The sequence below is a fragment of the Marinobacter suaedae genome (assembly GCF_030519635.1).
GTDB lineage: Bacteria > Pseudomonadota > Gammaproteobacteria > Pseudomonadales > Oleiphilaceae > Marinobacter > Marinobacter suaedae.
Window position 1 is genome coordinate 1843234 of sequence record NZ_JAUMIS010000001.1, and the last position, 57420, is coordinate 1900653.

Here is a 57420-nt window from a genome sequence, read left to right on the forward strand (position 1 = left end):
AGAAGTCGAGGGATGGCGGTGTTCATGTCTCGTTCTCCCGAGTAATTCGATAAATGGCGATTTCTCCCAACAGATTAGGCCATAAACGGGCCAGCCAGTTATTTTGGTGTTGGCCGTCCACCACGCGCCGGCTCTTGATGCGAATGCCTTTCTGGCGGCACAGGGCTTCAAAATCCTTGAACGTACACAGGCGTATGTTCGGGGTGTTATACCACTTATACGGCAGCGCCTCGGATTCGGGCATGCGGCCACTCAGGGCCAGCCCCCAGCGAAGGCGCCAGTGAGCAAAATTCGGGAACGTGACAATGCCTTCGCGGCCCATTCTGAGCATTTCATCCAGCACCTTGTCCGGGCGGCGGACGGCCTGCAGGGCCTGAGTCATCAGCACCACATCGAAGCTGTCGTCGCCGAAATTGTCCAGTCCCTGGGTGTCCAGGTTCTGCTCGATCACCGCGACACCCTTGCTCATACAGGCGGTGATGTGTTCCGGATTGATTTCCAGGCCAAAGCCACTGGCACCACGCTCCCGCTGAAGGAAATCCAGCAGGGTGCCGTCACCGCAACCCAGGTCCAGTACATGGTGGCCGGGCTCAATCCACTTCTGGATGATTTCGAGGTCTGGTCTCATGCGCCTACCTCCCGTGCGACCCGATCCATATAAGCGGTGAAGGCGGCGGTGTACCTCGGGGTCGGGATCAGGAACGCGTCGTGGCCCCAGGGTGCGTCGATTTCCGCGTAGCTGACCTGCTTGCGGGCGGCGATCATGGCGTTGACCATCTCTTCCGAACGGGACGGGTTGAAACGCCAGTCGGTGCTGAACGACAGCACCAGGAATTCACACTGGGCGGTCGTCATGGCGCGGGCCAGGTCACCCCCGTATTCATGGGCCGGGTCGAAATAGTCGAGGGCGCGAGTCATCAGCAGGTAGGTGTTGGCGTCGAACGTCTCGGAGAAGCGTTCGCCCTGGTACCGAAGGTAGCTTTCCACCTGAAATTCGGCGTCGAATCCGAATTTGTAGGCCTGATCCCGGAGTTCTCGACCGAATTTCTCGCCCATGGAGGCGTCCGACAGATAGGTGATGTGGCCCACCATGCGAGCGAGCATCAGGCCGCGCCGGGGAACCACGCCGTAATCGTAGTAGCGGCCGCCATGGAACTCCTGGTCGGAGGTGATCGCCTGCCGGGCCACTTCGTTGAAGGCAATGTTCTGTGCGGTCAGCCGTGGTGTGGAGGCAATCACCACCGAATGTTTCAGGCGGTCCGGATAATCCAGGCTCCACTGCAGGGCCTGCATGCCGCCGAGCGAGCCACCAACGACGGCGGCCCAACACTCAATACCCAGCCGATCAGCCAGGCAAGCCTGGCTGTTTACCCAGTCCCTGACGGTCACCACCGGGAATTCCGGGCCAAAGGGCTTGCCGGTCTTTGGATTGACGCTGTTCGGCCCGGTGCTGCCGTGGCATCCGCCCAGATTGTTCAGGCTGACGACAAAGAAACGACTGGTGTCGATCGGTTTGCCGGGGCCGATGCAACTGTCCCACCAGCCGGGCTTTTTGTCTTCTTCCGAATGATAGCCAGCGGCGTGGTGATGCCCGCTGAGAGCGTGGCATATGAGCACAGCGTTGCTGGCGTCTTCGTTCAGGGTGCCGTAGGTCTCGACCACCAGCTCGTAGTTGTCCAGGGTCTGGCCACAGGCGAGATCCAGAGGCGAGTCAAAACGGTAGGTCTGTGGGGTGACAACCCCAACAGAGTCAGCGGGCAACGAATCGGTCATTGGCGCGACAGGTTCCTGGTTCAGTCCGTGATAAGCGGGAACAGCAATGATAGATCCATTGCCAGCCCAGCAGTTTAAAGCTGGGCTGGCATCGCTGCAACTGAGCGAGTCTCGTAGCGAGAAGCGTCAGACGGCGCCGGAGATGGTGACCACTTTCTGTTGGATCAGGGTCGGGGCGGGTTTGCGGATCTGGCGCTGCATTGCATCCGCCAGTTCCAGCTGCCGCTGAAGGTCAGAAATAGTGTGGTTCAGGCGAGTGCGTTCGGCACGGCTGTCCCGGTCGCTGCGCACCATGTCGCGCAGGCGCCGGATCTGGTGTTCCAGCAACTGTTTCTGTTCCATGGAGTATTGCATGATGGGCAGCAGGGCCTCGTTCGGCCAGCGTTCCACATCCGCCCGGACGCGGGCGTGCAGCGTGCGGGCCTCGCCGACCATGACGTTGAAGAAACGCCGCACCAGCAGGGACTGTTCGGTCAGCAGGTTCTTGGGGCTGATGCGGAATCGGCTCGCTTTCTTGCGCAGCTCCCGGATGGCGATCACATGCCGCCCGGCGCGCAGCGGAATGGGTTCCAGATGCCGGGCACGGGTGTCTTCGTTGTAGCGTCGGTAAATGGCGCCCACCATCTTCTCCGCCAGGTGGCCTTCGCTCAGCAGATTGGTCAGGTCGCTTTCAAGCAACTCGAAGAAACGGTCCATGGCCCGGTTCATGCCGACGGTCGTCCAGCTCTTGCTCATGGACTGGCGGATTTGTCTGGCGTGTTCCTCAAAACGTTCTTCACTGACCAGCTTTTTGAGCAGATCACCCTGGGAATCCATCAGTCGGCGGCTGGACCTGAGGGTGATCAGCTTCTTGTAGTAAAAGTCATAGTCTTTCTGGGCGCGCTCGGCGAGACGGCTCAGTGCCTGCTTGTCCATTGTGGCGCCAGAGCAGGCTTGAAGCTCCTCTTGCAAGCCGGCGAGGCGGCTCTTCATGGCCGCCTGGCTGTTTTGCAGCATGCCCAGAAGATCGTTGATCAGGTTCTGGGTGATCAACTGCTCCTTGTGGGCCAGAATGCGCTGGATAATAAGGGTTTCCAGGTGGCCGATGTTGGCACGCTCAAACAGTTCTTCGTCCTTGCGAACCCGGGCCAGAAGCCCCTGCTTGGCGGACAGCGGAATGACGTCCTTGCGGTTGATGTCCAGATGGTCGGCAGTGTACGACTGGACGTGCTCGATAGCATCAAGGGTGTGCTGCTCGCCCTGCAGATCATCCCACAGCACGTCGATCTTGTTGAGCACGGCAAATCGGCCGGCCCGGTGGTCGGCGTGCTCGGTATCAATGTGATCCTTCCAGATCGTCATGTCGCTGGCGGTAACACCGGTGTCGGCGCTCAGCACGAAGATCACCGCGTGGGCCCGTGGCAACATGCTGATGGTCAGTTCCGGCTCCGAACCCAGGGCATTTAACCCCGGCGTGTCCAGAATCCGCAGGCCCCGTTCGAACAGCGGGTGGCGGATGCTGATTTGGGCATTGCGCCAGGCTGGCACCAACACGTTGCCCGGGGTCTCCCGGTCGTGCTCCAGCATGTCTTCTTCAAAGCCGAGCTGGCGGGCTTCCTCGGGGGACACGCTCTTGACGCGGGCTACCTCGGCCAGCACTTCGCGCATCACCTGCGGGTCGCTTTCATCCAGCTCGTGGCGAATCCACAGGTCAGGCTGTTTGCGCAATTGTTGCAGGGATTGCTCTTCGGTGCGGGTTTCGATTGGCAGCAACAGCAGGTAGTTCCGATTGGCGTTGCGGTCGAAGAAGAGCTCGGTCGGGCACATGGTGGTACGGCCGGCCTGGGAAGGCAGCATGCGCTGGCCGTACTCGGAAAAAAACAGGGCGTTGATCAGTTCGGTCTTGCCCCGGGAGTACTCCCCCACAAAGGCGATGGTCAGTTCGTCCTCAATCAACAGTTCCAGACCATGACGGATTCGGGTGCTGATATCGTCGGAGAAGAGGTTGTTATCCTGGAGCCAGAGCCTGTACCGGCCAATTTGCCGGATCAGATCTTTCTTCCAGTTATGGTACGCCTCTACCTGCTGCGAGAGAGTTCCCTGTTGGTTCATTGGACTATCCTTCTGCGCGACTTCCAAGTGCGTGCTGGCGACAACTCACGGGTGACGGATTAATTAATGGCAATAATATCCGGTTCTGCAGCGCATGGAAGGTCGTCAATTGTCGGATATGATTGACTTTTTTGTCGGTGGGAGCGTAAAAAAGCTGCAAAATCATAGGCATGATGATGCAGCTTGCGAGAGTTTAACTCGGCGGGAATAGTTGTAACAAATTGTTTTCTTGAGGATTTGTTTACATTCCCAACCCTATTGAGCCGAGGCCGGCGGCCAGCTTCATGTGCTTGATCACCACCGAGACCACGTTGAGGATCAGGAACACCAGGATCGGCGACAGGTCCAGTCCGCCCATGGACGGCATGATGTTCCGGATCGGTCGAATCACCGGCTCGGTTATCTGGGCAACAAGCTGGATGGCCGGGTGTGAACTGCCCGGGGCGATCCAGCTCACCACCACCACGGCAATGACTGACCAGAAATAGATCTTCACAATCAGGTCCAGCACGTTCAGGAAGGCCCAGACCAGCAAGGTGAGGGGGTTGATCGCCGGGATACCGCCGTTCATGGCGATGAGGATCAGGAAGAATGTGAGGGCCTGAATGAGTATCGCCAACACCAGCGCAGCGCCGTCAACACCACCCCAGCCGGGTATGATCCGTCGCAAGGGCCGCAGTAACGGATTGGTAGCCTTCACCACAAACTGGGATATGGGGTTGTAGAAGTCCGCTCGCGCGAGCTGCAGCAGAAAGCGCAGCAGCACGATGGTCATGTAGAACGTGGATGCAATCAGCAGGATGGTAATCAGGATTTCTGCCAGCATGTAGCCGTATCTCCGTTAACGGTTATTGTTTGCCTGCCAGTTGTTCCGCCATTTCCTCTGATCGCTTGAAGGCCGTGGTATAGGCTGTCTGGAACAGGTCACGAAGACCGCCCTCTTCAAACGCGTGGATGGCGCGCTCGGTCACGCCGCCCGGGGACATGACGTTCTGTTTCAGTTGTGCCGGGTCGTGCTCGCTGCGGGCGGCCATCTCGGCGGCGCCCGCCATGGTCTGAATGGCGAGTGAGCGAGCGGTGTCATCCGCCATGCCCGCATTCTTCGCCGCCTCTTCCAGTGCTTCCAGTATCAGGAAAAAGTAGGCCGGGCCACAGCCAGACAGCGCGGTTACGCCATGGAGCATGTTTTCCTCTTCAACCCACAGTGCAATGCCAATACTCTCAAAGGCCTTCTGTACCATGGTCTTTTGTTCATCGCTAACGCGGTCGTTGGCGTAAAGGCCTGCCGCGCCTTTGCCGACCAGGGACGGGGTGTTGGGCATCACCCTGGCGACAGGGAGTCCGCCGCCCAGCCATTGATCCAGTGTGTCGGCGGTCAGGCCGGCGGCGATGGAAACCATCAGCGGTCGAGTGTTCTGGACCACCGGTGCGATGTCATGGCACACGTCGGCCATCACCTGTGGCTTGACGGCGAGGATGACCATATCCGCCTGCTGGGCGCAGTGACGGTTATCGGTGGTGACGCTCACTCCGAACTGTTTGCGAACGGACTGCAGGTGGCCGTCGTCCGGAGCGCTGACCCAGATGTTTTCGGCTTTGTAGCCGTGATCGAGCATGCCGCCAATGATGGCGCTGGCCATGTTGCCGGCACCAATGAACGAGATGGTTGGTGATTTGCTCAAGGTTTACTCCACAGGTTGGTCGTGTAAATCGATAGCGTCGTTGGTGCTGATCATAGCAGGAACAATTGGCCTCAGTCCTTGGCTGGCCTTTTTCCGAAAATAGCGGTCCCCACCCTGACCCAGGTTGAACCCTCAGCCACCGCCAGTTCCATGTCGCCGGACATGCCCATGGACAGTGTGTCCAGCGGACCGGCCTCCGGGAATGAGTGCTTAAGTTCCCGTAGTGCATTGGCGAGTTGACGGAAGCTCAGCCGCAGATCGGCTTCTGGCTGATCCGGGTCCGGAATGGCCATCAGGCCCCGTAAGGCGATGTTGGGGAGTTCCCCGATGTCCCTCGCCAGCTCAGGCAGTGCGTCCAGAGTACACCCGGCCTTGGTGTCTTCGTTATTGATATTGATCTGAATGCAAATATTCAATGGCGGTTGATCAGATTCCCGCTGCTCGCTGAGCCGGCGGGCAATTTTCAGGCGATCGACGCTGTGCACCCAGTCGAACGCCGAGGCGATTTGCCGGGTCTTGTTGGACTGGATCGGACCGATGAAATGCCACTCGATATCCGGCAGATCTGACAGCGTTTCAATCTTGTCGAGTGCTTCCTGCAGGTAGTTTTCACCGAAGGCTGTCTGCCCGGCGGCAACGGCCTCGCGAATGTCCTCCGCAGGACGGGTCTTACTCACCGCCAGCAGGTGCACGGCGCCTGGCTCGCGGCCTGCCTGTAATGTTGCTTTTTGTATGCGTCGGGTTACGCTCCCGATGTTGTCTGCTATGCTGCTCATCGTGCGAGTTCGCCTGGTCCGATCGGTCACTTTTGGGGGTGACACGTTACCCGCAGGTTGCTGAATTGCCAAGTGATCTGAGGCGGACACTCCATCGGGCGATAGCTCCCAGATAAGAAAGATAATGCCTTCCGAGGAACCCTATGGATATTACTGAACTGCTTGCCTTTTCGGCCAAACAGGGTGCGTCTGACTTGCACCTGTCTGCCGGCCTGCCGCCAATGATTCGTGTTGACGGTGATGTACGTCGTATCAACCTGCCGCCCATGGAGCACAAAGAGGTGCACGGGCTGATCTACGACATTATGAACGACAAGCAGCGTAAGGACTACGAGGAGTTCCTGGAGACCGATTTCTCCTTCGAGGTGCCGGGTGTTGCCCGTTTCCGTGTTAACGCCTTCAACCAGAACCGGGGCGCCGGTGCAGTCTTCCGGACCATCCCGTCCAAGGTTCTGACCATGGAAGACCTGGGCATGGGACAGGTGTTCAAGGACATCGCTTCAACACCGCGCGGTCTGGTGCTGGTGACTGGGCCGACCGGTTCCGGTAAGTCCACCACGCTGGCGGCGATGATGGACTATATCAACGATACCCGGTACGAACACATCCTCACCATCGAGGATCCGATCGAATTCGTACACGATTCCAAGAAGTGTCTGGTGAACCAGCGGGAAGTGCACCGGGACACCCTGGGCTTCAACGAAGCACTGCGTTCAGCGCTGCGGGAAGACCCCGATATCATCCTGGTGGGTGAGCTTCGGGACCTGGAAACCATTCGCCTGGCACTGACCGCGGCGGAAACCGGTCACCTGGTTTTCGGCACCCTGCACACCACCTCCGCCGCCAAGACCATCGACCGTGTGGTGGACGTATTCCCGGCCGAAGAGAAGTCCATGGTTCGTTCCATGCTCTCGGAATCCCTGCAGGCGGTTATTTCCCAGACCCTGATGAAAAAGATGGGGGGCGGCCGGGTGGCAGCCCACGAGATCATGATCGGCACCGCAGCCATCCGGAACCTGATCCGGGAAGACAAGATCGCCCAGATGTATTCGTCTATCCAGACCGGCGGGTCAATCGGCATGCAGACCCTGGACCAGTGCCTGGAGCGGTTGCTGCAGAAGGGACTGATTTCCAGGGAAGCGGCGCGCGCCAAGGCCAAGATGCCGGATAATTTCTGATTTGAGATTGAACTAAAACAAGTACTACAGGTGTTCTCATGGAATTCGAAAAGCTGCTTCGCTTGATGGTGGAAAAAGGGGGCTCGGACCTGTTCATTACGGCCGGTGTTCCGCCCAGCATGAAGGTCAACGGCAAGGTGCTTCCCGTGACCAAGAACGCGCTGACGCCGGAGCAAACCCGGGAGCTGGTCTACGGCTCTATGAACGATAGGCAGCGGGCTGAGTTCGAAGAAACCCATGAGTGCAACTTCGCGATCAGTGCCAGGGGAATCGGGCGCTTCCGTGTGAGTGCGTTTTTCCAGCGCAACCTGTGTGGCATGGTGCTGCGTCGCATTGAGGTGAAGATCCCGCAGATTGATGATCTGGCGTTGCCGGACGTCATCAAGGATCTGGCAATGACCAAGCGTGGCCTGATCATCTTCGTCGGCGCCACCGGTACCGGTAAATCCACCTCGCTGGCGGCCATGCTGGGGCATCGTAACCGGAATAGTCGCGGGCACATCATTTCCATCGAAGATCCGATCGAATTCGTGCACCAGCACCAGGGCTGCATCGTCACCCAGCGGGAAGTGGGGATCGACACCGAGAGCTTCGAGGTGGCCCTGAAGAACACTCTGCGCCAGGCGCCGGACGTCATCCTGATCGGTGAGGTACGAACCAAGCAGACCATGGAATACGCCGTCCAGTTTGCCGAGACCGGGCACCTGTGTCTGGCCACTCTGCACGCGAACAACGCGAACCAGGCGCTGGACCGGATTATCCAGTTCTTCCCGGCCGAGCAGCACAACCAGATCTGGATGGATTTGTCCCTCAACCTGAAGGCCATCGTGGCCCAGCAGTTGGTGCCGACACCCGACGGCCAGGGACGTAAGGCGGTGGTGGAAGTCCTGATTAATTCCCCGTTGGCGGCGGATCTGATCCGAAAGGGCGAGGTGCATAAACTCAAAGAGTTGATGTCCAAATCCAACGAAGGGGGCATGCAGACCTTCGACCAGGCGCTTTACAGGTTGTATGCTGAAGGATCGATCACCTACGAGGACGCTCTGGCACACGCCGATTCGGCGAACGACCTGCGTCTGATGATCAAACTGGGTGCTGATGCCCAGGGTGCGGATAAGTTGTCATCCACGGTCGACCGGTTGTCGATTCAGGACGATTAATTTCAACTCACTAATCGGTAGTTTCTGAATCAGTAGGTTTCATATTTGAGGCCGAAGGCATGTGCTGCGTATACTCCGCGCCCTTTACTGTCCGGAGGATACTGCGCATATGAAAACTTCCTGCCCGCATAAGACCTTACGCCTTACCGCACTGGCAGCCCTGGTTGCCCCGACGGCGTCCCTGGCCGGCGGCTTTGCTCTGAACGAGCAGAGTGCCAGTGCCATCGGGGTAGCCAATGCCGGTGTCGCTGCCAATCCAGAAAATGCCACCACCGTCCTGTTTAACCCCGCCGGCATGAGCCAGCTCTCGGGCACCAATCTCTCGTTTGGTGCGGCGCTGCTGGATATTGATGCGGAAGCGAAGGCTGGCACGATTTCCGCCCAGCGTCAGGTTCCTCAGGTGCCTATTGAGCCGGCAGGTAACGGCGGGGACATTGCTGATCTGGCCGTTCTGCCGAATTTCTATCTCACCCATGAAGTGAATGAGTCCATCGATGTGGGATTTGGTATTCATGCTCCCTACGGTTTGGCCGCGGACTATGAGAACGATTTCGCCGGGCGCTTTTTTGCTGATAAGACTGAGTTGACTGCCATCGCATTTACGCCGTCGATCGCTCTCAGCAACGGTGAAGGCCTGTCGATGGGGGTTGGGCTGAATATCATCTACGCAGAGGGTAGGCTGTCCCGATACTCAGATCCGAGCGGGATAGTATTTCGCCAGGCTCTCGCAGGTGGTGCTGATCCGGCAACCGCCGCCGCAACCGCAGCTGCCGTTGTGGGGAGCCTTCCGGCGGAGCCCTACTCTGATGTTGAAGGGGACGACGTGGGGGTCACTTTCCGAGTGGGCTTCCTCTATGAACTGTCGGACCGCACCCAATTTGGTCTGACTGCACAGACCGGGACGGAGCTTAAGCTAGAAGGCGATATCAGCGTGTCGAACTTTCCCGTCGTAAGTCCGACCGGAATCTCGACCACCACCCTGACGGAAGAGGTTGAAGTTCCGGCGGCCATCCCGGAGAGCATCACCTTTGGCGCTCGTCATGACTTAACCTCTGACGTGACGCTGTTAGCGGGTGCGACCTACGCCAGGTGGAGCCGGTTCGAAGAATTGGACATTCGCAGTCGCGAGGGTAATGCCGGGCAGGTTTCTTCCGCTCTGGGACTCACGCCGGGAGAGACCGAGAGCGATCCGATTTCCCATGTTACTGAAGATTGGAAAAACACCTGGCAGTTCAATCTGGGTGGTATCTGGCAAGCTACACCGGCATGGGCTTTCAAGGCGGGTTATGCATGGGATGAGTCACCGGTTCAGGACTTTGTGACTGCGCGCATCCCCTCAGAAGACCGACACTGGCTAACCCTGGGAGCCCAGTGGAAGGACGCGCAAAGCGGCTGGACGGTGGATGGGGCGCTGGGCACCCTGATTTTTGTTGACGATGGCAAGGTCGATGACCGTGAATACTCCCATGAGAATCCGACGGTGCAGAGCACCCCTGCCAACTACCAGGCTGAATATGACCTGAGCGCATGGAGCGCGTCCATACAGGTCAGCAAGTCGTTCTAGGAACGACCTGCCGAAGTGGGTTGACCGGTTTGCCGATCAGCCCACGACCTGCCCGCGATACATTCTTTTGGATTTTTGTGGGGGAGGTGACTCTGATACCTCCTGTTTTGATCTCGAGGAAGCTGGCTCCTCACCACCAAGAACTTGCCCGCGATACATCCTCTTGGGAGGCTGTTCGGACGTTTCCTCGTCCTCCGGCAGGCTGAGTTGCGGCACCTTCTCCTGAAGGGTCTCAAAGGCGCGTGTCAGGTGAGAGGAGCGCGATTTGCTCGCGTACTTTGCCAGTTGCTGTTCGAGGTGCTCTTCCGTGAGGTGCAGTTTCACGCCGAACTCTGATTGGATCAGGCGTCGGCATTGGTGAAACAGTTTGAGCAGGCTCGGGTCCAGCAACCAGTGGCGTTCTGATGCCAGTGATGTCATGGATACTGCCTCGGTCTCTAGTGTCACAACAAGGGTGGCGAATGCACTCATCCAATTGAGCGTTTGTCACCCGACACAGTAAGTAAGGCAGGAAGTGTGCCGCTTTTCACAAAAAGGCCGGGAGGGCCGTTGTGGGGCGGTTTTGCGTGACAGTTGGGCAGAGAGGTTGCGGGCAGGGTGCACCGATGCCTGTCAAATTTCGGTGCACGCCCATATCACTTTGCCCGGTTTTGGTGAATTCCAGTCCTAGTGGGCCTCGTCCCAGTTGTCGCCGACGCCAGCCTCCACCAGCAGCGGGACATCGAGTTCTGCGGCGGCAGACATTCTCTCGACCAACCCTTCACGGATTGCATCGAGACAGTCTTCCCGAACTTCAAGAATCAGTTCGTCGTGCACCTGCATGGTCATTCGGGCCTTCTCGGCATGCTCCTGGGTCAGCCAGTGATCGATCTCGATCATCGCCCGCTTGATGATGTCAGCCGCTGTGCCCTGCATTGGTGCGTTAATGGCCGTGCGCTCGGCAGCCTGTTGCATCTGTTTGTTCCGGGCATTGATTTCCGGCAGGTAGAGGCGCCGGCCAAACAAGGTTTCAACGAAGCCATCCTCATGGGCCTGCTTCCGTATGTTGTCCATATAGCTCAGAACGCCCGGGTACCGTTCGAAATAGCGGTCGATGTATTGCTGGGCGACTTTACGCTCCACACCCAGTTGGCGGGACAGGCCAAAAGCCGACATGCCATAGATCAGACCAAAGTTAATGGCCTTGGCGCTCCGGCGCTGATCGGCTGAAACCTCTTCCAGCGATACCCCGAAAACTTCGGCGGCCGTCGCCTTGTGAATGTCTTCCCCGTGCGCAAAGGCGGTCAACAAGCCTTTGTCACCGGACAGGTGAGCCATGATGCGAAGTTCGATCTGGGAATAATCCGCTGCTACCAGTTTGTAGCCATCCTGCGCGATGAAGGCCTGCCGGATGCGGCGCCCCTGTTCCGTTCGAATAGGGATGTTCTGCAGATTCGGTTCCGACGATGACAGGCGACCGGTGGCCGTAACGGCCTGATGATAGGAGGTATGAACCCGACCGGTACGGTGGTGAATCAGCTCGGGCAGGGTGTCGGTGTAGGTCGACTTCAGTTTGCTCAGACTGCGGTGTTCCAGAATCAGTCGGGGCAGTTCGTGCTCGTGGGCCAGTTCCTGCAATACGGGTTCGGCCGTGGACGGCGCGCCCTTCGGCGTTTTCTTGATCACCGGCAGGCCCAGCTTGTCATAGAAGATGGCCTGCAGTTGCTTGGTGGACCCGAGATTGAAGGTTTCACCCGCCACCTCGTGGGCTTCCTTTTCCAGTTCCGCCATCCGTTCTGCCAGTTCCTGGCTGTGTTGCCGCAGGGTGCTGGCGCTGATCAGGGTGCCCCGCTGCTCCATACGGGAGAGTACGGGAACAAGCGGAAGATCAATGTCCTGGTAGACCGCTGCCAGCTTGCCGGTCGCCTTGAGTTGCGGTGCCAAAGTCTGGTGCAGGCGCAGGGTAATGTCGGCGTCTTCCGCGGCATACGGCCCGGCTTTTTCCAGATCAATCTGGTTGAACGTGAGTTGTTTCGCGCCTTTGCCGGCGATTGACTCAAAGCTGATGGTTTTCTCGCCCAGGTATTGCATGGCGAGGCTGTCCATATCGTGTCGGGTCGCAACCGAGTTCAGTACGTAGGACTCAAGCATGGTGTCGGCGGCAATGCCTTCGAGGGTGATGCCGTGGTTGGCCAGCACATTCTTGTCGTATTTCAGGTTCTGGCCAACTTTCTGGTGTTCGGCCGACTCAAGCAGTGGCTTGAGCTGCTCCAGGACCGAATCCCGGTCGAGCTGTTCGGGCGCGCCCATGTAATCGTGACCCAGAGGCACGTAAGCCGCCTCCCCGGGTTCGATGGCGAAGGATACGCCGACCACTTCTGCATCCATGTAGCGCAGGCTGGTGGTTTCGGTGTCGAACGCAAAGCGTTCTGCTTCTTCCAGGCGTTTCAGCCAGGCTTCGAACTCGCTCTGCTCGGTGACGATGCTGTAGCGCTTTTCAGCGGGAGGGGTATCGGTCTTGTCGGTCGAGCTATCCGACGCTTGCGCCTTGTCGTTGCTTTCCAGCTCGGCAACCCATGAGCGGAATTCGTATTCCTTGAACAGGCTCAGCAGTTGCTCGTCATCCTGATCCTCCGGGCTGAGTTCTTCCAGGCCAAGGTCCAGTTCGACATCGGTTTTGATCGTAGCCAGTTCACGGCTCAGGGGCAGGGAGCCCAGTGCGTCCCGAAGGTACTCGCCAATCTTGCCCTTGACCTCGTCGGCATGGGACATGACGTTGTCGAGATCGTCGTACTGCTGTAACCATTTTACGGCGGTTTTAGGGCCGCACTTGTTAACGCCCGGAATGTTGTCCACCTTGTCGCCCACCAGGGCCAGGTAGTCGATGATCTGGTCCGGCCGGACGCCAAATTTCTCCACCACGCCGTCCCGATCCATGCGGGTTTCGGTCATGGTGTTGATCAGGGTGACGTGATCACTCACCAGCTGGGCCATGTCTTTGTCGCCGGTTGAGACCACGACATCAATGCCTTTGTCCGTCGCCTCGTTGGCCAGGGTGCCAATCACATCGTCGGCTTCGACGCCGGAAATGATGAGCAACGGCAGGCCCATGGCCCGGATGATGTTGTGGATCGGTTCGATCTGGCTGGCCAGGTCTTCCGGCATGGGCGGGCGATTGGCCTTGTACTCCTCGTACATCTCATGGCGGAAGGTTTTTCCTTTGGCGTCAAAGACCACCACGATTTTCGACTCGGGGAAATCCTGCTCCAGACGTCGAAGCATGCTGATAACGCCCTTGATTGCGCCGGTGGGCTGATCCTTGCTCGTGGTAAGCGGTGGCAATGCGTGGTAGGCGCGGAAAAGATAGGACGAACCGTCCACGAGAACGACCGGTGGAGTCTTTTGCTGAGTCATGTCAAAACGGGTCCGGATTTCAATTGAAGCGTGGGTTGGCTTGTGCAACTCTGTACGGAATTCGAATGGCAGAAGGGTACCACGAAAATGAAGCCAATCGCTTTCTCCCTCGGCGGCCTGATGATTGTGCTTTCGGTGGCGGTTTCGGCCCAGGGCAGCGGGGTGCTGGATGAGAATCTGGTTCAGACTCCGGACGAACCGGTGGTGATTACCGACTACGCGCCCGACGGTGATGCGCCCCAGATTGTCATCCGGCCGGGCGATGATGCGGTGTTCTATGAATACCGGGTCAACGGCCAGATTGTCGAAATCAAGGTGGTGCCGGAAGTCGGACCTGAATACTACCTCGTGCCGAGCGACGGCGGTGGTTGGATTCGGGAAACCGAATCCGACATGCTGGTGCCCAGCTGGGTGCTGTTCCGCTGGTAAGGGCCCTGATCCCCCCTTTTTTCCTGTCCGGCTCAGAGGGGGGGTGCTGTTACCGTTTCGCACGAAGCACTCTCCAGGGCGCGGATATCAGGAGCATGGCAGCCGGGTAAAACTACGTATCGCCCATGGCTTTGCTTTTAGTATGAACATTCTAATTTTTCTCCGTAACGTGAAGGTCGGATATCAGAGAAGGCCGGCAGTTTTAGCTTGGTCGCCTGACTCTAAGCACTTTCAGAAAACCAAGGAGAAATGACATGGGTAAACTCAAGACTTACCAGGAACAGATTCAGGAAATCGTCGAGAAAGGCATCAACACTGCTGAAGAAAAGCAGAAAGAGCTGTCTGCCATGCCGTTCGATTACGCCGAAAAGCTGGAAGCTGAAGTTCGCGAATACACCATCAAGAGCCTGCGTGAGCGCTACGATGGCTACAGCGAAACTCTGTTCGAGCAGCTGCGCAACCTGAACACCCGCTTCGGTGGCTTTGCTGCTGAGCTGGTTGCCAAACTGGAAAAAGAAGCCGCAGAAGGCGCTGACGCTGTAGCGGAAGCTGCTGAAGACGTCGCTGAGGCCGCTGAAGACGTCAAGAAGACGGTTTCAGCCAAGAAGCCGGCGGCTCGCAAGACCAAGGCTTCTGCTGCCAAGAAGTCTACTGCTTCTGCCTAAGCCTGGTTGCGGTCGTCCGAGCTAAAAAGTTTGGATGACATTGAAGTGAAAAGGGCAGCGTGTGATGCGCTGCCCTTTTTTAATCCCGGATTTCCGGAGTTTCGTTGTTACTGCGTCGATGAGATTTCGAGCGGCAGGGTGCGAGGTTCGCCGGTTACTTCTTCCAACCGACTGATATCGGCCTCGAAATCTTCGCGGACCCGATCAATGTCTGCGTTCTGGTTGCTGATTTCGCCCTCAAGTTCATCAATCTGGCTTTCGAGGCGGCGAATTTTTTCGAGCATGGCATCCGGGATATCCCGGCCGGCTCTTTCCAGATCTGCAGCGCGACCCTGCTCGCTTTCCAGTTGGCTGGCAAGGACGGAAATATTGCCGCGTTTAATCTGGATCAGGCCTGCGAGCTGTCGAACCTTCCGGTGCATGGCTTCGACCGCCTGATCCGGATGGCTGTACCGGCGCAGGAGTTGGCGGTCTTGTTCCTGTTGGATCTTCAGCGCTTCCTGTCGTTGCTTTTCCGCCTCCCGGGCGGCAATTTCTTCAGCCGTCGGTGCGGGTGCGACCGTCTCAATGACGCGCCCACTGTTGCCAAGAATGTCGTATCCGCGTTTGGTGGCGGCCTGGGGAATGGTATTGCTGATGACCACCTGGCCGTTATCGTCCGTATAACGGTACATTCTGGCTTCAGCGGTGGTGGCCAGGCCCATGCTGAACGCCAGCGCAACGATGGCTGATTTGCCGGCTGGACGAGAGATGTGGGGCATGCTCAGACTCCGTAACGATCCCGATACTTGGCGACGTTGTCGGCGTGTCCGGCGAATTCCGGGTTGGCTTTCAGGTAATCCAGAATCTGTTCCAGCCGGATGATGCTGACAACAGGGATGCCGAACTGCTGCTCTACTTCCTGGATGGCAGACAATTCGCCGTTGCCCTTTTCCTGCCGATCCAGGGCAATCAGCACGCCTGCCGGTTCGGCACCGGCTTGCTGAATAAGATCAATGGACTCTCTGATGGCAGTACCTGCGGTGATGACATCATCCACAATGAGAACCTTGCCGTTTAATGGGGCGCCGACGATGTTTCCGCCCTCACCATGATCTTTCTTTTCCTTGCGGTTAAAGGCAAAAGGTTTGTTGTTACCGTCTGTTGCGAGGGCCATGGCGGTGACGGTCGCCAACGGGATGCCCTTATAGGCCGGTCCGAAAATGATGTCATAATTCAACTGGCTGCGTTCGATTGCAGCGGCATAGGCCTTGCTTAGTTGAAGAAGATCGTCGCCCGTATTGAACAGTCCTGCATTGAAAAAATAGGGGCTGGTGCGTCCGGACTTGAGTGTGAACTCTCCAAAACGGAGAACATTTCGACGGATGGCGAATTCAATGAAAGTCTTCTGATAGTCGTGCATGGCAAGGCTTCTGGCGGGGTTGTATCTTTAATTCAGACGTAAAAACGGTATCATACACACAAACCTAATCAGGGAACACGTATGCGGGTAGTATCAATCAGTGTGAACGGGCTCGCCCGGGCCGTTGATCAGGGTTTTTTTGAGTGGTTGGCCGGTCAGGATGCGGATGTTGTCTGTGTCCAGGATCACCGCATGCGGGCCTATGAAATCGAGGACATGGGGCTGATCCCGGAAGGGTACGAGGCCTACTTCATCGATGGCGAGAAAAACGAGCACGGTGGTGTGGGTATCTACACCCGTCATTTCCCCAAGGCCATCATGTACGGCTACGGCAACGAACTGGCAGACCGTGAAGGGCGCTTTATCCAGGCGGACTTCGACAAGGTGTCGGTGGCCTGTGTCCTGGCGCCCTGTGCCCTCGGCCGCGAAGAAGAGCTGGTCGGTGAGGACGATCTCACCGAGCTGGATCACAAAGATGAGTTCCTGGACGGTTTCGGGCTGCATCTGCAGAAAACCTTGCGCAAGCGGCGCCAGTTTATTTTCTGTGCCAACCTCCAGACCGCTCACCACGTAACCGACGCCAGTCCGCTGTACCACAAGCGTGATTTCTCCGGATTCCTGCCCCACGAGCGTGCATGGCTGGATCGTTTGATTGACGAGCTGGGCTGTGTGGATGCGTTTCGCGAAATCAACAAGCAGAGCGGGCAATATTCCTGGTGGCCAGAGCAAACCGAAGGCTCTCGACGCAGTGCCGGTATCCGGGTGGACTACCAGCTCCTGACGCCGGGTATTCGCAAGACCATTCTCGACGGCTGGATTGACGACTCGACCCGTTTCTCCGATCACGCCCCGGTGATCATGGACTACGATATCGACATCGGATTCTGAGAAGCCGGGCTGCCGCTGCGACAGCCCGAGTCCTGTCTTTTATTAGCCGGCTAACGCGGCTTTCTGAATTTCGAAGATCTTTTCGATACCCTGTTTGGCCAGAATCAGCATCTGGTCCAGCTCCTCCTGAGCAAACGGTGCACCCTCAGCGGTCCCCTGGATTTCGATAAAGCCGCCCTGGTCCGTCATGATCACGTTCATGTCGGTTTCGGCTTCGGAGTCTTCCGGGTAGTCGAGGTCCACCACTGGCTCTCCCTTGTAAACGCCGACTGACAGTGCCGCGATCATCTGCTTGAGAGGGGATTTGGCGAGGCGCTTTGCCGCGACCAGATGGTTCAGGGCGTCCACCAGCGCGACGCATCCGCCGGTGATGGCTGCCGTGCGCGTGCCGCCATCGGCCTGAATGACATCGCAGTCAACCGTGATGGTGTGCTCGCCCAAGGCACTCAGGTCGACGGCCGCGCGGAGGGAGCGGCCAATCAGACGCTGGATCTCAACGGTGCGTCCGCCCTGCTTGCCTCGTGCCGCTTCCCGGCCCATGCGGCTGCCAGTGGAGCGGGGAAGCATGCCGTATTCGGCGGTGATCCAGCCTTTGCCTTCGCCGCGCAGGAAGGGCGGGACTTTGTTTTCAACAGAGGCAGTGCAGATCACTTTGGTGTCGCCGAACTCAACCAGAACGGAACCCTCGGCATGGCGGGTGTAATTCCGGGTGATACGAACGTCTCTGGGCTGTTCGGGTGTTCTGCCACTTGGTCGCATAGTCATTCCTGAAGGTTTGGTCGGGGGCCGGCGTTGATGGGCCGGCGAGGTGAATGGAACAGGAGCGGGAGTATAACACGCTGCAAATCTCTCGCAGGCCGGGCGGTCGCCCGCACCAGTACGGGCCTGCTACACTCTTTGCATTTCCTCGATCAGAATTGGAGTGTCCATGATCAGAAGCATGACCGCCTTCGCCCGAAGTGATACCCAGGGTGAGTGGGGAACCCTCACCTGCGAGATCCGGACGGTGAACCACCGGTACCTGGAGCCTTCCTTTCGGTTGCCGGACGTATTACGGGAGCTTGAGAACAGCTTTCGGGAAGCGCTTCGAAAGCACCTGAAGCGGGGCAAGGTGGATGTGACCATGCGGCTGCAGTCGGCGGAGCAGGTCTCTGACAGTCTGGACGTAAATGAGGATCTGGTTCGGGCTGTCGGTCAGGCGGCCGCCAGGGTGAGTAGTCTTCTGGATAACCCGGCCCCGATCGACACGCTCGATGTCCTCCGGTGGCCCGGTGTGCTGTCAGTAGCGGAGCAGGATTTCAGTGAGGCCCGGGCAGCTGCGTCTGGTCTGTTTGATCAGGTGCTGGCGGAGCTGGTCAAGGTGCGCGAGCGGGAGGGGGAGCGCCTGCGGCCGCTGTTCAGTGAGCGACTCGAGACCATTACCCGGCAGGTGGCTGAAGTCCGGTCCCTGATGCCGGAATTGCTCAAGGCCCAGGAGCGGGTGCTCCGGGATCGGTTTGAAAAGGCCAGGGTGGAGCTGGAGCCAGAACGGGTTGCCCAAGAAATGGTAATGCTGGCCCAGAAGTGCGATGTGGCCGAAGAGCTGGACCGGCTGGATGCTCACGTCAGTGAAGTGACCGACACCCTGGCCAGTGACGCCGCTATTGGGCGCCGCCTCGACTTCCTGATGCAGGAACTCAATCGCGAAGCCAACACCCTCAGCAGTAAAAGCATTGACGCCCGGGTAACGCGCACGGCGGTCGACCTCAAGGTGCTGATCGAGCAGATGCGTGAGCAGGTGCAGAACCTGGAGTAGCTGCGAGGCAGCGTCGTTATCCGTATAATCTCGCGCTTTTATTCGCGGCGGGCCGGCCACCTTGGGTGAGGCCCGGTCGACATTATTCAAGTGGGAGTGCAGACAAACATGAGTGAGGCAGGTGAACAGGGCACGCTGTACGTGATCTCGGCGCCCTCGGGTGCGGGCAAGACCAGCCTGGTGGCCGCCATGCTGGAGGCGGACAGCAAACTGGGCGTTTCTGTATCTCACACCACCCGGCCCATGCGTCCCGGTGAACAGGATGGCGTGAACTACCATTTCGTGGCGCGAGATGAGTTCGAGGCCATGATTGCCCAGGGTGATTTTCTGGAACACGCGGATGTGTTCGGCAATTACTACGGCACCTCCCAGGCCTGGGTGCGTGAAACTCTGGCCAGTGGCCGCGATGTCATTCTGGAAATCGACTGGCAGGGGGCCGAGCAGGTTCGCCGCCTGATGCCGGAATGCGTGAGCATTTTCATTGTGCCGCCGTCACCCGAAGCACTTCGGGAGCGCCTGACCGGGCGTGGAACGGATGCGCCCGATGTAGTGGAGCGCCGTCTGGCGGAAGCGTCGGAAGAGTGCCGTCATGCCCTGGAATTTGATTATCTGGTGGTGAACGACCAGTTTGAGGAGGCGCTGGCCGATCTGCTGGCTATCGCAAGGTCCCAGCGGACCCGAATGGGTGTCCAGCAATATCGCCATCAGGCCCTGCTGGCCGGGCTGTCTGATTGAATTTGGTGCCCCTCTTGCTGTATACAAAGTGAACCGGGGAAAGTACACTACGCGGTCTTCTGATTTGGTCTGTTAATTTTCGGGGATAATATGGCACGAGTTACTGTTGAAGATTGCCTGGAACACGTTGATAACCGCTTCGAGTTGGTGATGCTGGCTACCAAGCGTTCTCGTCAGATTGCTACCAAAGGTGCTGAGCCGATGGTGCAGGAAGAAAACGACAAGCCGACCGTGCTCGCCCTGCGTGAAATTGCTGAAGGCAAGGTTAGCCGGACCATTCTCGACGAGACCGACGACGAATAAGATCGGGCAGGTAGAATTACGTACCTGGCTGAAACGGCGTTGATCTTCTGCTGCACGTTTTTATAGTGTATCTATAACGAAGACGTTGTAGGCAGGATCAGGAAGAACCCGGATGCGTGCATTCGGGTTTTTTTTGTCCCTGATCATCGAAGAGTGGGGAGGCGCGGTGTCGACAGAAGCAACGGTAGAAGGGCTGGCGAAAGAGCTCAGTACCTATCTTGATACCAGTCGCATCAATCAGGTGCGGCGAGCCTACTATTACGCCGAGCAGGCCCACGAAGGGCAGATGCGAAAAAGCGGCGATCGCTACATTACCCATCCCCTGGCAGTCGCCGGCATTCTGGCCGGTCTTCGTCTGGATCACCAGACGCTCATGGCTGCCATGCTGCACGATGTGATCGAAGATACCGGCATCCCCAAAGACGCCCTGTCCGAGCAGTTCGGTGATGATGTGGCTGAACTGGTGGATGGCGTCAGCAAGCTTACCCAGATTGAGTTCCGTTCCCGGGCCGAGGCCCAGGCCGAGAATTTCCAGAAAATGACGCTCGCCATGGCCCGGGATATCCGGGTCATCCTGGTCAAGCTGGCGGACCGCCTGCACAACATGCGCACCCTCGGGCCCATGCCCTACGAGAAACGCCAGCGAATCGCGACTGAAACCCTGGACATCTATGCGCCCATTGCCAATCGTCTGGGTATGCATTCCATTTGTACCGAGCTGGAAGATCTCGGGTTTTCCTCCCTGTACCCCATGCGGTCGAAGTACATCTCCAAGGCGGTACAGAAGCTGCGGGGCAGTCACCGGGAAATCATCGAAGAGATTCGTGGAAAATTAGAAGAAAAGCTGGATGAACGAGGCCTGCCGGGACGAATTATCGGGCGTGAGAAACACCTGAACAGCATCTACAACAAGATGAAGTTCAAGCAGAAGTCGTTCCACGAAATCATGGATGTGTACGCCTTCCGGATCATCACTGACACCGAAGACGACTGCTATCGCATACTCGGTGCCGTCCACAACCTCTACAAGCCGTTGCCGGGGCGCTTCAAAGATTACATTGCCATGCCCAAGGCCAATGGCTACCAGTCCCTGCACACAACGCTTTTTGGCATGCATGTGCACATTGAAATCCAGATCCGTACCGAGGAAATGGAGCACATTGCCAACAACGGTATTGCGGCGCACTGGATGTACAAGGATCAGGGTAGCGGTGTTACCAGTGTGAACCAGGCCCGTGTGGACCGCTGGGTAAAAGGTCTGATGGAAATGCGCGAGCGCGCGGAGGACTCCCAGGAATTCATCGAGCACGTGAAGGTGGATCTGTTCCCCGATGAAATCTACGTGTTCACCCCCAAGGGCAAGATCATGGAACTGCCGAGCGGCTCAACGCCGGTGGACTTTGCCTACGCCATTCATACCGATATAGGCAATGCGGCCGTGGCGTGCCGGGTTAACCGGAACCTTGGCTCTCTCAGTCAGCCATTGGAGAGTGGTCAGACCGTTGAGGTCATCACGGCGCCCGGTGCCCGACCCAATCCGGCCTGGCTGGGCTTTGTGGTTACCGGCAAAGCCAGAAGCAGTATTCGTCACACACTCAAGAGTCAGAAGCGTGCCGAGTCCCTGGAGCTGGGCAAGACCCTGCTGAAAAAGTCGCTCAAGGGCTTTGGTGCCAATCTGTCGGATATCAGTGATGCCCAGGTTCAGGCGGTGGTCAGCCACAACCAGGTGAACAGCTTTGACGACCTGGTGAGTGAAATCGGATTGGGCAACCGTATGGCCTATCTGGTTGCCCGGCAGCTTCTGTCCGGCTCCGAAGAAACTGCAGAGGTCAACGTCACCAAGGAACGTGGCAGTAATGGCGAGCAGAGTCCGGTGACCATTCGCGGTGTGGAAGGGTTGCTGGTGCGGTGTGCCAGCTGCTGCAAACCTATCCCGGGCGACCCGGTGGTCGGTATCATGGATTCGGGCAGGGGAATGGTGATTCACTCCGATACCTGCGTGCGCCTGCCAGCCGATGACGAAGGCCGCGCCCGGTTGACCCATCTGAACTGGGCGAAAGATATTACCGATGAGTTCTCGGTCGACCTGAAAGTGGAGCTGGTGCGCAAGCGAGGCGTAATTGCAGAAGTGGCTAATGCCGTCGCCATTGCCGATGGCAACATCGAGCGCATCAACGTCGAGGAGCAAAACGCCAAGTTCAGTGTTGTCAGCCTCGTGTTGCACGTTCAGGGCCGGAGGCACCTGGCCCGCGTGATGAGACGGGTCCGCAACATTCGTGCGGTGACTCACATCAGCCGGGTCCGCCACTGATCTGCTACTTGGGTCTGGTTGACACTGGTCGGCTTCAGAGGAGAGGATGGTCGTTTTGAAGAGAGGAAGTTTCAAACCATGACCAATAAGTCCATTATCCAGACAGATCAGGCACCTCAGGCGATCGGTCCTTACTCTCAGGCAGTGAAGGCGGGCGATACCGTATACCTGTCAGGCCAGATTCCGCTGGTGCCAGAAACTATGGAACTGGTTGAGGGCGACTTTGCCGCCAACACCCGCCAGGTTTTCGAAAATCTGAAAGCCGTGTGTGAGGCAGCTGGTGGTGGCCTGAAAGACATCGTTAAGCTGAATATCTTCATGACCGACCTGGCTAACTTTGCCACGGTCAATGAAATCATGGCGACCTACTTCCAGGAACCGTACCCGGCTCGAGCGGCCGTCGGTGTGGCTGCCCTGCCCAAGGGCGTGCCCATTGAAATGGAAGCCGTCATGGTGCTGAGCTAACATCTGACGGACAGCCATTAAAAGGGCGGCCTCTGAGCCGCCCTTTTTATTGCCCAAAGAACATCAGTGACCCATCATTTCCCGGTAACCGGCCCTGAAATCCGGGTAGTCAAACCGGAAGCCGGTGTCGAGTAACCTCTGGTTTCGGCAGCGCTTGCTGCCTGCCCGCCCGCCTTTCCGGGCACCCTCCACAGGGTCAGCGCAGGGCACCTGTTCCCTGACCCAGCCGACGACGGCATCCAGCCTTGCCGGCTCGCAATCGCTTGCAAGGTAAATGTCCTCCAGAGGCGTTCCCGCCAGGCTCAACGTCACCAGGTGTTCGACCACCCTGGCGGCGTCCGCCTCGTGTATCCGGTTACTGAACGGAGCAGGAGAGCTCGGGTTCATCCCCCCCTCGATCACTTCCTCCAGAAAGCGCCGTCTCGATGGCCCGTAGATGCCGCTGAAGCGCACTACGGTGGCGGGGTGTCCACTGTTCAGGGCAGTCTGCTCTCCGTGCAGTATCTGCTCGCCACTGGGTCGTGCGGGCCGTGTGGGGCTGCTCTCGTCCACCCAGCTGTCGTCGTCCTGTGAGTAAACGCTGGTACTGCTGATGAAAATCAATCGGGTCAGCGAGTGTGGCGGGATTTCTGCGAGCAAGTTGGTCAGGCCGGTCACATAGGCGTCCCGGTAGCCCTGTTCGTCGTAGCTGGCCGGCGTAAGGCAATAGATAACGACGTTGAGGTTATCCGGCAGGATGCCGGCCAGGGTGTCCGGTTTGCTCAGATCGGCCCGGACACCCTGGACGCCTTCGGGAACCCGGTCCGGATTTCGCCGCAAGCCAAAGACTTTGGCGGACGTGGACAGGCGCTGCGCAATAGCCCCGCCAAGCTTACCGCAGCCGGCAACCAGGATCCGGGGAGGCTGAGTGGGTTCATACGTTGCCATAGGCTTTATCAATCCTTATGCTGTGGCTCATAAATAAGTAAAAGCTGGTTTGCCAGACTGTGACCGGAGTTCGTCATGACACTCACAGAGCTACGATACGTTGTTACCCTCGCCCGGGAAAAGCACTTTGGCCGCGCTGCCGAGCGCTGTCATGTTAGCCAGCCCACCCTGAGCGTTGCGGTTAAAAAGCTCGAAGAGGAGCTGGGTGTGCCCCTCTTTGAGCGAAGCAAGAGCAGTATCCGGGTCACCGAAACCGGCCAGCGAATCATCGAACAGGCACAGCGGGTTCTGGACCAGGTCGGCGTCATCAAGGATATGGCTCAGGATGGCAAGAATCAGCTTAACTCCCCGCTCAAAGTGGGTGCCATCTACACCATCGGGCCCTACCTGTTCCCGCACCTGTTGCCGGAGCTCCGGCGTGCGGCGCCGGAGATGCCCCTCTACATCGAGGAAAATTATACGGCCGATCTGCGTCAGAAACTGCGTCGGTCCGAACTGGACGCGATCATCATCGCCCTCCCGTTCGAAGAGCCGGAAGTGGTGACCCTGCCGTTGTACGACGAGCCGTTTGTGGTGTTGCTGCCGGCCGCCCATCCGCTGGCGAAGAAAGAACAGCTGACACCCGAAGAGCTGGCCAAGGAGCAACTGCTGCTGTTGGGCCCCGGTCACTGTTTCCGGGACCAGGTGCTGGAGTCCTGTCCGCCTCTGGTCGAAGCCGTCACCCGCAAGGCCGATGCGACCGAACCGGCATTGGTCACCGAGGGCAGCTCCCTGGAAACCATCCGCCACATGGTAGCCTCGGGTCTGGGGATTACCGTCCTGCCCCTGTCGGCGGCGACGGCCATGCATTATCCGGACGACATCATCGCCGTTCGCCGGTTTGCCTCGCCCGTTCCTTTCCGCACCGTGGCACTGGCCTGGCGGGTGACCTTCCCGCGGCCCAAGGCCATCGATATGCTGTCGCTGGCGGCCAGCCAGTGCCGGGTCATCGAGAAGGCAAAGTCGGAAACCCCCGCCGTGGCTGAGCAGGCCTGACCCGCCCCATGGTGTCGCTGGAAGACATCCCGGTCACCGAGTTGAAGGGGGTCGGCGGCGCTCTCGCAGACAAGCTGGCCAAGCTCGGCATCTCGTCTCTGCAGGACCTGCTGTTCCACCTGCCGCACCGCTATGAAGACCGAACCCGCCTGATGCCCATCGGTAGCTTGCGAATCGGGGATGTGGCACTGGTGGAAGGGGAAGTCATGAAGGCCGACCTGGTCATGGGGCGGCGTCGAAGCCTGCAGGTGACCCTCAAAGATGACAGTGGTTTCCTCGCGCTGCGGTTTTTTCATTTCAATGCCGCCCAGAAAAAGCAGCTGAGTGAGGGTTCCCGGGTCCGCTGCTTCGGTGAGGTGAGGCCCGGCCGTGCCGGTTTCGAGTTTTACCATCCCGAGTACCAGGTGAATCCCCCACCCATGCCCGCCGAAGGGCAGGCCACACTGACGCCGGTCTATCCGCTCACCGAAGGCATACAGCAGCCCAGAATTCGTGCCCTGTGCCAACAGGCACTGGGTTATCTGAAGCGTTTTCCCGTTCGGGACTGGTTGCCTGCCCCATTATTGGCGGATTATCAGTTGCCCGACATCAACGACGCCATTCAGACTGTTCACTCACCGCCGGCCCATGCGCCGGTCCATCTCCTGGTCGAAGGCAAGCATCCGGCCCAGCAGCGACTGGTCATGGAAGAATTGCTGGCGCACCAGTTGAGTTTGCTCAAGGTTCGGCAACAAATTCAGCAGCGCGAGGCCCTGCCGTTGCTGCCATCGGGTGACCTGGTGGAACGGTTTCTGGAATCCCTGCCTTTCCAGCTGACTCAGGCACAGCGACACGTCGTTGCTGATATCCGGCAGGACTTGAGCCAGCCTCTGCCCATGCTGCGTCTGGTGCAGGGGGACGTGGGTTCCGGTAAAACGGTGGTTGCGGCCCTGGCGGCACTGCAGGTTTTGAGTGCCGGGGCCCAAGTGGCGTTGATGGCGCCAACTGAAATTCTGGCGGAGCAGCACCTGAATAATTTTCGGGCCTGGCTGGAGCCACTGGGTATTCAGTTGGCCTGGTTGTCCGGGAAAGTAAAGGGCAAGGCCCGCCTGGACGCGCTGGAGGCAGTCCGTTCCGGGCCTGCCCAGGTTGTGATCGGCACACACGCTCTGTTTCAGGACGACGTTGAATTTCAGCGATTGGCACTGGTGATTGTGGATGAACAGCATCGATTCGGTGTCCACCAGCGACTGGCGCTGAGAGAGAAAGGAGTAGGCTCGCAACTGGCACCCCACCAGCTGATCATGACGGCCACCCCCATTCCCCGAACCCTGGCCATGAGTGCCTATGCGGATCTGGATACCTCTCTGATTGACGAGTTGCCCCCCGGACGCAAACCCATCGAGACCATCGTGCTTCCGGACAGTCGCCGGGAGGAGATCATCGAGCGGGTGCGTAAGGCCTGTACCGAGGGACGTCAGGCGTATTGGGTCTGTACCCTGATTGAAGAGTCCGAAGCCCTGCAGTGCCAGGCCGCTGAAGCCACGGCTGAGGAACTGGCTCAGCGACTGCCGGAACTCAAAGTGGGCCTGGTGCATGGCCGGCTCAAGGCCACCGAAAAAGCCGAGGTCATGGACCGGTTCAAAGTGGGGGAGCTGGACTTGCTGGTGGCCACCACAGTCATCGAGGTGGGGGTGGATGTGCCCAACGCCTCCCTGATTATTATTGAAAACCCCGAGCGTCTTGGCCTGGCTCAATTGCACCAGCTGCGTGGTCGGGTAGGGCGTGGTGAACAGGCCAGTTTCTGTGTGCTGATGTACCACCCGCCTCTGTCCAACAACGGCAAGGCCCGTTTGCAGGCTCTGCGTGACAGTCAGGACGGCTTTGTGATTGCCGAAAAGGATCTGGAGATACGTGGCCCGGGGGAAGTATTGGGTACCCGCCAGACAGGCATGATGCAGTTCCGGCTGGCGGACTTCGAACGGGACAAGGGGTGGATCGAACCTGTCCGGGAGATGGCGCCACCCTTGTTGCAGACGCCGGAAGTGGTTGATGCGCTTATACGGCGCTGGCTGGGTGAGCGGATTCGTTACGGAGATGTCTGATTACTTGAGTGGCCTCGCACCACTTATCGGTCAAGCCCCGACATGGGGCAAGCCCTAAAGAAAAACTTTTCGCCTCCGGGAGAAGGCGCAAGCAGATCCGATGCGGGTCATGCAGTATGATTCGGGACATAATTATGAAAAAAACCGGAGCATTTGAACGGACCCTTGAGGAGTTGTCCCCAGGCTCGTCTGTGGTTAACGACGGTCGGGCCAGTGAGTTCAACTTTCTGCGAATGGTGCTGCTTGGCGACGACCAGGGCGCGATACAACTGGTATGCCGCAAGAACGATCTGGTAGATCTCGAACAAATCAATGCACACCTTGGGCGGCAGCTACAGGTGGTTGGTCGGCCCGAATCACCCCGTTTCGGAAGGAGTACGGGCGTGGTGGAGCTTCCCACACTGCGAAACTTTACCCGCAGCGAAACAGTGGTTGATCTCCAGGTGGACCAGCTGTCGTCAGTGAGGCTCGAACTGGGGGAGCAAGGCCGAACGCTTCATCTGTCCGGGGAAGACTTCCAATCGCTGACAGAAGAGGCGAGACGAATAGCATTTGCAGTTTCTGTGGGCCCGAGTTTATGGAGCCTGAACGATTCAGAGCGCGATCAGAAAGAGTTTCGCCGGGCCATAACCAAGTTTACCGGCCTGCGCATCCAGCAACGGATCAAGGATATTTTAGAGTTGCCACCGCTGCCGGAAACCGCCCAGCGTATTATTCATCTCCGGATGGACCCCAACACTGTGATGGATGATCTGGTGGATGTCGTGGAAAGCGATCCCGCTCTTGCGGCCCAGGTATTCAGCTGGGCGTCATCCTCTCCAGGCGGTCCTGTCGGACAGGTGCGCTCGGTTCATGATGCGGTCTCCAGAGTACTCGGTTTCGAACTGGTGATGAACATGGCGCTGGGGCTCGTTCTCAAACCGTCTCAGGGACACCACCCGGAAGGGTATATGGAAAGCTGGCAGCAGGCTATCTGGCAGGCTCAGGCAGCCGGTCTTTTGTGTACGCTGATGCCTTCCGACAAACGACCTTTGTTTGGTCTTGCCTATCTGTCTGGCCTGCTGCACAACTTTGGTTTCCTGGTGTTGGGCCACGTGTTTCCCCCGCATTTCAAGCTGGTGTGTCGTTCCCTCGAGGCGAATCCCAACATCGATTCCTCGGTCATCGAACAGTATCTGCTGGGCATTACCCGCGAACAGATTGGCGCCCTGTTGATGGAAAACTGGGGGATGCCGGAGGAGGTGGCGAGCGCGCTCCGTTATCAGAAACACAGCGGTTACGATGGCCGGCACAGCGTGTACGCGAAACTGCTCTGGCTCGGTCGTCAGTTGTTGATCGAGCGCGGTTTGTCGCCGGGTGCCAGTGAGCCGGTTCCGGCTGCCGTGTTTGAGTCTCTGGGCCTGGACGAGGCAAAGGTGCATGCCCGGTTCGACGAGCTGGTGGCGAAAAAAGATACCGTGTTAGCTATGGCTGGAATGATGGCGCAGTAAGTCGTGTGATTTGCCGTCAGGCATAAAAAAGCCGGCCCATGGGCCGGCAAGCTCACCCGCTTGTTGCAGAGGTATTCACAAGAGGTATCCAAACCAATCAGGAGAAAATCGCCAAGGGTCCGTAAACCGCGTTAACTTCGCAGTACCCTATTAGTTAATTTAGACAAAGGGCGGGAAAAGGAAAGTCAGGGATTACCGACGCCAAATAATGAGCGCTGTGTCACATTTCAGCGGTGGTGGAAGGTGTTGATTTCTCTTGTTGGCGACAGAGAATGATTAACTTGATTGATACAAAAGTTTACAAAAAGCCCTGCTCCACGTCTCATGCGTCTCGAAAGGTGTGTTGTCGAATGGCCGACGCCGCCTGCTGAATGGCTTCACCGTATTCTTTCTCTACTGCGAAACGTTCTTTGTCCATCTTGGCCACCAGCTTCTTGTCCGTCGCCTTTCTGGCCCGGTGGGTGGGCATGTGCTGAAGTTTGTCGTGGACCTGTTGAAATACCTGGTACGGGGATTGATCGAGCAACTCGGGCTGCACATGGTCCAGCAGCCCTTTCAAGCGCAGACACGCTTCCGAATACTCGATCTGGTCCGCTTCCACCGCCATGGCAATCACGCGAATGCTCTCGATCATGTCCGTCCGGCGCTGCTTCTGAAAGGCCTCGGCCTTTTGCTTGCGGATACGCTGTTCCGCAACACCGGACAGTTGTCGACGAATCACGGCCAGCAGCATCACGATCACGATCAGGCCCCCAACAATCAGAGCCCACTGTAGCCACTGCGGCATGATTACCCCCTATTCAATGGTCAGGCGCGTTTGCGCTTTCGGTCAGGGCGCCAGACTTTGACTGAAACTGCCTGTCCATTCAATACGGAAGTGCCTGCCAGCGGATCAATCTGGTCGTCACTCAGGACATCGTTGATGCTTTCACCGGCGTGGGCCGATGCAATGGATTGCTGGATGCCGTCCCGGTTATGGCCCCAGCCATGGGGGATGGACACCACGCCGGGCATCAGGTCTTCGGTAATTTCTGCGGGCAGCACAATGGTCCGGCCCTCGGAACTGATTTCAGCGGAATCTCCGGCCTGCAGACCCAGCCGGCTGGCATCCTTGGGGCTAATCATCAGGGTACACCGGTCCTTGCCCTTCACCAAGCGCCGGCTGTTGTGCATCCACGAGTTATTGCTCCGCACATGGCGCCGGCCAATCAGCAGGAGTTCGTCGGACGCCCCTTGCCCGAGTTGTTCGAACAGCCGCTCCACATCTTGTAGGAATCTTCTGGGCGCCATGTGGATCTTGCCATCCCGGGTGAACAGGCGATCCGGAAGCGAAGGCTTCAGCGGACCAAGGTCCACGCCGTTGGGGTTGTCCTTGAGCACCGACAACGAAAGACCCTTGGGCAGATCGTTCCAGTGCCGGTTGAGCGGGCTCAATTTGGCAAGACCGCGCAAGGGGTGACGGCCGGGCAATAGATCCAGAATCAGGTCAATAGCAGGCTCCGCGAGCCCCCTCAGTGGGCCTGCGTTCATGCCATAGGGACCGGACCGAAGGAGCATGTCCAGAATGGGGTCCGGACCAATCTGCTGGAAGGCCCGCCAGCCCAGTTCGGCTCGCAGGGGCAGGCTGCCGCCCTTTTTCAGCCGTTCCAGGCGGTGGGCAAGTCCCAGCATGATTTGCCAGTCGTGTCTGGCGTCCGGGCCGGGATCGAACAGGGGTTCACTGTATTTGGCGCTGTTTCGGACCGCGAAGATGCTGAAGATCAGGTCGTAGTGACTGCGTTCCAGGGCCGCGGTTGGAGGCAGGATGACGTCCGCATGGCGGGTGGTTTCGTTGATGTAGTAATCCACCGACACCATGAAGTCCAGCTGCTCGAAGGCCTCCTCCAGGCGCCGCCCATTGGGGCTCGACAACACCGGATTGCCGGCAGCGGTGACAAATGCCCGAATCTGGCCCTCACCGGGCGTGAGGATTTCATCGGCCATGGTGCTGGCGGGGTATTCGCCGCCGAATTCTGGCAGGCCCTTGACCCGGCTGTACCGATTGCCGAAGTGGCCATTCTGTCCCGCCAGTGCGCCAAGCACGACCAGATCAATCGCCGGCTGGGTGAACAGCATACCTCCTGGTCGGTCCAGCTTGCCCGCCAGTATGTTCAGGCAGGATGCCAGCCAGGTGGCGAGGCCACCGAACACCTGGGTGCTGGTGCCCATGCGGGTATAGAGTGCGGCTTTCGGTGTGTTGGCGAATTCCCGGGTCAGGTGTCGGATGTCCTCGGCCGAAATGCCGGTATGCGAGCTGGCGGCCTCTGGCGTGAACGGCATGGCGGCCAGTCTCAGCAGATCCACATCCTTGGCCAGGTGTTCCGCGGCACCCAGGTCGACCAGGTCTTCAGCAAACAGCGTGTGCACCATGGCCATGAGCAGGAAAGCGTCGCTGCCTGGGCGGATAAAGTGGAACTCGTCCGCCAGCTTGGCCGTTTCGGTTCGGCGGGGGTCAATAACGATCATTTTGCCGCCCCGGCCTTTCAGTTCCTTGACCCGCCCACGGAAATCCGGGACCGTCATCAAACTGCCGTTGGAGGCCATTGGATTGCCGCCAATGCAGATGAACAGGTCGGTATGGTCGATATCGGGAATCGGGAACAGAATCTGGTGCCCGAACATCTCCAGGCTGGTCAGCATGTGAGGCAGCTGGTCGTTGGATGTGGCGGAGAACCGGTTCTGGCTGCCAATGGCTCGCATCAGCGGGGTAACGGCGACCAGCGCGCCATGATTGTGGACGTTCGGATTGCCCAGATAGACGCCGACACTGTTGCGGCCAAACTCCTGGCGGGTCTGGTGAAGTTTTTCGGCGACCAGGTCCAGAGCCTCATCCCAGTCCATTTCCTGCCAGCCGGATTCGGTTTTGCGTACCGGGCGACGAAGGCGCTCCGGGTCCTCATGGAGATCCTGCAGGGCGACAGCTTTCGGGCAAATATGTCCGCGACTCAGGGGGTCGTTGTCATCCCCTTTGATGGATGTGATGCGCCCATCGTTGGTTTCGATGACGACGCCACACATGGCTTCGCAAAGGTGGCAGGTACGGTAATGGGTGCCGTTTTCCATCGGGCAGCTCTCCTGGATTGTTGTTATCGGTATCGTGGTTTCATTCTGCAACCAGATTAACAGGATTCATCGTTGTGCGAAAAGTGGGCAGGGGCAAAGAAAAAAGGCCAGCTCAAAAAGCTGGCCCGAAAGGAGCACGGCCTGTCCTATGGTGTTGCCGGTAATTCGTGAACCGGGTTGGAAATAAAGTTCAGGTAAAGCCCCCCGTCCGGAATCATCAGAGGAATGAAAACAGCGCCATCTTCGTCGCTTGCCGGCGGGTCCAGCAGGTCCTGACAGCCGCCCAGGTCGAAGCTGAGCAATCCGAGCAGGCAGGAACCAAAGTCCAGTGTTGCATTAAGCGCGTCGCTTTCTGTGGTCACCAGCACGTTGATCTGGGGGGCATCAAAACCACGGTCAGGGTCGACAATGTTGCGTTGCTCAATCTGCATCCGGCCGTCGTCAAAGAAGGTGATGGGACCTTCGATATTCAGGGTGAACGGATAGCTGAACAGGTTATGCCGCAGGATACCCCCCAGAGGCAGGTGCAGTTCAGGCGCATCCAGCGTCAAAGCGGCTGACGCCTTGAAGGTCGGCTTGCCTTCATCGTTTTCGATAATCATGCCGGGAATCAGACCACTGCGACGGCAGGGTTCTTCGGTGCACGACGGGTCATCCTTGGCATAACGCATACGGAGGATTTGTGGGCCGGTGACCTGCGGATCGTCTGGGTCCAGCAATACATCCGTCAAACCATTGCCGTCTTCCAGGAATACATCCACCGAGGTAGTGGCCAGAAGCGTGGGGTAGAGGTACACGCGAACGCCCGGCTTGCCGGTTTCCGGATCCACTGCAGGTCCAATAATCTCAGTATTCAGGCCATAGGTCTGGTAGATGAACTTGTTGGTTGGGCAATCCGCTCCACTGGTTCTGCAGCCTACACGGGCCTCGCTCTTGGAGGAGCCCAAAACGCTCGGCTCCCGATCCGGGTTCACGATCAGTTTGGTGGCATTGGCGGACGGCAGGTAGCCACCCTGACCATCCCCTGTGTGGCTGAACGGTTCCAGGCAGTTTTGGCCGCCAAGGGCACCGCAATCGATCTCGTAGTTTGAGTTGGTATCCCGAACGGGCAGGTTTCGAAGTGCTGTAAATACGGTGTCGGTCGTTGCAGTGCCCCGGAAGTAAATGCTCAGGTCCGGGCCGCCCACATCCACCGGGTTGACCAGCAGGTCGGTTTGCAGCGCCAGACCATTGTCGCCGCAGATAAATGAAGGTTCACTACCATTGGTCGCGCACTGGCCGTTTTGTTGGGACGCAAGCGTGTATCGGTACAGCTGGCCTTCCTGCCAGGGTTGGTCCGGGAAGAACCGGATACGCTGATTGCTCTTTTCCAGACGACCGGCCACCGGGGAACTGCTGATGAGGTCGCCAGACACTTGCTCGACAACAAAGGTTCCGGCGTGAATTGAGGCCAGGTCCATGGACTGCGAGAACACCACCGTGATGGGGCGGTCAGCCGGTAGCTCGGTGACCGGCAGTTCATCCGGGCTTTGTCCGTCCGGGTAGTTCAGGGAACCGCCGGACTGGGATACCGCATCGTTACAGAAACCATGGGAACCGTTGGCTAGGTCCAGGTTGTGCGTTACGCAGGGGTAGCCCGGGTAGGTTGTCAGGGCCAGGGGCGAGCGCTGGGTGACACCGCTGTTACCGGTGCCAATATCGTCCAGGGTAAAGGACAGCGGGGCTTCTGTGACCGGGTTGCCGGCCATGTCCGTCAGCCCGTCCGTCGACAGTTCATAGGCCGCGCCGTGCTTCAGGCCACCCTCCGGATTGATCACCACCACGGTACCATCGAGTTTGATCGACAGATCCGGTACCGGAGCCCCGTTCGCGAACAGGGTGATGCCGCTGTCCAGAGACGCTGGATCCAGAGGTTCGTCGAAGTTCAGAATGACTGGATCGCCTGGGCGCTGCATGGATTGGCGGCCGGCCGGCAGGGAGTCTTCAGCCCCCGGCATCCAGCTGATCAGTGTGGGGCTGGTGTTGTCCGGGCGCCACAGTTCTTCCGCATCCAGAGCAGAATCGACGTCGGTGGCCGCCTCGATGCGAAACGCAATCGTGGCGTTGGCGTATTCCTGGCCAAGCAGCTCCGGCTCGACGGTGCCGATGGCGTCAATGGTCAGCACGCCGTCCTGCACAATCGCGATCCCGTGCAACTCGACACCGAGCAGGTTCTGTGACAGCGAGGCGTTGGGTTGGGCTTCGGCACTGTGCATGGCCACATCCATAAACAGGGTGACATGGCGTGGCGCGTTCAGATCGTCGGTATAGGGGTTGGGGCTCAGGTAGCCGGATGCGTCCGTCAGCATGGTGACGCTGAGCTCGCCGGTGTTCTGATCCACGCCCGTCTCGGCGTTCACCACCTGAACCTGGCCGTTGATACGCACATCCAGGTTGGTACCGGTCAGCAGGCTACCCCGGGGAATTCGAAGTGGCAGGGCCTCGTCAGCGGCAAACGACGGTGCGTAGGCCAGTTCGGCAAACAGTCCGCCGGCTTGTTGGGCCGGACCAGCGTTACCCAGCAGCACAGAGTTGAGCGTTACTCCATTGATCACCTGCCCGTTCAACACCGATTTCCTGGCGTCTGCGTGGCTGGCGCCTTCCTGCAAACCGGAGTCCACAAGGTGCTGCAAGAGCACCACCGTTGGTCCGGATTCCCTCGGCGTGAAGGTTTCGTTGAAGTTCAGGACGTCCGTGCCCGCCAGGTTGGGCAGGTTCTGGATCGTCAGGGTGTAGGACTGGTCCGATGCCAGCTCATCTTTCTTGGTCCCGCAGTGACTGATGGTGTCCGTCATACAGGGATCGATGACGATCCGGTTGTTGTCCACCAGAACATTGGTCGGGACAGGCTCGCCATTGGCGTCCTGTAGCCGGATCTTGCCGCCCTGATTACGCCAGTCCGGATGGACGGGTTGGCTCAGCATCAGCCGGAAGGTGGAAAAGTCCATCGGCTGGAAGTGATGCCCCGGTGAGGGGATCATCTGCTCCACCGCGAAGCGCTCGCCCATGTGATCGAGCGAGGCGATGCCCGTGTACTCACCGCGGGTGGAGAACTGGACGCCCTCGGCACCCACAGCATTGGGCGTGGAAATAGCACTGGCGCCCAAGGCAGCCAGGGAGTCGGTAAACTCGACCGAATAGTGGGCGCGGGTCTCCAGTCCATTGGTTGGCGTGATTTTCAGGCTGCGGCCCTGATCCAGACGGGTCGCAGTGAAGTCCACAGGGTTCTCCCCCTGGCTGACCAATATCTTGTCTTTCAGCTCTTCCTCGCTGTCTGCCAGCGAATGGGAGAAGCGCAGGATGATGTCGCTGGAGGGGCTGACGCCGGTCTGCCCGTCTGCCGGATAGGAGTACACCACCGATGCGGGCGGCGTGGGTTCCTTCATGGTTTGCTCTTCACCGCCGCAGGCCGCCAGTAGCAGGGTAGGGATGAGGACTGCCGGTTGTTTTAGTTTCATGGTTCCACCTCCCTTCAGAACTTCAACGTGAGTGAACCGCTGAACACATGAATATCGCCGTCGGCGGTGACCCCGGTTTCCGCGCCTGAGGTATCCACCAGCGTGAAATCCCGTTCCTGCAGCTGCTGGTACTGGTAGCCCAGGTCAAACCTTACCGGGTAGGCCAGCAGGCGGGTTCGGTCGTAGGTGGCGCTGAAACCCAGGCCCAGAACAATCTTGTCCGTATCCAGGTAGTTGATTTCGGGATTGCGGGTTGTCTTGAGCGGGGAGGGCTCGAAGGCGATGCCGCCACGCAGCGCAAAATTCGGGTTCAGGCGGGTTTCGGCGCCCAGCCGGGGAATCACAATGTCATCAAAGCGGATGCGATCGGCCGATGAAACCGATTGCTGATCCTTGATGGTGTCTGAAGTGAATTCCTTCTCCAGATCAGACCAGTTCTGCTGTTCAAGGGAGCCACCGATGCGCCAGTTCTCTGTCTCGTACTGGGCACCCAGAACGAGGGTTTCCGGCTGGAAGGAATCGATGGTGGATACCGCCAGACTCAGGCCCGGATCCGGAATGGTCTGGGTAACGATGATGTTGGAATCGACGGTGGTGGACGCCGACGACTTGGTCCGATAGGCCGTGGCGACTTCCCAGCCCTGCAGGTAACAGTCCCGGTCCGGGCAGAAGGTGCTGCCCAGGTCCGCGCTGACCCCCAGAATGGTCTTCAGCGAGGGCTCTGCATTGACCGACAGGCGCTCGCGGCTGGTTTCGCCGCCGAGGGTTGATACCGCATCGAGTTTTGCCGTGGCGTCCAGCGTGATTCGTGCTGACACACCCGCTGACACACCTCGCCAGATTGGGGTAGCAGCACCAATGTTCAGGAACAGGGGTTCCTTGCCGTACTGCAGGTATTGCCCGGACTCGCTGGTCTCGGAACTGAAGGCCAGCATTTCCTTGCCGTACTTTTCCACGCCCGCAATAAAGCCGAGATAGATCGGATGGTCGTAGCGGGTCAGCGAACCCAGATTGGTTTTCATGCCGATCAGCACATGCTGGCTCGGCGTGTTGGACAGAATGTCGCCGTTGGCATTGGGGTTAGCGGACCGGAGTTCCTGTTCCGCATGAAGGATGCCGGTAGTCAGCTCTCCACGAGGATCGCTGGTGAGGTAAGCCGGGTTGTAATAGGTGGCCGAGACCTGGCTGTTGAACATGGACATTGACTGGGCCGTGGCCACATCGACAGGCATGACGCCGTAACTGGTGCCGAGGTTGCCCATGCTGGCGTTGGCAAAAGGGGGGGTAGTGAGGGACATCAGCGTGAGGGAAACCGCCCGTACTGATAACCGGGAAGCGAAAGCCATACATACACTCCATCGTCTCTTTATTTTTCTGTCCAGTCCTTGTCCGCCATACGGAGAAAACTGACTGGTACGTTTGTTCAGGTTTAATTTTATGGGGATCTGTCGCTTCGGACGTTGACCTATTTGACGGGCATTTGGCTTCGGTCGATCATGAGTCGCACGAAGTCAGGAAAAAATATCGATAAAACAGAAGGTAACGGCATGTTTATTCTGTTTGCGTGGTATGGCTTCAAGGTTCGTTGAATGCTGAAATTGTGAATAGCTTCAATGTTCCCTGGATTTGTTTCCCATAGGAGAACCGTGGTCGGGCACAGTGCCAGTAAAACTTACGGCACGGTCAGTCGAACGCAGGGATGCTTGATATCAAGAGAAAGGGGGGGCGTCAGGGCCATCGGACAAGGTTTGGGAACTGGAAGCGGGGCTTCTTGACACCCGCAATGAAGCTCAGCTAAATCGGATGCTTGAAGCGCGTCAGAGAGCTCATATTTGTTTTCATACCAATTTGAGCCAGTTGACTCGGTGGAGCTGGCCGGGCTATCGCCATTAGCGCAAGCATTTGACGATAGAGCTTCGTGTCAGGCTGTAAAAAATACTGACACGATTAGATTCTCGGCTCCGAAGGTCGTGTTAGAGGCTGATTGCTCTGAGAAGTGAGTTCAGGCTTTAAAAGGCCCCGCTTTGCGGGGCCAAAATTCACCTTGTGTCCCCTAGGCTCGGTTAAAAAAGACGCCGTCTGAAACCAAGTGCAGCGAGAGCCAATCCTAACAGTCCAAGAGTGCCCGGCTCAGGTACGTTTCTCGGCGGTGTATCCAGGTCAACGAGTTTGAGGCTGCCATCGAGCTGGTCTCCAGACCGCTGCAGTCGCATGAGGGCTCCATCAACTGTCAACACCTCCGTATAGTCGAAACTGGCAAAACCGTCCAAAACTCCAAAGTTGGCGACAGCGTAGTTGTTAACGTTGCCTGTCTGTGCAGCATCGAAGTCAATGAAGTCGAGAAAAATACCGTTGAAAGACGAACCATTGCTGACGCTCTGAGTACCCTCCGAGACATTCCAGTTACTGGTAACATCTGTGTAAGTGGTTCCGTCAGCCTCTAAACGCTCGATATAGAAATTTGACATGTTTGAAAACACGAAATCCGGCGTGAAATCAAAGCCAAAACCGGTAACGAGTGCGTCTATCGAGACATTGTCAATTTCAATTTCATATGTATAGCCACCTCCTCCATTAGCGAAGTAATCGATAGTAATCGAACCGCCTTCATCCCCGGCGCAATTAGCAGGGTCTACGGTGCCGTCGCACGAGAAGTTGAAGGTCGTGGGAACTGCGTACGCCGTTCCTGCAAAAGCAAGGAAGGCCAACATGGGTAGAATTTTCTTGAACATCGTTTGCACTCTTCTGTAGAAGTGTGAATTCAGGTCTGCGTATGGGATCAAAAGCAGAATGGTCACCGCACTGACACCAACTCCTTTCAATTCCCTTTCCACATTCACCACCTGCGTTCAATTAATCGGGGCGTAACGGCATCCTCTCTAAGAACAAAGTGACCTTCCCTGAGCCCCTGGTTTCGCTACTGGAGGCTGGTGCCTTGATGGCGTACCGTCCTAGAAGCAGGTACTGCCAAAGAATATGAGCAGAGATCGTGCCAGTACATGTTGGTTCCAAAGATGTAATTTTTCTTCCTGCACAGAGAAAATTACTCCGAAAAAAAACAGGATATTATGTCAATACATGTCAATAACCGATTTGTTAAATGCTTCTTAAAATTGCTGTGAAATATTCCGTCACTTTCTGGGATGTAAAAATGATCGACAGTGACTGGAAGCGGTAATGGCCGAGCGAATTCAGCGCGGAGCGCCGGAACTTTCCGGTTCTTCGCGAAGGTCTAGGGAGGGAGTCGAAGAAGACTCGAACCCATCGGACCAAAAATATAGGTATCAATGAAAAACAGTTGAATCTTTCGCAACTTGCATCACAGGCCCGGCCTGTGCCTATTCCTTGCTCTACTGAAATGAGTGCCTTGCCTTGCCCCGACCTTATCAAGACCGGGCCATTGCGAGACAGCCATTGCTTTCTTTCGGCCCCTGCCTGAGCGGTCCAGGCTTATCACAGGTTTAAAGATGTTCCCCCTTAAAAAGTTGAGGATTCTTGGGATGTTGTGGATAAAACGTCAGCATTTTTTACATGGCCGGGTGTCTCCCAGGCTCGAGTTTGGCCGCCACTTCGCGTGGCTGCGTTGTTCCTTGTCGTAGTCTTATGACGTACGGATCGCTCGAGAGCGTCACAAAAGAATGGCTTCGGGGTGGGAAATTTAGCAGCCGGTGTGTTTAAGGTCGTTCGGACTATTATATGCCGCTACCCGCTTTCGGGCGGCTTTACTGGGTGTTGCAAAATAATACATGTTATTCGATGAGGTCCGGTGTCTAGATATATAGAGTTCTGCTTTAAATAGGGTTTATTTTTGTTGGCATCAAATTTGTATTCGGAAAGGCGAGTGCGAGTTTAGATGCTTTTTTCTTTATCGATGCGGTGAAAGTGGTGTGTACGGAGAGATTTCGTCGCCCGTTTGAAAAAGGCAAGGAACATAAGAATCCCTAGGATGGGGGAAAAAGTGATGAAGACGCTTATTCAGTCCGCAGCAGTGGCTGTATCAATGATAATGGCCAGCGGAGCTTCGGCGTATATGCTTGATGGCGTGGATGTAGGTGAGTTGGACGGGCTGATCGGGTATACCGACAACCTGAATGAAAACCCGGATGGCGCCTGTACCAGTGGCCCTTCAGGGAGTGGGCACGCATCCGAGTTGTGTTGGGTAAACAATCTGCTCGCCGAGGATGGTGTGGGCCCAACAACCTATGTAGAGGCCAATAAGGTTCCAGATCAAGAAGCATTACTGGTGGATGGTGAGTCCTCGATTTATGCGTTTGAACTCTCTTACGAGTCACAGTATATCCTGTTGAAAAAATCTGGTGTCTGGGCTCTGTTGGAAAACGAATTTAATCGGGGCTGGGCGGTATTTGATACGTCACTCTTACCTGCGGGTCTGAACCTGCCGGACCCTGGTGATAGCCAGTGGGTTATCAGTCACATTGCCCCGCTGGGAACAGATGTGTCAGTGCCTGAGCCCGGCTCGTTGGTTCTCCTGGGGTTGGGGTTGGTTGGTCTGGGTGTTGCACGCCGCAAAGTCAGCTGATCCCATTTGCACAAAGGCTGCTGGAAAGCCCCGGTTTCGCCGGGGCTTTTTTGTTGCCCGGTGATTTCTCACTAATGTTCGCGTCAGGATAAAGATAAGTCTTTTGGGGTTGGGGCGAGGTTCCAGCCAAAGCTGCACTAAAGGGCTTTGCCCTATCGGTGGCTGAGCCGGTGAGACTGTGGACCGTCTCTGGATGTTGCCAAAAATGGGTTTGGGAGTTTGAAATGGTGGGCCCAGCTTCCACCGAATTTAATTCTTAACTATATGAAAAATAGGTATTTGGTTTTTTGGTGGTTTTTATGTACCCCCTTATATACCCCCATTTCTGACCGGCTAACACATTCGGTCGCTATGTCTTTTTTCCGGGGCATCACGGTTAGAGGTGATGTTCGCTGGAGTTATTAGTGTCGAGCCGCCTACGTAGTGGAATCCCTTTTTCTGTATCTAGCGAACAGCATCATGCTAAGGCTGAGCACCAGCAGGCTATAAAGAGATGTCTCGTCTACATAGAAAGGTGGGGTTATACGAGTCCACTTCGCATAAACGAAGGGATCAGGATAAGCTGCATTAATGTACTGATATGCATCCTGGTCAACAAACCAGTCACTGCTAGTTGATACGCTGACCCGGTCAATAACCCTCGGATCTCCTCCTACCCCTATGTTTAACGCACCATGAAGCAAGAATGGAACGGGGTCATCTGCCCAGCTCACTTGTCTCTCCTCCAAGCCGTACGGTGTGATGACAAGGCAATCGGTTTGGCTAACATGCCAGATACGACCAAAGCAATTAAAACCCGAACCCAGCGAGAAAGTAATGCTATCTACCACGTACCATAGTGCCTTCGACGCGGATCTAGCATCCTCTTCGGTCTGAAATGCAAAGTCATCGTCTGGGTTATCGCAACCATCGAATACACTGATGCAGCTTGCGCGACCATCGAAAGTGACTGAGTAGTGTGATTGGTTGACTCTTATACCATTAATTTGAACGATGGTTGTTACTTCTTCTAAACCCCCACCGTATAGTTCAACATGCGAATCTTCTAGTTCATATGTGAGCGGTATTGCAAACGCTGTCGAACAAAAGGTTAGTAGCAGGACGGCTAGACCAGAAAGCAAGAAGCGGATCGTCATAGAAATGTCCTTATTTCTGATTGCGTAGCGATTGAGTGGTTGAAGTTTGTTGAGCACGAATCGTGCCGACTAGCGTGACACTTTTTAAGTGTCTGTATTTTTAGGTTTAACCATCGGAACAGTAGTAGGTGGACTTTTAAACCGTATAAATACTCGACATAAGATCCTGGCGCCCCGCTGAGAGATTGGCTGAAATTGTCCAGCAAAGTGAGTTAGCGATAGTTGCGTGTTTTGCTGGCGGTCTTGCTGATGAGGGCGCGGAACTTCTGCATCCCCCCATCTGTTCAGGCTCAAACGGTATTAGAAGGTAAGGCATCGCCCTCCCCTGGTAAATTATAAAGGTGTACGAATTGCGAGTAGTGAGGCTTGGGTTTGGGGTATGACTGATACAAATTGCGGGTAGTGCCCCCAGCCAAGGGGGCAGGTTCATGGGCACTGATACAAATAGGGAGCAAGTCGATACTGATAGCGTGCAACGATTGCGTTTTAGGCTGCCTTTTTCAGTTCATCTATTTTAGGTGGATTTAGATAAAGGGCGCTTGGCCCTTGGGTAGGTCTTACGTCGAGTTTGCCTTTGCATTCATCTATCGGCCGCCAGGTGATGGCGTAGAGCGAACACCGGTTTCGGCCTCCCTGCCGAGTTATCTCAATTAGCCCTGCATTAAGTAGCGCCTTGAGGGCTTTGTCTAGCGTTCCTGGCGATTTCCAGCCTCTATCTCGCATTACTGACCATGGGGCGCAGAGGTCACCGTTGTTGTTGCCTTTAAATTGAGCTGCAATATCGACTAGTAGTTTTACTGCCCAGCCATTCAGGCCTCTATAGGCTTGGCTGTCTATAACGGGGTGAGGGATGCCCAGGAAGGGGGATCGCCCCGCCTTCCCAGTCATCCTTGCGCGTCGGTCTTTCGCCATCGCTAAGCCGCCTTATCAGCTTCTGATGAGGCTGGTGAGTCTGGCTGGATTAGGTGTCTCGCCAGTTCGCGCGACTCTGGCAAGAGGTGGTAAACCCCAGGGCGAGTAAGTAAACCATCGCGGTCTATTTTTTCTACTCGCTCAGTATCGATTTTTAAAAGGAAGTTTTTCCTCAGTTCTTGGATGTAGTGAGGACTGTTGCTGGCTCCTGCTACTCGGTCTGCGGTTTCACGGGGGAGTGGCCCTGCGAGCAGTGCGACGATTAACCGGTAAAGCCTCGCGGTGATATGATGGCGCAGGCGCTTTGCTGTGGTGGCGAGCGCTTCTTTTTTCATGCTGCTTCTCCCATACGCTCTGCGATCCATTGACGTATTGCCGATTCGGGCCACGCTACAGCTCGCGCTCCGATTTTTACGGCTTTAGGGAATGTGCCATCGGCCATGCCTTCGTAAATTGCACTGCGGCTTCGGCCAGTAATTGCTTCTACTTGCTTGCGGCGCAACATTCGTTCAATTTGCTGTTGGCTTGGATCTGAAGTTCTTGCTCGTTCGGTCATTTCGGATTACCCCTTGGTTCCGATTGGATTCGGGGTAATCCTCCTATAGCTGGCAGGTTAGTGGTGACGGTTGTCAAAAATAGGTGACGGCTGGCAGAGGCCTATTTCTGAAATTCCGGACACGCCTTGAGTGAGTCGGAGATGGCTTGGCGCACAATGGTTTCACTGAACCCGTGCGGTGTGCGGTCGCTGGTTTCGTCTCTAAGGTGTTCTGTGGCTATTCGGGCAAGCTGTAGCGCATTTGGCTTGGTGCCGTGTCGATAAGTTGGATGCCTCTCTGCCAACCCTATTGCGAGGGCCGCCAAAGCTCTCTGGGTGCGCCTGAGTTCCGGCTCTGCCCCAGCCTGTGAGAGATCCTGATTTATTGGCTGAGTGCTGGAGAGGCTGAGATTGTTATCTGTGAGTGAGTCTATGAGCTGCCGCAGGTGCGGTTGCGAGACGACAATACTTGAGTCTCGAGGCAAGCGTTGCTGTGGTAGAACGTAGTCTTTTGGTTCCCAGTCTGTTGTATCTGTGTCTTCGAATATTTCCGTCTGGTGGACTAGGGCGTAGTACTCTTGAGTTTCGGAGTGTTGTAGAACAATGGGGCCCAGCCGAGGGTCCAAATCTGTCTCGTTTCGCGATGGGGCGTCGGTAGAAAGAAGTGACTTGAGTTGTTGCCCGAGGAGGGATGGGTTGGCGGTGTGCTCAATCATGGGGAGGCTCCAGAGGCCCGATGCTTGAGTGAGATGCTCAAACTCCGGCTCAAACAGTTTTTCTCTGTTTACTGCAAAGGCCCACTCCAGTCGTGTATGCAGTCTTAATAGTGCAATCAATGCAGCTGGGTCTTCTCTGGGGTCGGACGATGGAACGTACTCGTTGTGAGCGTTAGGAGTTTCCCGATACGGAACGACTTGTGTTGCGTCCGGGATAATTAACGAGAGAGTGAGCTGTTCTTCGCAGGCTAATTGAATAAGGTCCCTACAAGTAACGGACTCGTCAAATATTAGAGATAAATGAGATGCTGCATCTTCGAGAGTTAGCCATCTTTTCAAGCTAGCGAGCTTTTTCAACACCTGCGCTCCCTTTTGCGCCCCTAGAATTAAAGCCGCGTCAGGCGGGTAGGGCTCCCGCTTTTCTCCTGGCCTGGATAGACGCGGCCAAACTTATTATTAGCTAATGTTGTGATGAATAGGTGTGAGGTTGTTTTTTGGCTTCTTCAGGTTGTCTAGGTAATCCGCCCACTGCTGCATCATAGATTTGCGTTCTGGCAGCCAGGTTGTCCGGTTGTAGGCTCTGCCGTGAACGTCTCTCACTCTATGGGCCATCTGCATTTCAATGATTTCGGTTCTGAAGCCCAGGCGCTCTGTCAGCACTGTCTTTGCCATCGCTCTGAAACCATGAGCTGTCATGACCCCTTGTAGCTCAAGGCGATTCAGCGCCGCTGTAATGGCGTTCTCACTCATCGGGCGTCCTCTACCATGACCGCTGGGAAAAACCCATTCCCGATTGCCGTTAATTCCCTCTAACTCATGGAGTAGCTCAATTACCTGGTCAGCCAGCGGGACGATTAGCGGCTCGCCGTTTTTGGTGGTATCGGTAGTCCATGTTTTCGTCTTCCAATCAATCTCATTCCAGCGCATTTGTCGAAGGTTTCCGGGGCGCAGGAAAACATAAGGGGAAACCTTGAGCGCTAAGCACACGGTAGGGCTTCCCCAGTAGGTATCTATTGTTCTTAGCATGGCCGCTATTTCATTAGGCGTGGTGACAGCCGGGTGGTGTTTGACGTTTGGGGCGGGGAGTATCCCTCTGAGGTCAGCTGTAACGTCCCGTTGCGCACGGCCTGTGCTTGCGGCGTACCTGAACACCTGGCCAACGAGCGTTTTTAGTCGGTGGGCGTTGTCTACGTGGCCTTTGCTTTCAATCTCGCGCAATACCGCAAGTACATCGGGAGGCTCTATTTCTGAAATCGGAAACCGGCCTAGCTTGGGGTAGGCGTACATTTCCAGTCGGCGTTCATTCTTGGGATAGGTAGTAGCTCCTACGTTTTTCTTATGCACTTGTTCCAGCCATTCCAGCGCTACCGCTTTGAACGTTGTGGCAGAGGCTTTTATTTGCGCTACTTTCTCTCGCTGGCGGTGGGCTACTGGATCGATATTGTTAGCCAGGAGGCGTTTCGCTTCGTCGCGTTTTACGCGGGCCTCCTTGAGGGAAACTTCAGGATATACCCCCAAAGCTAATAGCTTTTCCTTCCCACTGTAGCGATATTTCATTCGCCAATAACGCCCAGCTTTTTGAACGTCCAGAAAGAGGCCTGCGCCATCAGCCAGCTTTTTTCGCTTGCCAAACCTGCTGAACGTTGCGTGCCTTATCGCTGTTTCAGTCAGCTTATTGGCAGCTCTGGTCATGGGAGGGGCTCCGAATTGGGGGTATTTTGGGGCTAAAAATACGCAGTTCAGAAAACGTACCCCCAACAATACCCCCTAAAAACCTTGGTTTCTAGCGGCTCGCTCTGGAATTGTCAGGAATGTGTTGAGTAGATAATGCCTTAATTTGCAGGTGGTTATAGGTGAGTTGAGTTCCGGAGAATTCTTTGGAGGGTAAGGAATGGTGGGCCCAGCTGGACTCGAACCAGCGACCAAGGGATTATGAGTCCCCTGCTCTAACCAACTGAGCTATAGGCCCATGCAAGCGTCTGCTTTTGAAGGGATGTTTCCGGAGAGGAAACAGGCGGTCGCCATTATACCGGGGAGGTCAGGCGCCCGCTACTGTTGCGGCAGTCGAGTTCAGCCGTTACCGCTGCCCTGGTCGTCGATGAATCCGCGCAGGTGATCGGAGCGGGACGGGTGGCGCAGCTTGCGCAGGGCCTTGGCTTCGATCTGACGGATACGCTCCCGGGTTACGTCGAACTGCTTACCGACTTCTTCCAGGGTATGGTCGGTGTTCATTTCGATACCGAAACGCATCCGCAATACCTTGGACTCCCGGGCGGTCAGGCCGGCCAGCACAGAGCGGGTGGCTTCGCGCAGGCCTTCGGCCGTGGCTGAGTCCACAGGCGATAGAGCCTGGATGTCTTCGATGAAATCCCCCAGATGGCTGTCTTCATCGTCGCCGATCGGGGTTTCCATGGAGATCGGCTCTTTGGCGATCTTCAATACCTTGCGGATCTTGTCCTCTGGCATGTCCATGCGCTCACCCAGTTCTTCCGGGGTGGGCTCACGACCCATTTCCTGCAGCATCTGCCGTGAAATGCGGTTCAGCTTGTTGATCGTTTCGATCATGTGAACCGGGATCCGGATGGTCCGGGCCTGGTCCGCGATGGAGCGGGTGATGGCCTGACGGATCCACCAGGTCGCATAGGTGGAGAACTTGTAGCCGCGACGGTATTCGAATTTGTCTACCGCTTTCATCAGGCCGATGTTGCCTTCCTGGATCAGATCAAGGAACTGCAGGCCGCGGTTGGTGTACTTCTTGGCAATGGAGATCACCAGACGCAGGTTGGCCTCGACCATTTCCTTTTTTGCCCGGCGAGCCTTGGCTTCGCCAATGGAAACCCGGCGGTTGATTTCCTTGATATCCGCAACGTCCAGGTCGACATCGGTCTGCAGGTGCTGGATACGCTTCTGCAGGCGAGTGATTTCGTCGGCACGGTCGGCGATGGCGCCGGCGTAGGGCTTCTTGCTGCCAGAAATGTCCGCTGCCCAGTCAAGATTCACTTCGTTGCCCGGGAAGGTCTTGATGAAGTCCTTGCGAGGCATTTTGCAGTCGCGCACACAGATCTGCATGATGGCGCGCTCGTTTTCGCGAACCATCTCGTTGGTTGACCGAACTACGTTGACCAGTTCGTCAAACGCTTTATTGGCCAGTTTGAACGGCGCGAATACCTGACCCAGTTCGTTCAGGGCTTCCTGGGTTTTTTTGTGACCGCGACCGTGTTTGTTCAGGGCTTTTTCGGCAGCGTCCAGCTTTTCCCTCAGCAGCTCAAAACGCAGTCGGGTTTCTTCCGGATCCGGGCCGTTGTCCGTTTCTTCGTCGCTGTCGGAATCGTCATCGTCGTCGTTGGAATCGGCGGAGTCGTTGGATGAGTCAGCGGTGCTCTCTTCACCCATGAACGGCTCGGCATCGTCCGGATCGAGGAAGCCTGTGACGATGTCACTGATGCGCCCTTCGTTCTCAAGAATGCGCTCGTAAGCCTGGATGACGGTGCTGGCTGTGCCCGGGAAGTGGGCGACAGCGGCCATGACATCGCGAATGCCTTCTTCGATACGCTTGGCGATGACAATCTCGCCCTCGCGGGTCAGGAGTTCGACGGTACCCATTTCCCGCATGTACATGCGAACGGGGTCGGTCGTTCGGCCAGCGTCGGTTTCCACGGCCGCCAGTGCCGCTGCGGCTTCAGCCGCGGCCGCTTCGTCAGCGGTGGAATCACCCTCGGTCATCAGCAGGGTGTCGGCATCCGGTGTTTCTTCAGTTACCTGGATGCCCATGTCGTTGATCATGCGAATGATGTCTTCGACCTGATCCGGGTCAGCGATGTCTTCCGGGAGGTGATCGTTTACCTCAGCATAGGTCAGGTAACCTTGTTCCTTGCCCCGTGCAATGAGGTCTTTCAAACGTGATTTTTGCGAATTGCCCGCCATAGACACCCTGTGAACTCGCTCTTGAAGGAAAAAAACTTAAACAGCCATTATAGCTGTCGCTCAAATACGCTGCCACCGACTGCTTAGATGGTGATCGGTTCAGCTAGTTTCAAGTGTTGCTGTTACTGAGCGCGATTGCTCAGGTCTCTCAGTTCCTTTCGCTCCTCACTGGAGAGGTTGGCGAAATTGCGTAACAGTGCTGCCAGTCGCTGTTGTCTGGATGCTTCCTCATTGGGGCTCAGAAGTTCCCGTGCGGCATCCAGTGTGCTTTCCCTCGGGGGAATATGTTCGATGTCGTCGAACATGTGGTAGAACCGTTCTCTGGCCTGTCGATCAAATGCCAGTTTCCGTACCAGCGTTTTCTTGTCGCTGATCTGTTGGCCGGTGATCCAGTCTGCGAAGTCCAGTGCCCGGCGGAACTGCCGGGAGCTTCTGGCCAGCTCCGAGACGTCTGCTGCCAGGTCCGGCGATTCCAGCAGGGCAAGGCACAACACGCTGTCCTTGCTGAGCCGAACGTCAATGCGTTCCTCGGTGACCCGATTCTTCCGGTCTTTCGACCAGTTGCCCTTGTAGTCGCCTTTGCGGTCCTGCCACTGCTTTCGGTTGCTGCACAGACGAAGCATTTCGTGCCACATGGCATCCCGGAGGGTGCTTTTGGGCATTTTGTTCAGCAGCGGCTCCGCCCGGGATCTCAGTTCGCCCCGGTTCTCCGGCAAATCAAGATCGAGTCCCTCGCTCTGCCGCTCAAACAGGAAGCGGGAGAAGGGTGTGGCGCCTTGCACCCGCTCTTCAAAGGCTTCGCGACCTTCTTTCCGTACCAGTGTGTCGGGGTCTTCGCCCTCCGGCAGCATCAGGAACTGCAGGTGCAGGCCGTCTGCCATCAGTTCGAGCGCGTTTTCCATGGCCCGGTCCGCGGCGCGGAAGCCTGCCTGGTCGCCATCGAAGCAGAACACAATGTGACGCACGTGCTTTAAGAGCGCGTTCAGGTTGTCCTGGTTGGTCGCCGTGCCAAGCGTTGCCACTGCGTAGTGAATGCCATGCTGCGCGAGAGCGATGACATCCATGTAGCCTTCCACGACCAGCAGTTTGTCCAGTTGTCTGAGCGTTTGCCGAGCCTCATAAAGTCCGTAGACTTCCCGGCTTTTGTGGAACACATCAGACTCCGGAGAGTTGATGTACTTGGCCTTGTCATCCCCCAGAGTGCGGCCTCCAAAGGCCACTGTCTTGCCGCGGGTATTGCGAATCGGAAACATGACCCGGTTGCGGAACAGGTCCCGTGGGCGGCCATACTTGTCCGAAACCGTGCCTGTTTCGGTCAGGCCGGTTTTGAGGTCCGCGGGTGTGGCGTCAAACAATGCCGTGCCAGTGCCAGAGGCAAACCCCAGCTGGTATTGCTGAATAATATTGTCATCCAGCCCCCGCTGGGAGAGATAGTCCCGGGCGAAGCCACCCTGGGGGCCGGCGAGGGAGGCTTGGTAGAACCGGTTGGCGAATTCCAGCGCATCGGTCAGTGACCGTGATTGCTGCATCTCTTGTCGCGCCGCCTGGTCATAGGGCACTTCCATTCCCGCTCGCCTGGCCAGGTCTTCCACCGCCTCGTTGAAGCTGAGGCCTTCCAGTTCCCGGATGAAGCTGATGGCGTCGCCGTGGGCGCCACAGCCGAAGCAGTGGTAAAAGCCTTTGTCTGGCCGAACATTGAACGACGGTGTTTTTTCGTCGTGGAACGGGCAGCAGGCCTTGTAGTTTGCGCCGGCTTTTTTCAGTTGAATGCGGGAACCGATCAGCTCTGCCAGATCAATACGATCAAGCAGGTCTTCAATAAAACGCTGAGGGATCAGTCCGCTCATGAAGACTCCAGGAAAACCGCGGGTTGGGGGAGATGGCCATAGCTAAAAATGCCGCCGAAGCCAGGCCTCGGCGGCATTTTTAAATTGCACTGTTTAGCCTGAGGCCAAACAGGCAATCGATCAAGTTGCAGTCAAGCGAGGTCTGTCAAAAATTAATACAGACGCTCGAACTTGCGCTGTTCCCGCTGAAGCTTCTTGAGATGACGCTTAACGGCAGCAGCTGCTTTGCGCTTGCGAACAGTAGTCGGCTTTTCATAGTGCTCACGACGACGTACTTCGGACAGGACACCCGCCTTTTCGCAAGAACGCTTGAAGCGACGCAGTGCTACGTCAAACGGTTCATTCTCTTTCACTTTGACAGCTGGCATTCGAAAATCACCTACCTGATTAGATTCGGTTTTGTTTGCTCCGACTGGCATTGCCTGGTCGGCTCGATCCCTGGTCAGATTGGTTAAAACTCGACCAGTGCGTATTTTAGGGCGGCCATCATAGCGCTTGGCTCATGCTCAGGTCAATGTTTGTTCGATGAAACTGACGGTACGTTTCGGGTTTCTGGTAGACTTACCGCCCTCAGATAACTCCGTCGATGATGGTGGCACCGGATATTTATGCTGATCCTTGGTATTGAGACGTCCTGTGACGAAACAGGTGTGGCGTTATACGACACAGAACATGGTCTGCTCGCACATGCCTTATTCAGTCAGATTGATATGCACGCGGACTACGGCGGCGTTGTGCCGGAACTGGCGTCCCGGGACCATGTTCGTAAACTCCTGCCCATGTGTGACCAGGTGCTTGAGCGCGCGGGTCGGACGCGGGGGGATATCGAAGGCATTGCCTACACCGCCGGGCCTGGCCTGATTGGTGCTCTGATGGTGGGCGGCTCCGTTGCACATGCTCTTGGGTTTGCTTTGGGAATACCTGTTCTGGGTGTTCACCATATGGAGGGGCATTTACTGGCCCCCATGCTGGAAGAAAATCCGCCGGCGTTTCCGTTTGTCGCGCTGTTGGTGTCCGGTGGCCACACCCAGCTTGTGCGAGTCGATGGTATCGGGGCTTACGAAATGCTCGGAGAGTCAGTTGATGACGCAGCCGGAGAAGCCTTCGACAAAGCCGCCAAGATGCTGGGGCTCGATTATCCCGGCGGGCCCCGGGTTGCGGCACTGGCCGAGCAGGGAACGCCGGGACGCTACAAATTTCCCCGGCCGATGACTGATCGCCCCGGGCTGGATTTCAGCTTCAGCGGTCTCAAAACCTTTACCCTGAATACGGTACATGCTGCCCAGAAAGAAGAAGGGACGTTGTCGGACCAGACTCGTGCCGATATTGCCCTGGCGTTCGAGTCTGCGGTAGTTGATACGCTGATGATCAAATGCCGGCGGGCACTCGAGCAGACCGGATGCGATCGCCTGGTTATCGCCGGTGGCGTCAGTGCCAATCGTCGCTTGAGAGCTTCGCTCGAAAAAATGGCCGGCAAGCATGATGCCCATGTGTTCTATGCCCGGCCGGAGTTCTGTACAGATAACGGGGCGATGATTGCCTACGCCGGTGCCCAGCGATTGGCCGCTGGACAGCGGGACGGAGAACGGATTGTTGCCGTACCCCGCTGGCCTATGAATGCTCTGCCTGCCATCGACGAACCGAGATCCAGCGGTCTGGTGGACTGACTGCTGGTCCGTTTTAGAGTCCGGACTCCCGATTCTGTGCCAGCCGAATCAGGTTGTTGCGATGACGCACCACGATCAGGAGCGTCAGCAGGCCGAACAGCGGCAGGGTGTCCGGTTCTACCAATGCGCTGATTGCCGGGCCGCTGACAACAGCGATAAGCGATGCCAGTGCTGAAATGCGCCACCGCCACATCACCACTGTCCAGATGGCCGTCATTATCAGTGTGGTGGCCGGTGCCAGCGCCAACCCGGCACCAAGGGCAGTAGCTACACCTTTTCCGCCCTTAAATCGATAGAAGACCGGAATCATGTGCCCGGTCACGGCGCACAGGGCAACCATGGCCTGTGCCGTGATTGACAGCCCACTGTTGTGTGCCAGCCATACCGGAAACCAGCCTTTTGCAGCATCCAGAGCAAGCGTTGCCACTGCCGGCTGCCAACCGCCAATCCGGTAGATGTTCGTTGCACCGGGGTTGCCCGAACCCTGGGCGCGCGGATCCGGCAGGCCCCAGCACTGACTCACTGGCAGGGCAAACAGTACCGAGCCCATGATGTAGGCAGCTGCGCACAGCAAAACGGTAACAATGGGCGGTTCGAGTGCAATCATCGGAAACTCTCGGACACAGACGTCTTTATTCGGGTGTGAGAAACTAGTGGTTGATTCCTGATCAGTGTTTCAACAGTAAACGTTGGTTATGTGGGGTTCAATTGGCAAAGAGTGGAATAGCACGGGAGTTCTCTTGGCAGATAGTGTTCTGATCGAAGGTCTGGAAGTTGAGACGGTTGTTGGGGTCTATGACTGGGAACGGAGGGTGGATCAGCGATTGCTCGTGGATCTGGAGATGGCCTGGGACAATCAACTCCCCGGGCGGACCGACGACGTCAGCGATGCCCTTGATTACGCGGCCGTCAGTGAGCGGGTCGTTGCCTGCCTGAGAGAGCTGAAACCTCAGTTGCTTGAGCGTGGCGCTGAGGTGTTGGCTGGAGATCTTCAGGAGGTGTTCGGAATTTCCTGGTTACGGCTCACTCTGAGAAAGCCCGGTGCCGTGCCTGCGGCACAGTCAGTTGGCGTGCGCATCGAACGGGGACAGCGCTGATGAGCGATGGCGTCCGGGTATTCGTCGGTATAGGCAGTAATGTCGACCGCGAGCAGCATCTTGGTGTTGCCCTGGACGCATTGTCTGACTGGTTCGGTGCCCTGGACCTTTCGCCTGTATATGAGAGTGACGCCGTTGGGGGCGTCGGTGCGCCCTATCTGAACATGGTGGCGGCCTTTCAGGCGGACTGGACGGTCGGGGAGCTTTCGGATCGTTTAAAGGCACTTGAAGATGCCCATGGCCGGCGTCGCGGTGAGGAAGGTGCCGGAGAAAGGACGCTGGATGTGGATATCCTTACTTACGGTGAACAGGTCGGGATCGTAGATGGTGTGGAGTTACCCCGTGCGGAGATCCTGAAAAATGCCTTTGTGTTAAAGCCTCTGGCCGACCTTGCGCCGGACCGGCTGCATCCGACGTGCGGCCAGACCTACCTCGAACTCTGGCGGGCTTACAATGGATGCCAGCAGCTTCGGCCAGTCAGCTTTGCATGGCGTGAACGCCAGTTGTCAGAGGTCGTTCGCTGAACGGAACATCCGGATCAGGTGGTGGGTTGAGCTGTCACTGTCAGCCTGAACGTCCTGTTCGCCCGTCAGCTGCGGCAGAATCTTTTTGCCCAGTTGCTTGCCCAGTTCAACGCCCCACTGGTCGAACGAGTTGATGCCCCAGATTGCCCCTTGCACAAAGGTCCTGTGTTCGTAGAGCGCAATTAACGCACCCAGAGTCTCTGGGGTCACTTTCTCCATAATCAGCGTGTTGCTGGGCTTGTTGCCAGGAATCACCTTGTGGGGTGCCAGTCTGTCTATCTCGCTCGTGCTCAGGCCCTCATCGGCTAATTCGGAGCGAGCCTCGGTCAGCGATTTGCCCGCCATCATGGCCTGGGACTGGCTCAGGCAGTTGGCAAACAGGTCCGCGTGATGCCTGGCCACCGGGTTGTGGGTCTTGAGCGGAATAATGAAATCCACCGGAATCAGCCGGGTGCCCTGATGGATCAGCTGATGGTATGCGTGCTGGCCGTTGGAGCCAGTCCCGCCCCAGATCACCGGTCCGGTGTCGGTGCTCACTGGCTGACCCTGCGCGGTCACGCCCTTGCCATTGCTTTCCATGTCGAGCTGCTGGAGGTAGTCCGGCAAGCTCTGCAGGTATTCGTCATAGGGGATAACGGCGTGGGTGCCGGCCTGCCAGAAGTCGTTGTACCAGATGCTCAGCATGGCCATAACCACTGGGAGATTCTGATCCAGCGGGGCTTCGGCGAAATGTTCGTCCATCGCATGGGCACCGGCGAGCAGGGCCCGGAAGTTGGCCATGCCAATCGTCAGCGCAATGGGCAGGCCTATGGCGGACCACAGTGAGTAGCGGCCACCTACCCAATCCCACATCGGAAAAACCTGTTTCTCGTCGATCCCAAACTCTTCGGCGGCGGCAACGTTGGCGGTCACCGCCATAAAATGCCGGGCAACGGCGTCATGGTCGCCGCATTGCTCCACGAACCATTGGCGGGCGACCTTGCTGTTTTCCAGTGTTTCCCGGGTTCGGAAAGATTTTGACTGAATCAGGAACAGGGTGGTTTCGGGATCGACCTGTTGCAGGGTCTCGCAAATATCGGTGCCATCGATGTTGGCAACAAAGTGGCAGCGGATCCCGGTCTGCTGGAACGGCTTGAGTGCTTCGCACACGAGCCTGGGACCAAGGTAAGAACCGCCAATGCCAATGCTGACAATGTCGGTGAACGCTTTTCCGCTGTACCCGACGATGGCGTGTTCGGCGATGCCGGAAACAAAACGCTCCATCCGGTTCAGGGTTGCATGTACCTCGGCCACCACATCCTGACCATTAACGAGTACCGAATGATCGGCGGGTTTGCGCAGAGCTGTGTGTAAGGCCGGGCGATCTTCGGTCTTGTTAACCCGTTCGCCGCTTAATAATGCGGAGCGCTGTTCGTCCAGTCCGCAAACGCGGGCAAGAGCCATCAGACCTTCGAGGATGTCGCCATTGAGCCGGTTCTTGGAGAAATCCAGAGACAGGCCGGCGGCCTCGATGAAATATCGGTCAGCACGGGTTGGATCGTTTTCGAAGAGTTGCTTCATGGGCAGGGAGAGCAGCTGGTCCCTGTGCTGCTCAAGCGTACGCCACTCGGGAGTCTGGGTCGGGTCTGCGGACGTGGAGGGCATCATGAATTCCTTTTCGCCAGGTCGCCTCGAGTCATCGTCACGTTGTCAATCAGGCGGGTGGTGCCGAGGAAGGCAGCCGCCAACACGGTAAGGTTAGTATCCTCACTGGTGGCGGGCTTCAGCGTGTCGCTGTTCACAATGTTGAGGTAATCGGGGCGTAATCCGGCCTGAATCAACGCGTTTTTGGCCTCGTTCTCCAGTGCCGGGAAATCGGACCGACCATCACCCAGTTTTCGCGCCGTATCTTCAAGCGTGCGGTACACAACCGGCGCTATGTGTCTCTCTTCTTCGGACAGATAGCTGTTTCGGGAGCTCTTTGCCAGGCCGTCTTCGTCGCGGACCGTAGGCGCGCCTATGACCTCAACCGGGATGCATAGGTCCTGAACCAGCTTCCGGATGACCGCCAGTTGCTGAAAATCCTTTTCCCCAAAGACGGCGATGTCGGGCTGGACCATGTTGAACAGGATGGTTACTACCGTCGCTACTCCCTCGAAATGCCCGGGGCGACTGCCACCGCAGTGGCCGTCACTGACGTCAGGCACAACGACCTGGGTCTGTTTGGCCAGGCCTTCCGGGTAGACCTCGTCGATTGACGGAGCAAACACCAGCGTATTACCGGCCGCTTCCAGTTTCTCCTGGTCATCGGCGAGGGTTCGCGGGTATTTGTCGAGATCTTCGCTGGCACCGAACTGCATCGGGTTTACGAAGATGCTGGTAACCACCACGTCAGCGGCTTCGCAGGCTTTGCGAACCAGAGAAATATGCCCCTCGTGCAGGTTGCCCATCGTCGGTACCAGGCCGATGGTTTTATCTTGCAGGCGGTAACCGCGGAGGATGGTCCGGAGTTCTTTTAAGGAATGTACAGTTCTCATGCCTTGAACGTGTGCTCCTCGGCAGGAAATGTGCGATCGCGAACGGCGGAAACGTAGGTGCTAATGGCTTCGTGTACAGAGCCTGCTTCGGCCAGGAAGTTCTTTACGAAGCGAGGCTTGCGTCCGGGGGTGATACCGAGCATGTCATGCAGTACCAGCACCTGCCCGTCGGTTTCCGATCCCGCGCCGATGCCGATGACCGGCGCCTTGACCGCCTGAGTGATACGCGCTGCCAGAGGTGCAGGCACACATTCAAGGAGAATAATGTCGGCGCCGGCGGCGACCAGTTCGCAGGCATGCTCTATCATCATTTCTGCGGCTTTTTCGTCACGGCCCTGAACCTTGTAACCGCCAAATTTGTTGACGAACTGCGGGGTCAGACCCAGGTGGGCGCATACCGGAACGCCGCGCTGACTCAGTGCGCGGATGGTGTCCTTCATCCAGTCCGTGCCCTCCAGCTTGACCAGATGGGCACCGGCCCGCATCAGTTGTGCGGCGTTTTCCAGGGCGGATTCCACGGTGCCGTAGGTCATGAATGGCATATCGGCCATGATCAGGGCGCCACGGTTGCCTTGCGCGACGCAGCGAGTGTGGTACTCCATCTGCTCCATGGTCACTGGTAGCGTGCTGTCGTTGCCCTGCAGAACCATGCCGAGTGAATCCCCGATCAGGATGACATCGACACCGGCTTCGCTGACCACTTGGGCAAAAGTGGCATCGTAAGCGGTCAGAACGGAAAAGGCTTCGCCCTTTTGTTTGTACTCACGCAGGGTGTTGATGGTAACAGCCATAGAATCCTTGCCTTGTGGGTGGATGAGCCCGAAGTTTCGCCGGGGTCGCCGGCTTTGAAGTGCCTAGGGTAATTCCGGGGTATAACTGAGGCAATAGTAACACGAACCTAACGTGGTGCAGCGCCGTGATGCCCCCAGACTGGCGTCTAGCGACTGTCGAAGGGCGATCGGTCGATCGGTGGCAGTTTGCGCAGGGAATTATCCGGACATTGCCGGCGAAGCTCTGCCAGCGGACGGCCGTCCGGCAGGGTGAGATCGGGATTCAGGTCGAGTAGCGGCTGGAGCGCGAAATCCCGGTTGGGGAGTTCCTTGTGGGGCACGGTGAGCCTCGCATCATCGATCAGGTTCTGCCCGAACAGCAGCAGATCGAGATCCAGGGTGCGCGGACCCCAGTGGCGGATTCTCTGGCGGCCGTGTTGGTGCTCAATGTTCTGCAAGTGGTCCAGCAAAATGTGAGCAGACAGAGAGGTTTTCAGCCAGGCTGCGCCATTGACGAAATCCGGCTGATCCTGAGGCCCGACTGGTCGGCTGGCGTAAAATGGCGATTGGGCCACCAGAAGGGTATCTGGCAGGCTGGCCAGCTCCGTCACAGCACGTGCCAGCTGGCCAGTGGGGTCTTCGAGGTTGCTGCCCAGCCCGACAAAGGCATCCGTGCTCACTGGGAAGCCTTTTTTTGTGCGGGTGGTTTGCGCCGGCGCCGACGCTTCTTGGGTGCATCGCTGCTCAACTGGGAAAGCATGCGCTCCTGGTCACGATCGTTGGCTTCCTGGAACTCTGTCCACCACTGGCCGAGTCCCGGCTCGATCTCACCGGCGGCTTCGCGCACCAGCAGGAAATCGTAAGCGGCACGGAAGCGAGGGTGTGCCATCGTGGCGAAGGCTCGCTTGCCCTGCCGGCGAGGCAGGCGCATCTGCATTTCCCAGATTTCTTTCATGGGACCGGAGAACCGCTTTGGGATCGACGTAGCCTGAACCTGGCGGCCAATCACTTTGCCAATGGCACCGTGCAGGGCAGGTTGAACAGGGTCGCCGTTATCCTGCCGGCGTGCCCATTCCACTTGCAGTGCGGGCCAGAGCATGGCGGCAAACAGGAAATAAGGGGTTACGGATTTGCCCTCGGCAATGCGCGCATCGGTATTGCGCAGGGCCTTTCGAATCAGTTCGTCAGAAGCGCCACCTTCAAGGGCTCTGACGGTTTCCGGAAACAAAGGTGCGAGCAGGTTGTAGCGACTGAGTAAGTCGTAGGTTGCTTCGCCATGTCCGGCCGAGAACAGCTTCAGCACTTCATCAAACAGCCGTGCAGACGGTATATGGGACAGTAATGGGGCCAGCTCGCGAATCGGTGCCTCCGTTTCCGGCTCGATGTCGAAACCCAGCTTGGCGGCGAAGCGGATGGCCCGCAGCATCCGTACCGGATCTTCCCGGTAGCGGGTGTCGGGGTCTCCGATCAGTCGGAGCTGACGATTCTGCAGGTCTTCGATACCGCCAGCAAAATCAATCACGCTGAAGTCACGGATGCAGTAGTAGAGCGCATTCACCGTGAAATCCCGGCGCAGGGCATCTTCCTCCTGGGAACCATAAACGTTATCCCGCAGCAGCAGGCCGTGCTCGCTGGTCTGGCGGGCATCCCGGGGCGCGGTATCCTGATCGACTGAATCAGCGTTGCCGCGGAACGTGGTTACCTCGATGATTTCCCGGCCAAAAACCACATGCACAATGCGGAATCGCCGGCCGATCAGCCGGGAATTACGGAACAGGCCGTGGACCTCTTCGGGAGTGGCGTTGGTGGCGATATCAAAGTCTTTCGGCTTGCCGCCGAGCAGAATGTCGCGCACGCCGCCGCCCACCAGGTAGGCCTCGTAACCCGATTTGTTCAGTCTGTGCAGAACCTTTTTGGCGGGTTCGCTGATGACCGATCGGGACACATTGTGCTGGTCGCGGGGAACTTCCCTGCGCTGATATTTTCGCGCTTTCTTTTTTCCGTTGCTGGGGATCAGTGAACGGAGCTTGTCAACGAGTTTTCTAGGCATTGAAATCCGTGGTTGCGTTTTGCCGAGGCGCAAGTGTAACGGTTTGGGAGGGATTTTCCCATGTCTGGTCGGGGCGGGGAAAAACGGGGTGCCAGATAATCAAAAGGCGGATCCGTTTTCACGAATCCGCCTCGAAAGCGTTGACGATCTGCGTTGTTCTTGTTGTTAACGGGATTATTCTTTTTTTACCCCTTTTGCTTATCCTCAACCAGAGGATAAATACCAGCAAACGGAAAGCTTTGAATACACTGAGTGGTCAGAAACATTGTGCAGGTCTGAGGTAGCTGTAGCGTCGCCTCTTGGACGATTCTTCTCTACATCTACAACTCGCACATGCTGTGGGACCACTAAAAAGCCAAGCACCCAAAACACTCAGTTCGCTCGCGTTCTTTTTTTGTTTTTGTTGATGAACGCTTTCTGGCAGCTTTTTTGTTTTTGTTT

50 protein-coding genes and 1 tRNA gene (1 of these 51 only partly in view) are annotated in these 57420 nt (G+C 57.1%); 18 read left to right on the top strand and 33 right to left on the bottom strand.

Features of this window, described 5'->3' with window-relative positions; all coding sequences use genetic code 11:
• The 7 genes from QVZ43_RS08415 to QVZ43_RS08445 form a co-directional block, all read right to left on the bottom strand.
• Positions 1-26, bottom strand: the 5' portion of a protein-coding gene (locus QVZ43_RS08415) for a DUF4426 domain-containing protein (protein WP_302909565.1). It extends 436 nt beyond the left edge of the window; 26 of the gene's 462 nt are visible here — the first part of the coding sequence; it begins with the start codon at positions 24-26; its stop codon lies off the left edge, out of view.
• Complete coding sequence (metW, locus tag QVZ43_RS08420; protein WP_223795860.1) at positions 23-628, bottom strand: methionine biosynthesis protein MetW; 606 nt, start codon at positions 626-628, stop codon at positions 23-25. The genes QVZ43_RS08415 and metW overlap by 4 nt, the downstream gene beginning before the upstream one ends.
• A complete protein-coding gene (gene metX, locus QVZ43_RS08425; RefSeq protein ID WP_302909566.1) occupies positions 625-1773 on the bottom strand; it encodes a homoserine O-succinyltransferase MetX in 1149 nt (382 codons plus the stop codon). Before metX ends, metW begins: the two co-directional genes overlap by 4 nt.
• A 126-nt stretch (positions 1774-1899) precedes the next feature.
• Positions 1900-3864, bottom strand: coding sequence for a dynamin family protein (locus tag QVZ43_RS08430; RefSeq protein ID WP_302909567.1), 1965 nt, complete (start codon positions 3862-3864; stop codon positions 1900-1902).
• Between the two features lie 241 nt (positions 3865-4105).
• Positions 4106-4690: a YggT family protein gene (locus QVZ43_RS08435; protein WP_223795863.1), complete on the bottom strand. Its 585-nt coding sequence runs from the start codon at positions 4688-4690 to the stop codon at positions 4106-4108.
• Positions 4691-4712: 22 nt separating this feature from the next.
• The gene (proC, locus tag QVZ43_RS08440) at positions 4713-5546 is read right to left on the bottom strand and encodes a pyrroline-5-carboxylate reductase (protein ID WP_302909568.1); all 834 of its coding nucleotides are present in this window, start codon (positions 5544-5546) and stop codon (positions 4713-4715) included.
• A 71-nt stretch (positions 5547-5617) separates the two neighbouring features.
• Positions 5618-6322, bottom strand: coding sequence for a YggS family pyridoxal phosphate-dependent enzyme (locus QVZ43_RS08445; protein ID WP_302909569.1), 705 nt, complete (start codon positions 6320-6322; stop codon positions 5618-5620).
• Positions 6323-6465: 143 nt separating this feature from the next.
• On the opposite strand from QVZ43_RS08445, the gene QVZ43_RS08450 reads away from it, so the two are divergent.
• The 3 genes from QVZ43_RS08450 to QVZ43_RS08460 all read left to right on the top strand — a co-directional run bounded on the left by QVZ43_RS08450 (position 6466) and on the right by QVZ43_RS08460 (position 10224).
• Positions 6466-7500, top strand: coding sequence for a type IV pilus twitching motility protein PilT (locus tag QVZ43_RS08450; RefSeq protein WP_223795866.1), 1035 nt, complete (start codon positions 6466-6468; stop codon positions 7498-7500).
• A 38-nt stretch (positions 7501-7538) separates the two neighbouring features.
• Entirely contained in the window at positions 7539-8660 is a 1122-nt protein-coding gene (locus QVZ43_RS08455; RefSeq protein ID WP_223795867.1) for a PilT/PilU family type 4a pilus ATPase, read from the top strand.
• A 109-nt stretch (positions 8661-8769) separates the two neighbouring features.
• On the top strand, positions 8770-10224 hold the full coding sequence (locus QVZ43_RS08460) for an OmpP1/FadL family transporter (protein ID WP_302909570.1): 1455 nt from the start codon (positions 8770-8772) through the stop codon (positions 10222-10224).
• A 36-nt stretch (positions 10225-10260) separates the two neighbouring features.
• On the opposite strand, the gene QVZ43_RS08465 is transcribed toward QVZ43_RS08460, so the two are convergent.
• On the bottom strand, positions 10261-10644 hold the full coding sequence (locus QVZ43_RS08465; protein WP_223795869.1) for a hypothetical protein: 384 nt from the start codon (positions 10642-10644) through the stop codon (positions 10261-10263).
• Between the two features lie 246 nt (positions 10645-10890).
• A complete protein-coding gene (polA, locus tag QVZ43_RS08470; RefSeq protein WP_302909571.1) occupies positions 10891-13617 on the bottom strand; it encodes a DNA polymerase I in 2727 nt (908 codons plus the stop codon).
• Positions 13618-13704: 87 nt separating this feature from the next.
• Between polA and QVZ43_RS08475 the strand changes: the two genes are divergently transcribed.
• Positions 13705-14046, top strand: a complete 342-nt coding sequence (locus tag QVZ43_RS08475; protein WP_302909572.1) for a DUF2782 domain-containing protein — start codon at positions 13705-13707, stop codon at positions 14044-14046.
• A 254-nt stretch (positions 14047-14300) separates the two neighbouring features.
• Entirely contained in the window at positions 14301-14711 is a 411-nt protein-coding gene (locus QVZ43_RS08480; protein WP_302909573.1) for a hypothetical protein, read from the top strand.
• A 107-nt stretch (positions 14712-14818) separates the two neighbouring features.
• Here QVZ43_RS08480 and QVZ43_RS08485 read toward each other — a convergent pair whose 3' ends face one another.
• The gene (locus QVZ43_RS08485) at positions 14819-15472 is read right to left on the bottom strand and encodes a DUF4124 domain-containing protein (RefSeq protein ID WP_302909574.1); all 654 of its coding nucleotides are present in this window, start codon (positions 15470-15472) and stop codon (positions 14819-14821) included.
• A gap of 2 nt (positions 15473-15474) precedes the next feature.
• On the bottom strand, positions 15475-16113 hold the full coding sequence (pyrE, locus tag QVZ43_RS08490) for an orotate phosphoribosyltransferase (RefSeq protein WP_223795874.1): 639 nt from the start codon (positions 16111-16113) through the stop codon (positions 15475-15477).
• 81 nt (positions 16114-16194) lie between these two features.
• On the opposite strand from pyrE, the gene QVZ43_RS08495 reads away from it, so the two are divergent.
• Positions 16195-17001 carry an exodeoxyribonuclease III gene (locus tag QVZ43_RS08495; RefSeq protein ID WP_302909575.1) on the top strand — a complete coding sequence of 269 codons (807 nt, stop codon included), beginning with the start codon at positions 16195-16197 and terminating at the stop codon, positions 16999-17001.
• Between the two features lie 42 nt (positions 17002-17043).
• On the opposite strand, the gene rph is transcribed toward QVZ43_RS08495, so the two are convergent.
• Entirely contained in the window at positions 17044-17760 is a 717-nt protein-coding gene (rph, locus tag QVZ43_RS08500; protein ID WP_302909576.1) for a ribonuclease PH, read from the bottom strand.
• A 169-nt stretch (positions 17761-17929) separates the two neighbouring features.
• Between rph and QVZ43_RS08505 the strand changes: the two genes are divergently transcribed.
• The 5 genes from QVZ43_RS08505 to QVZ43_RS08525 all read left to right on the top strand — a co-directional run bounded on the left by QVZ43_RS08505 (position 17930) and on the right by QVZ43_RS08525 (position 22610).
• Entirely contained in the window at positions 17930-18796 is an 867-nt protein-coding gene (locus QVZ43_RS08505; RefSeq protein ID WP_302909577.1) for a YicC/YloC family endoribonuclease, read from the top strand.
• 108 nt (positions 18797-18904) lie between these two features.
• The gene (gene gmk, locus QVZ43_RS08510) at positions 18905-19531 is read left to right on the top strand and encodes a guanylate kinase (protein WP_302909578.1); all 627 of its coding nucleotides are present in this window, start codon (positions 18905-18907) and stop codon (positions 19529-19531) included.
• A gap of 90 nt (positions 19532-19621) precedes the next feature.
• Positions 19622-19834: a DNA-directed RNA polymerase subunit omega gene (gene rpoZ, locus QVZ43_RS08515; protein ID WP_206645167.1), complete on the top strand. Its 213-nt coding sequence runs from the start codon at positions 19622-19624 to the stop codon at positions 19832-19834.
• A gap of 166 nt (positions 19835-20000) precedes the next feature.
• On the top strand, positions 20001-22145 hold the full coding sequence (locus QVZ43_RS08520; RefSeq protein ID WP_223795879.1) for a RelA/SpoT family protein: 2145 nt from the start codon (positions 20001-20003) through the stop codon (positions 22143-22145).
• Positions 22146-22223: 78 nt separating this feature from the next.
• Complete coding sequence (locus tag QVZ43_RS08525; protein WP_223795880.1) at positions 22224-22610, top strand: RidA family protein; 387 nt, start codon at positions 22224-22226, stop codon at positions 22608-22610.
• Between the two features lie 63 nt (positions 22611-22673).
• Here QVZ43_RS08525 and QVZ43_RS08530 read toward each other — a convergent pair whose 3' ends face one another.
• Positions 22674-23537, bottom strand: a complete 864-nt coding sequence (locus tag QVZ43_RS08530; protein ID WP_302909579.1) for an NAD-dependent epimerase/dehydratase family protein — start codon at positions 23535-23537, stop codon at positions 22674-22676.
• 75 nt (positions 23538-23612) lie between these two features.
• On the opposite strand from QVZ43_RS08530, the gene QVZ43_RS08535 reads away from it, so the two are divergent.
• From QVZ43_RS08535 to QVZ43_RS08545, 3 genes are all read left to right on the top strand, one after another.
• Positions 23613-24572 carry a hydrogen peroxide-inducible genes activator gene (locus QVZ43_RS08535; RefSeq protein WP_302909580.1) on the top strand — a complete coding sequence of 320 codons (960 nt, stop codon included), beginning with the start codon at positions 23613-23615 and terminating at the stop codon, positions 24570-24572.
• 8 nt (positions 24573-24580) lie between these two features.
• The gene (gene recG, locus QVZ43_RS08540; protein ID WP_302909581.1) at positions 24581-26656 is read left to right on the top strand and encodes an ATP-dependent DNA helicase RecG; all 2076 of its coding nucleotides are present in this window, start codon (positions 24581-24583) and stop codon (positions 26654-26656) included.
• A 134-nt stretch (positions 26657-26790) separates the two neighbouring features.
• Positions 26791-28146: an HDOD domain-containing protein gene (locus tag QVZ43_RS08545; RefSeq protein ID WP_302909582.1), complete on the top strand. Its 1356-nt coding sequence runs from the start codon at positions 26791-26793 to the stop codon at positions 28144-28146.
• 322 nt (positions 28147-28468) lie between these two features.
• Here QVZ43_RS08545 and QVZ43_RS08550 read toward each other — a convergent pair whose 3' ends face one another.
• The 5 genes from QVZ43_RS08550 to QVZ43_RS08570 form a co-directional block, all read right to left on the bottom strand.
• On the bottom strand, positions 28469-28933 hold the full coding sequence (locus QVZ43_RS08550; RefSeq protein ID WP_302909583.1) for a DUF2489 domain-containing protein: 465 nt from the start codon (positions 28931-28933) through the stop codon (positions 28469-28471).
• A 20-nt stretch (positions 28934-28953) separates the two neighbouring features.
• The gene (locus QVZ43_RS08555) at positions 28954-31248 is read right to left on the bottom strand and encodes a molybdopterin-dependent oxidoreductase (protein ID WP_302909584.1); all 2295 of its coding nucleotides are present in this window, start codon (positions 31246-31248) and stop codon (positions 28954-28956) included.
• A 146-nt stretch (positions 31249-31394) separates the two neighbouring features.
• Positions 31395-34745, bottom strand: a complete 3351-nt coding sequence (locus QVZ43_RS08560; protein WP_302909585.1) for an Ig-like domain-containing domain — start codon at positions 34743-34745, stop codon at positions 31395-31397.
• A gap of 14 nt (positions 34746-34759) precedes the next feature.
• A complete protein-coding gene (locus tag QVZ43_RS08565) occupies positions 34760-36091 on the bottom strand; it encodes an outer membrane protein transport protein (RefSeq protein WP_302909586.1) in 1332 nt (443 codons plus the stop codon).
• A 717-nt stretch (positions 36092-36808) separates the two neighbouring features.
• Entirely contained in the window at positions 36809-37579 is a 771-nt protein-coding gene (locus tag QVZ43_RS08570) for a PEP-CTERM sorting domain-containing protein (RefSeq protein ID WP_302909587.1), read from the bottom strand.
• A gap of 1112 nt (positions 37580-38691) precedes the next feature.
• Here QVZ43_RS08570 and QVZ43_RS08575 point away from each other — a divergent pair.
• Positions 38692-39285, top strand: coding sequence for a PEP-CTERM sorting domain-containing protein (locus tag QVZ43_RS08575; RefSeq protein ID WP_302909588.1), 594 nt, complete (start codon positions 38692-38694; stop codon positions 39283-39285).
• 416 nt (positions 39286-39701) lie between these two features.
• Here QVZ43_RS08575 and QVZ43_RS08580 read toward each other — a convergent pair whose 3' ends face one another.
• The 9 genes from QVZ43_RS08580 to rpsU all read right to left on the bottom strand — a co-directional run bounded on the left by QVZ43_RS08580 (position 39702) and on the right by rpsU (position 48723).
• Positions 39702-40421, bottom strand: a complete 720-nt coding sequence (locus tag QVZ43_RS08580) for a hypothetical protein (RefSeq protein ID WP_302909589.1) — start codon at positions 40419-40421, stop codon at positions 39702-39704.
• Positions 40422-41335: 914 nt separating this feature from the next.
• Positions 41336-41668 carry a hypothetical protein gene (locus QVZ43_RS08585; protein WP_302909590.1) on the bottom strand — a complete coding sequence of 111 codons (333 nt, stop codon included), beginning with the start codon at positions 41666-41668 and terminating at the stop codon, positions 41336-41338.
• The gene (locus QVZ43_RS08590; protein WP_302909591.1) at positions 41665-41889 is read right to left on the bottom strand and encodes a helix-turn-helix transcriptional regulator; all 225 of its coding nucleotides are present in this window, start codon (positions 41887-41889) and stop codon (positions 41665-41667) included. Before QVZ43_RS08590 ends, QVZ43_RS08585 begins: the two co-directional genes overlap by 4 nt.
• A 101-nt stretch (positions 41890-41990) precedes the next feature.
• Complete coding sequence (locus QVZ43_RS08595) at positions 41991-42944, bottom strand: hypothetical protein (protein ID WP_302909592.1); 954 nt, start codon at positions 42942-42944, stop codon at positions 41991-41993.
• A 96-nt stretch (positions 42945-43040) separates the two neighbouring features.
• Positions 43041-44276 (bottom strand): tyrosine-type recombinase/integrase, encoded by a 1236-nt coding sequence (locus QVZ43_RS08600; RefSeq protein WP_302909593.1) that lies wholly within the window; start codon positions 44274-44276, stop codon positions 43041-43043.
• A gap of 200 nt (positions 44277-44476) precedes the next feature.
• Positions 44477-44553 (bottom strand) — tRNA-Ile (locus tag QVZ43_RS08605).
• A 101-nt stretch (positions 44554-44654) separates the two neighbouring features.
• A complete protein-coding gene (gene rpoD / locus QVZ43_RS08610; protein WP_302909594.1) occupies positions 44655-46508 on the bottom strand; it encodes an RNA polymerase sigma factor RpoD in 1854 nt (617 codons plus the stop codon).
• Positions 46509-46630: 122 nt separating this feature from the next.
• Positions 46631-48355: a DNA primase gene (dnaG, locus tag QVZ43_RS08615; protein ID WP_302909595.1), complete on the bottom strand. Its 1725-nt coding sequence runs from the start codon at positions 48353-48355 to the stop codon at positions 46631-46633.
• A 152-nt stretch (positions 48356-48507) separates the two neighbouring features.
• Entirely contained in the window at positions 48508-48723 is a 216-nt protein-coding gene (rpsU, locus tag QVZ43_RS08620) for a 30S ribosomal protein S21 (protein ID WP_223795898.1), read from the bottom strand.
• Between the two features lie 240 nt (positions 48724-48963).
• On the opposite strand from rpsU, the gene tsaD reads away from it, so the two are divergent.
• Positions 48964-50022 carry a tRNA (adenosine(37)-N6)-threonylcarbamoyltransferase complex transferase subunit TsaD gene (gene tsaD / locus QVZ43_RS08625; protein ID WP_223795899.1) on the top strand — a complete coding sequence of 353 codons (1059 nt, stop codon included), beginning with the start codon at positions 48964-48966 and terminating at the stop codon, positions 50020-50022.
• Positions 50023-50035: 13 nt separating this feature from the next.
• On the opposite strand, the gene plsY is transcribed toward tsaD, so the two are convergent.
• Positions 50036-50629 (bottom strand): glycerol-3-phosphate 1-O-acyltransferase PlsY, encoded by a 594-nt coding sequence (gene plsY, locus QVZ43_RS08630; RefSeq protein WP_302909596.1) that lies wholly within the window; start codon positions 50627-50629, stop codon positions 50036-50038.
• A 133-nt stretch (positions 50630-50762) separates the two neighbouring features.
• On the opposite strand from plsY, the gene folB reads away from it, so the two are divergent.
• On the top strand, positions 50763-51119 hold the full coding sequence (gene folB, locus QVZ43_RS08635; protein ID WP_223795901.1) for a dihydroneopterin aldolase: 357 nt from the start codon (positions 50763-50765) through the stop codon (positions 51117-51119).
• Positions 51119-51643, top strand: a complete 525-nt coding sequence (folK, locus tag QVZ43_RS08640) for a 2-amino-4-hydroxy-6-hydroxymethyldihydropteridine diphosphokinase (RefSeq protein WP_302909597.1) — start codon at positions 51119-51121, stop codon at positions 51641-51643. Before folB ends, folK (QVZ43_RS08640) begins: the two co-directional genes overlap by 1 nt.
• Here folK (QVZ43_RS08640) and pgi read toward each other — a convergent pair.
• The 5 genes from pgi to pcnB all read right to left on the bottom strand — a co-directional run bounded on the left by pgi (position 51626) and on the right by pcnB (position 56979).
• Positions 51626-53287: a glucose-6-phosphate isomerase gene (gene pgi, locus QVZ43_RS08645; protein WP_302909598.1), complete on the bottom strand. Its 1662-nt coding sequence runs from the start codon at positions 53285-53287 to the stop codon at positions 51626-51628. The two genes, folK (QVZ43_RS08640) and pgi, sit on opposite strands and share 18 nt — an antisense overlap.
• The gene (gene panC, locus QVZ43_RS08650) at positions 53287-54159 is read right to left on the bottom strand and encodes a pantoate--beta-alanine ligase (RefSeq protein WP_302909599.1); all 873 of its coding nucleotides are present in this window, start codon (positions 54157-54159) and stop codon (positions 53287-53289) included. The genes pgi and panC overlap by 1 nt, the downstream gene beginning before the upstream one ends.
• Positions 54156-54950: a 3-methyl-2-oxobutanoate hydroxymethyltransferase gene (gene panB, locus QVZ43_RS08655; protein WP_223795905.1), complete on the bottom strand. Its 795-nt coding sequence runs from the start codon at positions 54948-54950 to the stop codon at positions 54156-54158. Before panB ends, panC begins: the two co-directional genes overlap by 4 nt.
• A gap of 146 nt (positions 54951-55096) precedes the next feature.
• Positions 55097-55609, bottom strand: a complete 513-nt coding sequence (gene folK / locus QVZ43_RS08660) for a 2-amino-4-hydroxy-6-hydroxymethyldihydropteridine diphosphokinase (protein WP_302909600.1) — start codon at positions 55607-55609, stop codon at positions 55097-55099.
• On the bottom strand, positions 55606-56979 hold the full coding sequence (gene pcnB, locus QVZ43_RS08665) for a polynucleotide adenylyltransferase PcnB (protein WP_302909601.1): 1374 nt from the start codon (positions 56977-56979) through the stop codon (positions 55606-55608). The genes folK (QVZ43_RS08660) and pcnB overlap by 4 nt, the downstream gene beginning before the upstream one ends.
• Positions 56980-57420: the final 441 nt, after the last annotated feature.

Excerpts from the sequence above, each read along its gene's own strand:
- metW (WP_223795860.1), bottom strand. The coding sequence starts at position 628 with ATGAGACCAGACCTCGAAATCATCCAGAAGTGGATTGAGCCCGGCCAC.
- metX (WP_302909566.1), bottom strand. The coding sequence starts at position 1,773 with ATGACCGATTCGTTGCCCGCTGACTCTGTTGGGGTTGTCACCCCACAG.
- QVZ43_RS08430 (WP_302909567.1), bottom strand. The coding sequence starts at position 3,864 with ATGAACCAACAGGGAACTCTCTCGCAGCAGGTAGAGGCGTACCATAAC.
- QVZ43_RS08435 (WP_223795863.1), bottom strand. The coding sequence starts at position 4,690 with ATGCTGGCAGAAATCCTGATTACCATCCTGCTGATTGCATCCACGTTC.
- QVZ43_RS08445 (WP_302909569.1), bottom strand. The coding sequence starts at position 6,322 with ATGAGCAGCATAGCAGACAACATCGGGAGCGTAACCCGACGCATACAA.
- QVZ43_RS08450 (WP_223795866.1), top strand. The coding sequence starts at position 6,466 with ATGGATATTACTGAACTGCTTGCCTTTTCGGCCAAACAGGGTGCGTCT.
- QVZ43_RS08455 (WP_223795867.1), top strand. The coding sequence starts at position 7,539 with ATGGAATTCGAAAAGCTGCTTCGCTTGATGGTGGAAAAAGGGGGCTCG.
- QVZ43_RS08460 (WP_302909570.1), top strand. The coding sequence starts at position 8,770 with ATGAAAACTTCCTGCCCGCATAAGACCTTACGCCTTACCGCACTGGCA.
- QVZ43_RS08465 (WP_223795869.1), bottom strand. The coding sequence starts at position 10,644 with ATGACATCACTGGCATCAGAACGCCACTGGTTGCTGGACCCGAGCCTG.
- polA (WP_302909571.1), bottom strand. The coding sequence starts at position 13,617 with ATGACTCAGCAAAAGACTCCACCGGTCGTTCTCGTGGACGGTTCGTCC.
- QVZ43_RS08475 (WP_302909572.1), top strand. The coding sequence starts at position 13,705 with ATGAAGCCAATCGCTTTCTCCCTCGGCGGCCTGATGATTGTGCTTTCG.
- QVZ43_RS08480 (WP_302909573.1), top strand. The coding sequence starts at position 14,301 with ATGGGTAAACTCAAGACTTACCAGGAACAGATTCAGGAAATCGTCGAG.
- QVZ43_RS08485 (WP_302909574.1), bottom strand. The coding sequence starts at position 15,472 with ATGCCCCACATCTCTCGTCCAGCCGGCAAATCAGCCATCGTTGCGCTG.
- pyrE (WP_223795874.1), bottom strand. The coding sequence starts at position 16,113 with ATGCACGACTATCAGAAGACTTTCATTGAATTCGCCATCCGTCGAAAT.
- QVZ43_RS08495 (WP_302909575.1), top strand. The coding sequence starts at position 16,195 with ATGCGGGTAGTATCAATCAGTGTGAACGGGCTCGCCCGGGCCGTTGAT.
- rph (WP_302909576.1), bottom strand. The coding sequence starts at position 17,760 with ATGCGACCAAGTGGCAGAACACCCGAACAGCCCAGAGACGTTCGTATC.
- QVZ43_RS08505 (WP_302909577.1), top strand. The coding sequence starts at position 17,930 with ATGATCAGAAGCATGACCGCCTTCGCCCGAAGTGATACCCAGGGTGAG.
- gmk (WP_302909578.1), top strand. The coding sequence starts at position 18,905 with ATGAGTGAGGCAGGTGAACAGGGCACGCTGTACGTGATCTCGGCGCCC.
- rpoZ (WP_206645167.1), top strand. The coding sequence starts at position 19,622 with ATGGCACGAGTTACTGTTGAAGATTGCCTGGAACACGTTGATAACCGC.
- QVZ43_RS08525 (WP_223795880.1), top strand. The coding sequence starts at position 22,224 with ATGACCAATAAGTCCATTATCCAGACAGATCAGGCACCTCAGGCGATC.
- QVZ43_RS08530 (WP_302909579.1), bottom strand. The coding sequence starts at position 23,537 with ATGGCAACGTATGAACCCACTCAGCCTCCCCGGATCCTGGTTGCCGGC.
- QVZ43_RS08535 (WP_302909580.1), top strand. The coding sequence starts at position 23,613 with ATGACACTCACAGAGCTACGATACGTTGTTACCCTCGCCCGGGAAAAG.
- recG (WP_302909581.1), top strand. The coding sequence starts at position 24,581 with ATGGTGTCGCTGGAAGACATCCCGGTCACCGAGTTGAAGGGGGTCGGC.
- QVZ43_RS08545 (WP_302909582.1), top strand. The coding sequence starts at position 26,791 with ATGAAAAAAACCGGAGCATTTGAACGGACCCTTGAGGAGTTGTCCCCA.
- QVZ43_RS08550 (WP_302909583.1), bottom strand. The coding sequence starts at position 28,933 with ATGCCGCAGTGGCTACAGTGGGCTCTGATTGTTGGGGGCCTGATCGTG.
- QVZ43_RS08555 (WP_302909584.1), bottom strand. The coding sequence starts at position 31,248 with ATGGAAAACGGCACCCATTACCGTACCTGCCACCTTTGCGAAGCCATG.
- QVZ43_RS08560 (WP_302909585.1), bottom strand. The coding sequence starts at position 34,745 with ATGAAACTAAAACAACCGGCAGTCCTCATCCCTACCCTGCTACTGGCG.
- QVZ43_RS08565 (WP_302909586.1), bottom strand. The coding sequence starts at position 36,091 with ATGGCTTTCGCTTCCCGGTTATCAGTACGGGCGGTTTCCCTCACGCTG.
- QVZ43_RS08575 (WP_302909588.1), top strand. The coding sequence starts at position 38,692 with ATGGGGGAAAAAGTGATGAAGACGCTTATTCAGTCCGCAGCAGTGGCT.
- QVZ43_RS08580 (WP_302909589.1), bottom strand. The coding sequence starts at position 40,421 with ATGACGATCCGCTTCTTGCTTTCTGGTCTAGCCGTCCTGCTACTAACC.
- QVZ43_RS08585 (WP_302909590.1), bottom strand. The coding sequence starts at position 41,668 with ATGAAAAAAGAAGCGCTCGCCACCACAGCAAAGCGCCTGCGCCATCAT.
- QVZ43_RS08590 (WP_302909591.1), bottom strand. The coding sequence starts at position 41,889 with ATGACCGAACGAGCAAGAACTTCAGATCCAAGCCAACAGCAAATTGAA.
- QVZ43_RS08600 (WP_302909593.1), bottom strand. The coding sequence starts at position 44,276 with ATGACCAGAGCTGCCAATAAGCTGACTGAAACAGCGATAAGGCACGCA.
- rpoD (WP_302909594.1), bottom strand. The coding sequence starts at position 46,508 with ATGGCGGGCAATTCGCAAAAATCACGTTTGAAAGACCTCATTGCACGG.
- dnaG (WP_302909595.1), bottom strand. The coding sequence starts at position 48,355 with ATGAGCGGACTGATCCCTCAGCGTTTTATTGAAGACCTGCTTGATCGT.
- rpsU (WP_223795898.1), bottom strand. The coding sequence starts at position 48,723 with ATGCCAGCTGTCAAAGTGAAAGAGAATGAACCGTTTGACGTAGCACTG.
- tsaD (WP_223795899.1), top strand. The coding sequence starts at position 48,964 with ATGCTGATCCTTGGTATTGAGACGTCCTGTGACGAAACAGGTGTGGCG.
- plsY (WP_302909596.1), bottom strand. The coding sequence starts at position 50,629 with ATGATTGCACTCGAACCGCCCATTGTTACCGTTTTGCTGTGCGCAGCT.
- folK (WP_302909597.1), top strand. The coding sequence starts at position 51,119 with ATGAGCGATGGCGTCCGGGTATTCGTCGGTATAGGCAGTAATGTCGAC.
- pgi (WP_302909598.1), bottom strand. The coding sequence starts at position 53,287 with ATGCCCTCCACGTCCGCAGACCCGACCCAGACTCCCGAGTGGCGTACG.
- panC (WP_302909599.1), bottom strand. The coding sequence starts at position 54,159 with ATGAGAACTGTACATTCCTTAAAAGAACTCCGGACCATCCTCCGCGGT.
- panB (WP_223795905.1), bottom strand. The coding sequence starts at position 54,950 with ATGGCTGTTACCATCAACACCCTGCGTGAGTACAAACAAAAGGGCGAA.
- pcnB (WP_302909601.1), bottom strand. The coding sequence starts at position 56,979 with ATGCCTAGAAAACTCGTTGACAAGCTCCGTTCACTGATCCCCAGCAAC.